Genomic DNA, 57671 nt, shown 5'->3' on the forward strand with positions numbered 1-57671 from the left:
GCTTATGCGGTATTAGCAGTCGTTTCCAACTGTTGTCCCCCTGTACAGGGCAGGTTACCCACGCGTTACTCACCCGTCCGCCACTCAGTCTCAAGCATCTTCCTCCCGAAGGATTCTGTCGCAGGAGCTTCGTTCGACTTGCATGTGTTAGGCACGCCGCCAGCGTTCATCCTGAGCCAGGATCAAACTCTCATATTTAAGTTTTGTCCTCGCTAAGCATTTGCTTGGCTTGTCCGTTTTTACCAATTACTTGGTCTCGCTTTCGTCTTATCTTCTGATAAGCCTCTTGAAATTCTCGGATCTCTTTTTCAAGATCCTCTTTAGAAATTTCAGGGTTGTTTTACTATTTAATTATCAAGATTCTTTTTTGCTCCTCTCTTCTTTTATATAGAAGAAACTCGCTCGGATATTTTTTAATATCCTTTTTGCTTGACACATTTTGTCGTTTTTTCAAACTCTCATTTTGCGCCAACGAATGATATCTTATCACTCAGTGCTTTATTTGTCAAGACTTTTTTTCAAAAAGTTTTTTAAAAACGAAATACTGACTTTACCAAAGCGTTTCCGTTTTTTATTCCTTTTTGTTGCCATCGCTGTATCTTCTCTGCGACAGCGAAATTTATCTTATCACCCTGTTCGACAAAAGTCAACACTTTTTTTAAATTAAATTTATTTTTTCTGTTTACTATCCATTTTCAACACAAAACAGACATTTTTCAGAGGAATTAACCGTTACATATACTATCTTATTCTTAGAAACGTTTTCCAGATCATTTATTTCAGGATAGTTTAAACAATATAATATATCATTGCTTCAAACTATCCTACTTAAGAATTCATGAAAGCATTCTTTGCGAAATTTCAAGTTTTTCTACTCTCTTCCTTCTATGAATGTACAGACATAACACAAAAGAGATCACTTCAGCAAGAGGAACAGCAAGCCATACTCCGGTAGTCCCAAAAATCTGCGGCAGGATCAATAATGATACAACAATACAGATAAACGTCCGTGTAAAGGAAATGATCCCGGACGTTTTTCCGTCTGATAATGCAGTATAATAAGAAGATGAGAAAATATTATATCCACTGAATAAAAAACTGATCGCAAAAAATCCCATTGCTTCTTTTGCATAGAGATAAGTTTGTGTAGCTGCATCGACGAACAGGCCTGCTACCATATCACGCAAAAAGAAAGACGCAATCGCGATCAAAATGGATATACTGATCAAAAAAATCTTGCTGATCTTTGTTACTTTTTCTACTTCTTTTTCTTTTTGGGCTCCATATTGATAACTGATCACAGGTGCAACGCCCATTGAAAATCCCAAAAACATTGCATTAAACAAAAATTGTGCATATAACACGATCGTGATCGCCGCAACACCTTCCTGCCCTACCATTTTCATCAGGATAATATTATATAAAAATGTAACGACTGCCTCCGATACATTTGAGATCATTTCCGATACACCGTTAAACGCTGCACTTCCGATCATCCCCCAATGAATTTTAAATTTTGAAAAATACAGGCTTTTCTTCTTTTGAATAAAGAAGATCAGACCGATCACTGCCGGGATCAACTGTCCTATTCCGGTAGCAATTGCGGCACCTGTGATATCCATATGACAGACTGCCATAAAAACATAGTCAAATATTGCATTTGCAACGCCACCGGCTATTGTAACACCAAGACCAAGCCCCGGTTTCCCTGCCGTAACAAAAAACATCTGAAATAACATTTGTAACATACTGGCAGGTGCAAATAACAAAAGAGTTCTAAGATAACGTTTACAATCCGGCAAAAGCATGGCATTTGATCCCAATGCTTTTGATAATGGCTCTGTAAAGATCGTTCCGAACACCAAAAATAAAATACTGATCAGCAAACCTACTACAACGATCGAAGTAAAATCGTTTCTGGCTTCCTTTTCTTTTTGCTGACCTAGCTTTTTAGCTACGATCGCACTGCCGCCTGTTGCGAACATAATACCACAGGCATATAACACATTCACTACCGGATAGACAATATTCGCAGCCGAAAGAGCTGCGCTTCCTGCATACCTGGCAATAAAGAAACCATCTATGATCGTATATAACGACATAAAAACCATCATAATGATAGATGGTGCTGCAAAACGCAGCAATGATATTACATTAAATTTTTGTCCAATTGACTGATTCATTTTTTCCTCCCTGTATCTTTTAAATTTACTTTGATTCAACTTTATCTGTCTGTTAATACTTTTTCGTATCACTGATATGTTATCTTGTATTTCTTTTTACATATGATAAACTATAGGGTAGCACTATAGTCAACACCTTTTTTCAGAAAAACAAATACCGTCTTTTCGGGCTTTTTCTTTTCCGAAAACTCGTTACATTATATGATTTTAGTTTGCATGGAGCAAAATATTTTAATACCAGACAGGAGGTCTTATATGCCACAGACAAAATATTTATCTACCGGTGAATTTGCTAAGATTATGAATACCACAAAAGAAACTCTTTTTCATTATGAAGAAATGGGCATCTTTTATCCTGATCATGTCGGCAAAAACGGATATCGCTATTATTCAATCCATCAGACAGATTCACTCGACATGATCATGATGCTTCGTGATTTTGGTGTCCCATTAAAAGAGATCAAAAAGAGTATGGAACATGCCGATACAGCCCACCTTTTAGATCTTTATCAAAATGAAATACAATCAATGGAACAAAAGATTCAGCTTTGGAAATCAAAACTCTATTGGCTGCATTGCCAAAAAGAACAATTAGAATTTCTGACACAGGTACCGGAGGATACTGTCATTACCAACGAGCAGAAACAAAGATATTATTTTATGGAGCATTCAGTCAGCGGTTCCGATAAAGATATTGAAACAAAATATAGCATTCTTTTCGAAAAATACAATGACTTACAAACTCCTTTTGGCTATATCATGGCATTTCGCCACCCCTCCCTGGATATTCTTCAAGACCAGCTCAAACCACCTCATGATATCCTGCTCTTTTTGAACAAAAAGCCGGCAAAAAGAATAGGTTTGCATATTCTTCCTGCCGGAACATACCTTTCTGTTTATTTTTGCGGTGATAATGGCCATAGCCAAAAAGCGGGCAGATTACTGAAGGATTATGCCAACAAACATCAGCTGAAACTTGCCACTTATTTTTATGAATTTTATTATGCCAACAAAATTTCCATTACATCCGATCTTGACTATTATACCGAGCTTACCGTGCAGATTCTCTCCTAAAGCCTTTGCATTCTCGTCTGCCACAACGCATTTTGGTCCCGTTTACTCTTAATTTATATAGAAGATCATAAAAAAGTGCAAAGCCAGCGCTTTGCACTCCAAGAATTGCTAAAGCAATTCTTGCTGGTGTACCGCTACTATACGAGCATTTTCCTATTCCATAAAAAAGTGCAAAGCCAGCGCTTTGCACTTCAAGAATTGCTAAAGCAATTCTTGCTGGTGTACCGCTACTGTACGAGCAATTTCCTATTCCATAAAAAATCTCCCTAAGCAGATTGCATTTCTTTCTACTTTAGGGAGATCTTATTTTTACAACTCATTTTTCTTTTTATGACGATACAGCATAAAAAATGATTATTTTGTTCCAAAAATTCTATCGCCTGCATCGCCAAGACCAGGACAGATATATGCATCTTTGTTTAACTCACGATCCAGACATCCTACATAAAGCTGTACATCAGGATGCGTTTCATGGAAACGCTTGACACCTTCCGGTGCTGCAATGATACAAAGAAACTTAATATTCTTTCCGCCATGCTGTTTAATAAAGTCAACGGCTTCCACACCGGAACCGCCTGTTGCTAACATAGGATCGGTTACAACGATCAGACGCTCTGAGATCGGATCAGGAAGTTTACAGTAATATTCATGTGGTTCATGTGTCACTTCATCACGATATAAACCGATATGTCCGATCTTTGCAGTCGGAACTAAAGCTGTAATACCACTTACCATACCAAGTCCGGCACGTAAAATAGGTACAACCGCAAGCTTTCTTCCTGCGATCACAGGTGTCTTACAAGTTTCAATCGGTGTCTTAACTTCTACTTCCTCTGTAGGAAGATCACTTAATGCTTCATATCCCATTAACATAGCGATCTCTTCGACTAATGCACGGAACTCATTTGTTCCTGTCGTTTCATCACGTAAACGTGAAATCTTATGCTTGATCAATGGGTGATCCATAATAGTTACATTTTCCATAATAAACCTCTTTTCTTCGATATATTCCTGTCCCCAGATCATTTTTTTCAAACGCATTTTTCGATACAGCACACTGAAATCTTTTTGTAATACAGCATTTCGTATGCAGCTTCTATAAAGTATTTGAAAGAACTGTTCTTATTATAACATACTTTTTCTCTTTTTTATTGTTCTTTCTTATTTTTGCTTGGGAAAACATAATCATTTCCCGGCAGGATCGCATTTAAGACAATACCGGCAATCGCTGCGATTGCGAGTCCTGTTAAAGTAATGCTTACACCTGCAATCTCAAAAGTAAGTCCCTGGGTAAATCCAAGTGCTGACACTAAGATAACAGCAGCAATGATCAGGTTTCTTGACTTTGTCAGATCAACTTTATTCTCAACGATATTACGGATACCGATTGCCGAGATCATTCCATACAGTATAAAACTGATACCACCAATAATAGCAGATGGTAATGAACTGATGATTTCTGAAACCTTCGGAATAAAACTTAAAATGATTGCAAAGACAGCTGCTATTCTTACAACACGCGGATCATGCACTTTACTTAATTCCAGGACGCCTGTGTTCTCCCCATATGTTGTATTGGCAGGTCCACCAAACAGAGCAGAAAAAGATGTAGCAAGACCATCACCGATCAATGTACGATGTAAACCCGGTTCTTCAATATAGTTTTCACCTACTGTAGCTGAAATAGCAGAAATATCACCGATATGTTCCATCATCGTAGCTAATGCAATCGGTGCCATAACTAAAATAGCTGTCAGATCAAATTTACAAAATGCAAAAGGCGGGATGCCGATAAAGCTGGCACCGGATACACCGGAAAAGTTTAAAATTGCATCTCCCGAAGCAGATGTTACACCGGCAGCATTTAAAAGGATTGCTGCAATATAAGAGATCACAACTCCCATGAGAATCGGCAGGATCTTAAACATTCCTTTCCCCCAGATATTAAAGATAATAACAACGGCTAATGCAATAAATGCCAACGGCCAGAAAGACTGGCAGTTTGATACAGCCGAAGAAGCCAGTGTCAGACCTATACTGATAATGATCGGTCCTGTAACGATCGGAGGCAAAAAACGCATCACTTTCTGAACGCCCACTAATTTTACAATAATCGCCAAAACTATATATAATAAGCCGGCAACAACAATACCACCGCATGCATAACGGATCTTCTCACTTGCTTCCATTCCTTTATAAATTCCTGTATTCAAAGAAGCGATCGTAGAGAAACCACCCAGAAATGCAAAAGAGGATCCTAAAAATGCAGGGACTTTCCATTTTGTGCAAAAATGGAAGAATAATGTTCCTACGCCTGCAAAAAATAAGGTGACCTGAATAGACAAAACCTGTACATTGCCTGTCTTATAAAAGTCACTAAAGTAACTGTTTACCAAAATCGGCACCAGAATAGTTGCTCCAAACATCGCAAACATATGTTGTAAGCCAAGCAAAAGCATTTTAGGATAGCCAAGCTGCCTTGCGTCACGAATTGGTTCATGTTTTTCATTCATTTTTTACCTCTTTCTATGCATTTTTACCAATGCAATATGTATTTTATCTCAATAAATATACCATATATCCAATAGATTGAAAAGATAATAAATCCCCTATCATCTTACAAGAATTTACAGTTGTTTTTTTCTGTGTCAAAAGTTTCCGTGTTACTGTGTTTGTGCTATACTATCTTTCAAAGAATATTTCTAACAGAAAGGTGCTATAAAACAGTTTTTGCGTTATCTTCATACAGCAAAAGGACTGTTTTATAAAGGTATTTATCGTGTGTAAAAAATACATAAAAACAACCCTATTATTTCTTTGTTCGCTGCTTCTTTTGACCGGATGTGGCAATATAACAACGACTTCTACCACGGACCAAAAAGCCGTGTCATCACAGAGTGATACACAATCATCCGCAAAAGCCGATAATGACACAACTGATTTGAAAAGCAATACAGCACAGCCCCAAAAGAATGATTCTGATCAGACAAAAGATTCAAATCAGACCGAAAAAAGCTCTGCAGATCAGAAAAGCTCTTCTGCACAGACACAAAAAAATTCTCCGGCAAAAAAAAGCAATACCACACAGTCCAAAAAGAATTCTTTGTCTAAAAAAAGCGCCTCCAACCACGTTGCAAACAATTCTTCAACAACTAAAACATCTTCTAAACTCTTAGTACACTTCATTGATGTCGGACAGGGAGATTCTATCCTGATCACACAGGGAAAACATGCTATGTTGATCGATGCCGGTAACAATGATAAAGGTACAACCGTTCAGCTTTATCTGAAAAAACAAGGACTCACTTCTTTAGATTATGTAATAGGTACACATCCTGATGCAGACCATATTGGCGGACTCGATGTTGTGATCTATAAGTTCGACTGCAAAAAGATCCTGCTACCGGACTGCACGAGCAATACAGCCACCTACCGTGATGTGCTAAGCAGCATGAAATCCAAAAATTATACAGCCACCCATCCTGCTGCCGGTCAAAAATTCTCATTGGGAAAAGCTCAGTTTACCATTACAGGACCGGTTCAAAAATACAATTCCACAAACGATAATTCGCTTTCCCTTCGTCTAACGTTTATGCAATCCTCTTTTCTGTTCACAGGGGATGTCACCCAGAATGCAGAACCGGATCTGATCGCTAAAAATAAGACATTACAGGCTGACGTTTTAAAAATTGCTCATCATGGCAGTAAATACAGCACTACTTCTGCCTTTTTAGCTGCAGTATCGCCTAAATACGCTGTGATCAGTTGTGCCGAAGGAAACAGCTACGGCTTCCCATGTGCACGTGTTTTAAATCTTTTACGAAAGAATCACGTAAAAACCTTCCGAACTGACGAACAGGGAAGCATTGTGGCTACTTCAAACGGTCAAACGATCAGCTGGAACACATCTCCTTCCACTAGTTGGAAAGCCGGCGAAAGTACAAAACAGCATACAACTTCAAACAGACAGACAAAAAAATCGTCTTCAAACACAAATACATCTAAAAAGATAGACAAAAATGCATCTTATGTGATCAATACCAGCACAAAGAAGTTCCATCTTCCAAGCTGTTATAGTGTCAAAAAAATGTCTGTTGCAAATACACAATCGACAAAAGCTTCCCGCAGCGAACTGATCAAAGAGGGCTACTCTCCATGTAAGAATTGTAATCCATAATTGAACATTGTAATCATTTATTGCTTTTGGCTACGATAAAAAGCGTTTTATTCTCTAGTAAAATAAAATGTACTCTCGGAATCTTTTCGTAACAAATCCTTTTGGCAGATTTTTTGTTCAGAAAACTCTGAGAGTACATGAAAAAGAAATCCGATACTTTACAACAAAAAGTCTTTTTAATTTTAGATATCAAATCAAACAGGAAAGGGATTTTAATTATGAACGCATTAGATGTAAAAAAAACAGATTCTGCAATACTGTCACAGGATCAAAAAGAAATCGTTTTCGAAAATATGAGTGATGGTATTATGATGATCAATGAGGAAGGCATTATTACTTATTGTAATTCTGCCTGTGAAAAAATCTTCGGGTATCCAAAAGAATCGATCACAGAGCATAGTTTTCGCTATCTCTTTTTATCAAACCGCAAAAACCGTGCTTTCAATAAATATTTTAAAAAGATCCTGGATAAAGGGATCCTAATGCCAACAGAAACCTTAAAATACCAGACAGCACAAAACACTCAATATCTGACTTTTCATACCAGTCCGCTAAAAGCAACAGACTGTGCAGACCAAAAAGATTTTTCGGGAATGTTTTTATTGATCGAAGATGTAAGTGAACGCTACCAGTTAAAACAGCATGAACACGATTGTGCATTTATCTTTGCAGGTTTGATCATCTGTATCAGTCTCTATCTTTTTGCATGGAGTCTGATCCGTTTTACTTTGCATATTCCATTAAAAACTTCTGCATATACACTTATGATTGAGGGTATGACATTTCTTTTGTTTTTAGAAATCCTTTTCTTAACCAGTCTGTCGATGCGTGATATTGGTCTGATTCCGAAACTTTCTACGTTAAAAAGGAATTTTATCGAGACCATATTGATCGGAGTCGTTGCTTGCATCGCCCTACTTTTAACAAAGGTTGTTCTGATACTTTTAGGTCATCCTATCAAAGACTACTTTATCGGAGGCTCCCTGCATGGTGCATATATCTATCTGTTTACCGCCTTCTTTCAGGAATTTTTAGCAAGAGGCGTTATCCAGACAAGCGTAAAGTCATTAATGAAAGTCAAATATCAAAAACAAATCTCTATCTTTTTGACTTCCCTTTTATTTTCTTTGATGCATCTGCCTTTCGGTTTTGTATTTATGATGGGAGCACTCCTTTTGAGTCTTGCATTAGGTGCTATTTTTGAACGTCATGAAAATTTATGGGGTTGCGCAATCCTGCATTGGGGATGTGGCTATCTTGCAATGAGTCTGTTCTTTTAATCTTTTCTAAAGCTGTGCAATGATCTTACGTGCCACACTTTCTTCTATCGGTGTGGCATATACGCCCGGCTCAAATTCTACGATATTTCCAATACCTTTTTCCACTACAAAACGAAGTTTACCATTCTTTACTTTTTTATCGGTATATAATTTCTTTACCAGTTCCTCACGGTCAATATAAGCAGGAATGGTAACCGGAAGACCTGCTTTTTGGTATAACGATCTTACTCTTTCTACCATGTCTTTTGTCATATAACCAAGACTTTCTGCTAAAAGCGCCTGTGCAATCATGCCGATAGCAAGTGCTTCTCCATGCAATAACCGATAATCACTTACTGTTTCGATTGCTCTTCCAACCGTATGACCAAGATTTAAGATCTCACGCAAACCGCTTTCTTTCTCATCTTTTTCAACAACATGATATTTGATCTTGCAATTTTCTTTTGCAATATGTTCACATGCACCTTGTTCCACATGCATAATATCATCCATATGTTCTTCTAAGAAAGTAAACAGATCGCTGCTTGCCATACAGGCATGTTTGATCGTTTCTGCCATGCCGCTTGCAAGCTGTCTTTGCGGTAATGTTTTCCATGTTGCAATGTCCAGATAGACTTTCTGTGGCTGGTTGAAAAGTCCGATCAGGTTCGTTGCCAAAGGAGTATCTACTGCTGTTTTTCCACCGACCGATGCATCCGCAGCCGCAAGTAATGTCGTTGCATAATTGATAAAAGGAATTCCTCTTCCGAATGTTCCTGCCACAAACCCGGCTAAATCTGTTACGACACCGCCACCGACAGCAATAATACAGCAGTCTCTTCGATAACCATGGGCTAACATCGCATCTTCCACCATTTCTTTTGTTGCACGCGTCTTACTCTTCTCTCCTGCAGGAAACGAAAAGATTTCTGCCTGATAACCGGCTTTTACCATCTGCTCACAAATAGGCTGAGCATACAAGTCTCTTACAATACTGTCTGTAATAATAGCAAATTTCTGTATATTTCCTACTAATCCATCCTGAATATCCTGTACTATTTTTTTTTCCAGTGAAAACCCGGTTTCAATCTCATAACTGTCATCTACCACTTTCTTTAATTCTACTTTAAATATGCTCATAACCATCCTCTTTTCTTCCTGTCTTTTGTGCTGTAAACCATCCGGAAAACAGCTGCCGGATTCATACCGGTTTCATGTTGCTTGCTTTTCTCTGAGGCTCATTATATCGAAAAAGAATAAAAAGTACAAGATAACGTCATAATACCTGTTAATACACCAAAAAATTGTTATAATATGTTCAAAAAAATATATGTTAAAATATACCGAAAAAAAATCATTAAAATATACCGAAAAAAATTGACAATAACATCTTACTGTGCTATAGTTGTTTCTAATCCTTTCATGGAATCCATAGAGATAGCCATGCAGTGACAAACCATACAACATGGGGTTGTACTGGTTTCGACGGGCTCACTGAAGATGGAGAAGCTGTTCGTGGTCGGGAACCACGTAAAAAGCTCGAATTAAATTTAAACGCTGAAGATAATTTAGCATTAGCTGCCTAGTTGCAGCTCATCGGCCCTTGTGCCCCGCCACAAGGATCACCGGTGTCGACTAGCGGGACACTCTGTTGCCAAAGCTTTGCGGTGATGGAAAATTTATGAAGCTACTAAAGTATAGAGCCTGTTAGTGGGCGTTATACGGAGGGAATGTTAAAACACTGACTATAACAGTAGAAGTACATTGAATCTGGGTTCGGACAGGGGTTCGATTCCCCTCAGCTCCACTTTAAGAGTCTGAGATGAATTTTAAGGATCAATCCTTGAAAGATTCTAACTCCACAATATTGCTTTACAAGCTAAAACAAGGCATTATGCGTTTCGCATAATGCCTTGTCTGTTTTCTCTTCTATTTACTTTTAGTTATTCACTCTATGGTGTACCTCTGCCGTGCTTGCTGTTAATGGCATAAACGTATATCCTTTTTTCGGAAGAAAAAAGGGCACTTTAATTATTCACTCCATGATGCACCTCTGCCGTGCTTGCTGTTAATGGCATAAACGTATAACCTTTTTTCGGAAGAAAAAAGGGCACTTTAATTATTCACTCCATGGTGTACCTCTGCCGTGCTTGCTGTTAATGGCATAAACGTATAACCTTTTTTCGGAAGAAAAAAGGGCACTTTAATTATTCACTCCATGGTGTACCTCTGCCGTGCTTGCTGTTAATGGCATAAACGTATAACCTTTTTTCGGAAGAAAAAAGGGCACTTTAATTATTCACTCCATGGTGTACCTCTGCCGTGCTTGCTGTTAATGGCATAAACGTATATCCTTTTTTCTTTGCATACTTAATATATTTATCCAGTGATTTTAATGTAGGCTGGTTATTATAGAAATCATGCATCAGTACAACGCTGTCATGTCCCTTTGTTGTCTCTTTTTTCAGATTATGCATCTCCTGTGCCGGAGTTGTACCTCTGCTTGCATCGCCTGAACTTACATTCCAGTCAAAATAATGATATCCCCATCCATCCAGTTTCTTTGTCAAGCGTGTCATGATTCCCGGATTGTAACTGCTGCATGTATTAGAGCTTCCGCCCGGAAAACGTGTTAATGTACACCAAACACCAAACTTCTTAAAGAAGAGATTACGAAGCTTATCTAAATTCTGATGATATGTCTTTTCTGAACGGTAAATAATATCATATTTATGCTGGTATCCATGCATTGCAAGCGTATGTCCTTCATCCAGCACACGTTTTGTCAGATCAAAATCTTTCTTTGCCGGTTTCAGTTCAAAGAAAGTTGCTTTGACATTATTCTGTTTTAAAATTTTTAATACCTTTGGTGTTGTATAACGGTTTGGACCATCATCAAATGTCAGATATATGATATTTTTTATTTTCTTATTAACTGTCAGATTACATTGATAGACAACATTTTCTCTATTCGTTCCGGTAATCACAGCCGTTCCGACCTTCTTTGCTATTACTTTACCCTTTGCATTCACCGAAGCAATAGATGAATCGGTGGATGTCCATGACAGACCGCTATCTTTATTACTAAATTGGATATCTAAATGCTCACCTTTCATCATCGTAAAGACCGGATAAACCATTCCACGTTTCTTTACTTTGATATTACAAGTATATTGATTAGAACCATCTGTATACGTAACGGCTGCTGTTCCTGCTTTTATAGCATGAACAATACCATCTTCCGTTACGGTTACAATATTCGTATCACTACTTACATACTCCTTGAACTTTTTATCTTTATCATTTGCATTCAAAGTCTGTACTTCACTTAAAGATAATACAGCACTTGTCTGTGCTTCCGTATCCGGTACTTTTTTCTTTGTTTCTTTTGCCTGCTCTTCTTTTTTTGTCTCTTTTGTATTTTTTGATCCTGACTTTGAAGAACAGCCACTAACCGATACGATCATCAATGCCGCCAAAGAACAGATCATCGCTTTTTTCCATGTTTTCTTCCTCATTGGTACCCTCCTGATTTTCTTTTTTTATCGCATCATTATATTTTACCCCATTTTCTTTTTTTTGTAAAGAACGGCAGTCCCCTTCTTCGTTCCTCTATGAGCAGAACGGCAATCCCCTTCTTCCTCCCCCTTTTGGGAAAACTACAGCAACATCCCCTCTTCTTTTCGCTTTTTTATGATAACAACATCCTGTCTTCCTCTTTTGGATAAAAATAACAGAATCCTTTTTTCTATCCTCTTTTTTACAAATGATCGAAAAGAGAATCTCCAAAAGGATCCTGCTTTTAAACTTTTCTACAAATACAGCCCCCAAAAAGCAAATGTGATTTTACAAACAGGATTTTTAATATCCTATTTTATACCGGCTTTTTTTAACATTTTCTTATACGCTGCCGCTTTCTTTTTTGGCACTGTTACTTTGCATTTCTTTGCGGTATTTTTAAATGCGTTTTTGCCGACTTTCTTTAATTTTTGTGTTTGGATAGTCACTTTCTTTAATTTCTTGCAATTAAAAAATGCATTTTTATCAATCGTTGTAACATTTTTGGAGATTGTGACCTGTTTTAACTTCTTAAATCCTTTGCAAACATTTACACCTATCTCTGTTACTTTATATGATTTTTTATTGATCGTAACTGCTGCTGGAATGGTTATCTTTGTTGCTTTTTTGTCTGTATAACCAACCAATGCAACGGTATATTTTCCATTGGAAGCAGATAATACTTTGTATTTGCTTTTACCAATCTGCTTGACCGTTCCAACCTTAACCCGTTCCTTCTCCTTAGCGTTCTTTGAAACATCCGGTGTCTGCGTTGGTGCAGTCGTTCCATGCGGATTATTGGCTGGCGGTACCGGTGCCGGTGTACTTTGTGCATTGTCTGCTGTCGGTACCGGTGCCTGCGTACTTTGTGTATTGTCTGCCGTTGGTGTCGGGGTCGCTTCCGGCTCATCCGTATGCAGCTTTGGCTGTATCTTCCACTCCAAACCGGTTGCTGTAAATTCCGGCACATCATACTCGGTATCATCATAAACAAAAGTTGCCTGTGCCGTATAATCTCCAGGCTCAGTTGCTTCGTTATTCGTATAAGTTGCGCTAAGGCCTTCCGGTAATCCTGTTAATTCTACTTTCTTTGTCGTTCCATCATAGGTAAACGGAGCAGTATAATCCCATTTGACTGTACTGACATCAAAGGTCTCTTTTGGAAGGATCTCAATCTGTGTATCCCATTCTTCGGTATAGTTTTCTCCATAGTCACAGGTATAAGAAAGATTTACATACAGATCTTCCGAAATACCATCAGGCACATGCAAACAATAAACCTTTCCTTCCGTCTTTGTATCAACCGTTACTGCTTCCTGAGTAGTCACATCAACCTCATCTTCCTTTGTCACAACAGACTTGATCGCAACATCAGAAATCGTTATATTATCATCTGTGCTGACTAAATAAAAATCACGATCTGTCTTTCCATAGTGATAGACATATTCATAATCTTTTGCTGCCAGATCGGCAGGTCTCGCCTTTTGGGTTCGAAATATCCCCACACTCGGAGTCGCAACACGCAAGAACATTGAAGCTTCACGTTCATCGGATACTTGATAATATAACCGGTATATTCCTGCTTTCTTTGGCAGAATGGTAATATATCCGCCATATTCCTCTGTCAGACTGATATCGCTTGTCTCATTGCCCCATGCGTCTGTTACATGCAAATGATCTATGAACATGGCATAAGCATTTCCATCCGGATCCAGATATTGTACGGATATATGTCTTTTCCATGGCATTGCTATCTCTATGCTGTCACGATAGCTGCCTCCTTCGATTCCTATGATATCACCTGTCTCATCATCCCAGATAACATTGGTACTGCCCTGTAATTTTTCATCTGCTGCATTTTCACACTGAATCTGTATGGATTTCTGTTCGATCCAGGAATCCTGACCATTCGAAACTTCTACCATTGTAAAAAGCCAAAATCCACGCTGTGCAAGCTCTTTGTTTAATTTGATCTTATATACCTGATCACTTACTTTCTCATAAGTCATATATCCTTCGACTTCTTTTGCATCTTTTATAAATGATCTGTTCAGATCTTCAATAGCAAATCGATACGTATCGTATGTTTCTTTCCCTTCTGCTACATCCGGGAGTGTCACTGTCTCATCTGTCTGTGGGCTTGTGATCAGATAGATCGTATCATTCTGCGTTGGATCATAACTATCCTCTGCCAAAAAGGACGTATCCTCTTTTTTAGCACTTGTATAAAATCCGACTCTTGGATATTCTACAAATACGATAATATCATCCTCCGGTGCAACTGTCGATTTAATATGAAATTCTCCGGTCTTATAGAATGCAAACATCACAAAATCTTCCGAACCGCTTGAATGATCTTCAATATATACCGTTTCCGAACCGACTTTATTGTCCTTAGCATCATATACCGCAATGTCCGCAGCCTTTAAAACCTGTTGTGTATCACCACTGATGTATTTCAAATGCAAATAAGAATTCGACATATACATTGTCACACCTTTTAAATACTCTGCATCAGAGGCTACTGTTTCAGGATTGCCATCCTGATCGTACTCAAAAACATCCGTTGCACACAGACCGGTCAACTGCTCTGCCGATGCTTCGGGGGTTATATTCGGCATCAAACCGAGTACCAGACAGATCGTTACAAACATGCTGACCAAACGTCCTTTTTTCTTCCATATCATTCTCTTCATAAACTGCCTCCTTATTGTTTTTTGCTTATTGTTTTTTGCTTTTTGTTGCATTATATTCCAAATTTGCTTATGGAAATATACAAAAAAAGGTCTGATTTACAATCTCTTCCTTTTCTTAAATATGATTTATTATACCCAAACGACTTTACTACGTCAATAAAAATATTCATTTTTCTCTCTTTTTATACGAAATCTTTTTTCTTTGACCGTTGAAAATACATAGTTCACGCTTTGTTCGCCATGAGTTACCAATGCCATTCTTAGTATTAAATCACTACTATACGATCTTTTTCCTACTCCATAAGAAGTACAAAGTCCCACTAAATTGTGAACAATTTTTTAGTCTATACAAAAAAGCAAAGCATGATTTGCTGTTAAACGAACCATACTTTGCTTTCTTTTTGTATCATTTCAAAACTTTTAATAAATTTTTGACTTCTTTTTTGGCACTGCTACGTGTCAATGTTTCATATGAAAATAGATAAAAACCATCCACTTTATTTGTCTTACGTGCATATTCTACCTGTCTTTTTAACATCGTATTACTCTTTGCCCAGCCGGGATCCTGCATTACCTTTGCTTCTTTCTTTGAAATGCCTGCCCTATATCCTGCAAGCCCGATATAAAGGCTGACATGATTGCTTTTGGGTATCGAAGTCCATTCATTGACTACTTTTTTATACGGAGATCCTTTTCTTGTAAAAGACCAATAGATCTGCGGTACCACATAGTCAATATAACGATCTGAATTCATCCATGTTTTGACTGGACTGTAATAAGCGGTTTTCGAATATAAATTTTCAATATTGCCTGCCGGACTGATTCCAAAAAGACAGCGCTTTCTTGTCTTTTTTACGACAGAATACACGCCACGCACCATTTTATTGACATTTTCGCGTCGCCAATTGACTAAAGAGCGGGCTTTGATCTTCTTTTGACGACATTTCTTTTTGTATGCTTTGTATTCTTTATAATCAAATTTACGATAGTTTGCTTTTGTCAGTTCCGGATAAAAATAATCATCCATATGTACTCCATCGATCGCATAATTAGCAACTAATTCCTTCACACCATTCGCTACAAGCTTTTGAACCTGTGCGGATGACGGATTAAAATAAAGTCCGTTACCAAGTTTTAATACTCTTCGACGTACCGATGCCGATTTTGATTTTCTCCATTTATATGCAATGGAGGACTTCGGCAATTTGCTGATCGATGAGGATGAACTTGAGATTCGGTATGGGTTTACCCACGCCTGAATATAAAGCCCTCTTTTATGTGCTGCACTGACAGCATATTTTAATGGATCGAATCCCGGATTTTTGCCTGCTGTTCCGGTTGCATATCTTGACCATGGATAATATTTCGATGGATACATCGCATCCGCAAATGGACGTACCTGTAAGATCACTGTGTTCATTTTTTTCTTCTTGCATGTGTCAAATGTACGATCAATATAGTTTTTCCATGTCGTATATGTTTTGGCTTTCTGATACATTTCATCAAAATAAATCCATACGGCATTGATCTCTTTGCCCTTTTTCTTAGGCAGGGGCGTTGATACCACATCCTGTGTTTCCTCAGGTATAACCGTAGATGCTGCCTGTGTTGTATCCGGCAAAGTCGTTGTAACGTTCTGTGTGACTTCCGGTGCAACCGTTGTGACAGTCTGTGTGACTTCCGGTGCAGCCGTTGCAGGCACCGCTGTGACTTCCGGTTCCGATGCAGATTCTGTTGTCTTTATCATATCGGCAGTCGTCGTGGATTTCAATAAAACGACTTTATCTTTTGCGGCAGTTGCATCAACATATACAATTCTTCCAATTCCTGCAAGGATCAAAAGCATCATCAGACTCATAATGATCCGGCTCTTTTTCCAATTCATCTGTTTTTCTCCATTCCAACTAAATTTAGTCAAAGATCTGACATCTGCGTCATTTTTTGACGATTTTGAAGTTATTATAGCATGAATTCATGTCATTTCTTAGACTTCTTTATTCCATATTTAGCCTAAGTTTCTGATCTTAAACTGTCTTTGCGCTTCACGATTCTGATCTTTCTTTGCAATATCGTGACGCTTGTCATACAATTTCTTACCTTTTGCAAGTCCGATTTCCACTTTGACTAAGCTTCCTTTAAAATATACGTTCAATGGAACGATCGTATACCCTTTTTGTGCAATCTGTCCTTCCATTTTACGTATCTCGGAACGATGTAATAACAATTTCTTGATACGAAGCGGATCTTTGTTAAAAATATTGCCTTTCTCGTATGGACTGATATGCATATTGTAAATATAAACTTCTCCATTCTCAATACGTATAAATGCCTCTTTTACGCTGCATTTTCCAAGACGCAGAGATTTCACCTCTGTTCCGGCAAGTGCGATTCCCGCTTCATATTTATCCTCGATAAAATAATCATGAAATGCTTTTTTATTATTGGCAATCAACTTTTTGGCTTCTTTTGCCATGATACTCCTCACTTTCTGTCATCTGGTTCTACCTCTCTTCTAGCTCTGCCATCAGGCAACTACTTTCTGCGTGCAGACATTCCGGCTCCGCTGCGGGCATTTTTTGCTTTGATCCCGGCTTTTCCCATTGCCTTTGCATGACTTTTCTTCTTTGCATTGCTTTTTGCATGCGATACAAGTCTGTCTGCTTCTTTTTCGATCATCGCACGTTTCTTCTTTTCGGCTATTTTCTTAGCAAATGCTTTTTCAATTGCCTGCTTTTGTGCTGCACTGATCGTCTTTGCTGCCTGTTTTTTCTTTTTATTTCTGTTATTTTTTCCTTTTTTGCTATTCGTTGCTGCTTCTGCTTTTGCCATCTTTCGTGCCAGTTTACGTGCCTTTGCTTTTGCACGATATCCTGACTGTGCTTCTTCTTTTGACGGCTGAGCTGTCTTAGTCTTCTTAGCTTTCGTACTGTTTTTTTGCTTTTTTGCTTTCTCTTTTGCTACACTTTTTTGCGCTTTGCTGTCCGCTTTTTTCGTACTTTTTGTCACAGCATCGGTTTGGTTATCGTTGTGATCCAAAGCTGCATCTTGTCGTGTCTCTGTATTTGCACCCTCAGTTTCGTCTTCGTCCTGTGCAATCTCAAAATCAATGTTTCGTAAGATCTTATCCACACCAGAAACCGTAACACGAATCTTTTGTCCAAGTTTAAAGATTTTATGCGTATGTTCCCCTACCATCTGGTAACGTTCTTCTTCGAAATAATAATAATCTCCCGGAATATCTGCTACACGGATCATACCTTCGATCGTATTTGGTAATTCCACATACATCCCCCAGCTTGTCACACCAGAGATCACACCTTCAAATGTCTGACCGACAAACTGCTCCATGTACTCTGCTTTCTTCATCTTTTCTACTTCACGTTCCGCATCATCTGCACGACGTTCCAAAAGACTTGTCTGCGTGGTTACATCCGGCAGGATCCGGTTATAATGACTGATCCTTTTATCAGAAAGTTTTCCATGAATATTTTCTTTGATAATACGATGAATCTGTAAGTCAGGATAGCGTCTGATCGGTGAAGTAAAATGACAATAATATTTCATGGCAAGTCCGAAATGTCCCTCGCAGCTCGTTGTATAACGTGCCTGCTTCATGGAACGAAGGGCTAAACGGCTGATCAATGCTTCTTCCGGTGTTCCTGCTACTTCTGTCATTAACTTCTGGATCTCTTTCGGATGGATCTCACCGTCCTGATTCGTCTTTAAGACATAACCGAAATTTTCTACAAATGTGTTCAATTCATTGATCTTTTCGACGTCCGGTGTCTCATGTACACGATATACAAACGGAAGTTCCTGCCAGAAATATTCTTCTGCAACGGTTCTGTTGGCGGCCAGCATAAATTCTTCAATAATATGATGTGCCCGGTTTCTCTCATAAATCTGCACATCTAAAGGTTTTCCCTTTTCATCTAATGTAATCTTGCTTTCTGGAAAATCAAAATTGATCGACCCACTCTTTTTTCTATTCTTCTCTAAAATGTCCGCTAACTCATACATCAATTCAAACATTGGGATCAGATCATGATACTCCTGACATTCCTGTTCGTCATGTTCTTCAACGATCTTATGCACACTGGTATAGGACATTCTGCGTGTGACATTGATCACACTTTCTTCAATACTGTGCTTTATGATCTTACCATCTGCATTGATCTCCATCATACAGGATAATGTCAGGCGGTCTACTCCCTCATTTAAAGAACAGATTCCATTAGAAAGTTTATGCGGAAGCATCGGAATGACACGGTCTACCAGATATACACTTGTTCCTCTCTTTAATGCTTCTTTATCTAAAGCTGACTTTTCTGTCACATATTGGCTGACATCAGCAATATGTACTCCCAGATGATAGACACCATTTTCTTTTGTCAAAGTGATCGCATCATCAAGATCTTTTGCATCCTCGCCATCAATCGTGACGGTCTGTAAATCCCTGTAATCACTTCTGCCAGCCTTCTCTTCTTCGGCAACTTCACTTTCAATGCCCTCGACCTGATCCATCACTTCGTCAGGATATTCTTCTGGCAGACCATATGCTTTGATCACAGAAAGAATATCTACCCCCGGATCATTGATATGACCAATGATCTCTACGATCCTGCCTTCGGGATTACGATCCTCATTGCCAAAATCCGTGATCTCTACCACAACTTTATGACCGGTGATCGCACCTTTTGTATCGGACTTTGCAATATAAATATCTTTTGTAAACTTATGATTATCAGCTACGACAAAACCATAGCTTTTACTGCTGGAGTATGTTCCGACAAGGATCGTATTTCCACGCTCTAATATACTGATCACTTCGCCTTCCTGTCTCTTACCATGTGAATGTGTATCCAAGACGATCTGTACTTTATCCCCGTCTAATGCTCCTTTCGTCTTATGTGCAGAAATGAAAATATCATCTTCCATCCCTTCAACACGGACAAAGCCAAAGCCTTTTTGTGTTGCCATAAATGTTCCGGTACATACATTATCCGCTAAAGGTTTGATCTTTCCTTTCAGATCGGCATGTACTTTTCCTTCTGTAATCAATTCCTCGATCACACTTTTAAACACTTTTTTATCTTTTGCAGGCACTTGCAATACGATTGCCATTTCTTTTGCATTCATTGGACGATATTCTTTCGATGATATAAATTGCAAGATCATTTCTTTCTTACTTTCTAATTCTTCTCTATTCATAATGCTACCTCATTTCTTTCTCCTTCCAAGCAAAGACATACACAGCTTAGAAGCTCCCCAATGCAGCCTGTTATCCGGCTGTAAACTGACTTTTGTAATATGTAACAAATCCGTTTTTTATTACATGTACTGTCTGTTACTGTTTCTATTAGTATAACACATTCTAAAAAAGTTTCCTATACAGAACCGTAACCGTTCTGTGCATAACATAAAACAAAAACCTATCCACCGCTACACGGTAGATAGGTTTTGATCTGTCTTATCTTATGTGATTATCCAAATATCTTAAAATTAAGAATCAATGATAATACGATAAATACAATTGCAAGAACTCTTGTAGCCATTTCAAGTCCACCCTCCATAGAGCGTCCTTTATTCTTTCCCCAGTATGTTCCTGCTGCACCATTGATCGCACCGGAAAGACCTGCCTGCTTTCCTTCCTGCATTAATACGATTACTGTAAGAGCCACACATACAATAATGTATATGATCAATAAAATAGTATGAATTATCTGAATCATGAATACTTCCTCCGTTCTTATCAAATCCTATCTTACGACAGAATATTTTTCAAGCACAAACAAATTTATTTTAGCATAGACAGTATGCTATTTCAAGTCTTTATTTACGAACCAGAAGTGACTTTCCTGTCATATCTTTTGGCTGTTCGATCTCCATGATCTGAAGTAATGTTGGAGCAATATCTGCTAAGCATCCGCCTTCACGCAATGTATATGCCTCATCATAATTTACAAGAATAAACGGAACCGGATTCGTTGTATGTGCCGTAAACGGATCGCCTGTTTCATAGTCGATCATCTGCTCTGCATTACCATGATCTGCACAGATAAAGAGAACGCCATCTACTTTCTTTACTGCTTCTACTGCTGCTCCAACGCAGGCATCAATACGCTCTACTGCTTTGATCGCTGCCGGGATCACACCGGTATGACCTACCATGTCAGGATTTGCAAAGTTGATAACGATCACATCATACTTATCCGATGTAATAGCAGCATTAAGTCTCTCGCCTACTTCCGGTGCACTCATTTCCGGTTTCAGATCATAAGTTGCTACCGCAGGAGATTTTACCAAAGAACGATCCTCGTCTTTGTTTGGTTCTTCAACACCACCATTAAAGAAGAATGTAACATGTGCATACTTCTCTGTCTCAGCAAGTCTGAGCTGCTTCTTACCATGCGCTGCAAGAACTTCACCTAATGTATTCTTAATATTCTCTTTTTCAAATGCTACGATCTTATTACCGATTGTCTCATCATAATCCTTAAAGCAGACAAAAGTCAGCTTCATAAAGCCGTTGGCACGATTGAAATGATCAAAGCTTTCATCACAGAAAGTACGTGTAATCTCACGCGCTCTGTCAGGACGGAAGTTAAAGAAGATCACGGAATCGTTTTCTTTTACGGTTGCAACCGGTTTTCCATCAGCTTCGATCACAGTTGGTACAACGAACTCATCTGTCACATCATTTGCATAGGATGCATCAATTGCTTCTGTTACGCTGCCGGCTTTCTGACCATCACCAAGTACCATTGCATTGTAAGCTTTTTCGATACGATCCCAGTTGTTATCACGATCCATTGCATAATAACGACCATGGATACTTGCGATTTTACCAACACCGATCTCTTTCATCTTCTGCTCTAACTCTTCTAAGAATCCTTTACCTGATGTCGGAGCCGTATCACGACCGTCTAAAAAGGCATGGACATATACATTCTTAAGTCCGTTTCTCTTTGCTAATTCAAGAAGACCATATAAATGTGTATTGTGACTGTGTACACCACCATCTGATAACAGACCAAATAAATGAAGATCAGAACCATTTTTCTTTGCATTCTCTACTGCTGCAAGAAGTCCTTTGTTCTCAAAGAAATCACCATCTTCAATCGACTTTGTGATCTTTGTAAGCTCCTGATAAATGATACGTCCTGCACCTATATTCATATGACCTACTTCTGAATTTCCCATCTGCCCGTCAGGAAGTCCGACATTTAAGCCACTGGCATAACCCTTCTGAAATGGGCATTCTGCCATCAGCTTGTCCATTACAGGAGTCTTTGCCTGTGCAATCGCATTTCCTTCTGTCTTTTCATTCAGACCATATCCATCTAATACCATTAATACAACCGGTTTCTTACTCATAATCGTAGTCCTTTCTGCTTCATGCAATGTTTTATTCTTAGAAAACCAGCGAATCTGCCAGTCTTCTTTTTGCTATTCTATCCGTAATTGTACCCTTTCTATCGGTTACAATTCCAAATTAGAAGTATACCTCATTTCAAAAAACAAGTCAAATCCATCCGATGCCGTATTGTCTGTCAGCCGGTCAACGGACTTTTGTCGTTCATGAATTCTGCACAGTAAAGCAAGCTCTCCTGTATTGCGAATTCATGATATATCAGATCATAATATCAATATTTCCTCCAAGATCAGGATTTACGGAATTTTCCATCATGGAACGGTTCATCATTTCTACCATCGCATCACCCTGCTCTGTCATAGAATCCAGACTCATTGATAAAACTGCTGTACCAACCTGTGTCATAAGCTGCGTCTGTGACATATTCATTGCCATATTTGCAACATTCATTACATCCATAACCGATTCCTCCTTTGTTTTTTGCTTCTTTATTTTTTCTCTATCTTTTATTATAACAAATGCTTTTTTGCTTTACAATACAAAGCCCCTATATCTTTTAATCCCAAAAAAGGTATAACAATCCTTCTCCGGGTACCTTAGCATCCCTCTTATACATATCAATTCTGTTTTCATTTCCACTTCGTTCGGAAAATGCCGGAAACAAAAATCCTTCTACCGGTTCGTCCGGTATGTAATCCCCATTGATCGGGCACAATGCACAGATCAAAAAGGAATAGACTTCTTCCGACTCCCACTGTTCCTTTTTATCTGTTCCCTTTCTGGGAATATCATAAATTCCCTGAAAGAAATACAGACAGGACGCCTGATCGATTGCAAGACGTTCTCCTAACGCCTCATATATATTTTCAAGCAACGCATCATTTTTCAATTCACATCGGATCAATTGCATCATTGTTTTCCATGCACTGCTGCTCTTTTCTGTCTCTGTAAAACGATGTTCCTTTAACTGTTCGTTTGTTTTTGCAAACGGAATGCTTTTTGCAATCTCTAACAGCATCCTCTGATCCGGTATCGGAAGATTTCGAAAATGCACATTAAAAGAATCTTCTAAATTACCATCCTCATCATAATAGCCTCCCGCTACTCTTCCAAAACAGTTTCTCTTTAATGTCATACGCCTTGTCAGCTCTAACATATCTTCTCTGTTAATCTTATCCATCTTTCTACCCCAGTTTTTAGAGAAAAACGGAGAAATATCTTTTTTGACATTTCTCCGTTTCTTTTATACGATCCGATATCAGATCAGAACCATATATGCATTATATGGATACTCCTTCATTCCGGTTTTTTAATCCGTTTTCTGACATCTTCTCTTTTTGCAATGAATGAATTAAGCGTTTACAACCTCACCGAATTCTGCTTTCAAAGAAGCACCACCGATAAGACCGCCATCAATGTCATCTTTTGCAAGTAATTCTTTTGCATTTCCCGCATTCATAGATCCACCATACTGGATACGAACAGCGTCTGCTGTAGCAGCATCATACATTTCACCGATGCAGTCACGGATCGCTTTACAAACTTCCTGTGCCTGATCTGCTGTAGCTGTCTTACCTGTACCGATTGCCCAGATTGGTTCATAAGCAATAACCATGCTCTTAACCTGATCTGCTGTGATTCCTGCAAGATCAGACTTGATCTGCATACGGATCCAGTCCATTGTAACACCCATTTCTCTCTGCTCTAATGATTCACCACAGCAAAGGATTGGTGTAAGACCTGCTTCGAAAGCTTTCTTTACTTTCTTGTTTAATAAGCAGTCATCCTCCTTGAAGTAATCACGACGCTCTGAATGACCGATGATAACATATTTTACACCTGCATCTACGAGCATAGCGGCAGAAATCTCACCTGTGTAAGCTCCGCTCTCTTCAAAGTACATGTTCTCAGCACCAACTGCTACATTTGTACCCTTTGTAGCTTCTACTACAGGTACGATATCAATAGCAGGTACACAATATACAACATCTACATTATCATTTTTTACTAAATCTTTTAATTCATTTACTAAAGCAACTGCCTCGCTAGGAGTTTTGTTCATCTTCCAGTTACCTGCAATAATTCTTCTTCTTGCCATCTTAAATCCTCTTTTCTTCTGATCCGTTCTAATTATCTGTCAGAAATTATTTGTCATCTGCTGCTACTACACCAGGAAGATCTTTACCCTCTAAGAATTCAAGAGAAGCTCCACCACCTGTTGAAATATGAGTCATCTTGTCACCGAAACCTAACTGGTTTACAGCGGCTGCGCTATCACCACCGCCGATGATTGTTGTAGCGCCTTCAAGATCAGCCATAGCTTTAGCTACCGCAATTGTTCCCTTTGCAAAGTTTGGCATTTCGAAACATCCCATTGGTCCGTTCCAAACAACTGTCTTAGCACCCTTAACAGCATCTGCAAAAAGTTCTGCTGTCTTAGGTCCGATGTCAAGACCTTCCATATCAGCAGGAATCTCTCCACGGCCAACTACCTTGAAGTTTGCATCATTTGAGAAGTCATCTGCAACTGTTGTATCAATAGGGATAAGAAGTTTAACACCTTTTTCTTCGGCTTTCTTTTCCATATCAAGTGCATACTGCTTGTAGTCTTCTTCAAGAAGAGACTTACCAACTTCTTCACCATGTGCTGCCATGAATGTATAAGCCATACCGCCACCAATGATCAATGTATCTACTTTATCAAGAAGGTTGTTGATAACGGAGATCTTAGAAGAAACCTTAGCACCACCAAGAATTGCTACGAATGGTCTTTCCGGATTGTTTACAGCATTTCCAAGGAAATCAATTTCTTTCTGCATCAGATAACCGACAACACAGTCACCGTCAACGAACTTAGTAACACCAACGTTAGAACAATGTGCTCTATGAGCCGTACCAAATGCATCATTTACAAATACATCGCAAAGAGAAGCAAGTTCTTTAGAGAAGGCTTCACCATTCTTTGTCTCTTCTGCTCTGTAACGTGTGTTTTCAAGAAGGATCACGTCGCCATCCTGCATTGCTGCAACGGCTGCTTTTGCATTCTCGCCGACAACGTTAGCGTCTGCTGCAAATTTTACTTCCTGACCTAATAATTCTGATAATCTCTTTGCTACAGGAGCTAAAGATAACTCTGGCTTTGGCTCTCCCTTTGGCTTACCTAAATGTGAGCAAAGAATCACCTTACCGCCATCAGCGATCAGCTTCTTAATAGTAGGAAGTGCTGCAACAAGACGGTTCTCGTCTGTGATCTTTCCATCCTGTAATGGCACATTAAAGTCACATCTGACTAATACTTTCTTTCCTTTTACGTTAATATCATCAACTGATTTCTTATTTAACATATTGCCTCCATTCTGTCGTATCCAGCGACATTTACCTTTAATTGAAAACGAGCCCGGCCCCATAAAAGACCGGACCCGTATATGGATCTTATACTATCTCTTTCGAAATTAGCAGTTCTCTGAGAAGTACTTGATTGTTCTTACCATCTGTGATGTGTAAGAATTCTCGTTATCATACCAAGAAACTACCTGAACTTCGTAAAGATCATCAGCTACTTTGTTTACCATTGTCTGAGTAGCATCGAAGAGAGAACCGAATCTCATTCCTACAATATCAGAAGAAACGATTTCTTCATCATTGTAGCCAAATGACTCGTTAGCTGCTGCTTTCATAGCTGCATTGATTGCATCAACTGTTACATCTTTGCCTCTAACTACTGCTGTAAGGATTGTTGTAGAACCTGTTGGTGTAGGAACACGCTGTGCAGATCCGATTAACTTACCATTCAACTCAGGGATAACAAGACCGATAGCCTTAGCTGCACCTGTTGAGTTAGGAACGATATTGACTGCTGCTGCACGAGATCTTCTTAAATCACCCTTTCTCTGTGGGCCATCAAGAGTCATCTGATCACCTGTGTAAGCATGGATTGTAACCATGATACCAGATTCGATTGGAGCAAACTTGTTAAGAGCATCAGCCATAGGAGCTAAGCAGTTTGTTGTACAAGATGCTGCTGAAATGATCTGATCACCTTTCTTTAATGTCTCGTGGTTTGTGTTGTAAACGATTGTAGGAAGATCGTTACCTGCTGGAGCAGAGATAACAACTTTCTTAGCACCTGCATTAATATGAGCCTGTGCTTTTTCCTTAGATGTATAGAAGCCTGAGCACTCAAGAACAACGTCTACATCAAGGTCGCCCCATGGACAATTGTTTGCATCTGGGAAAGCGTAGATCTTAATCTCTTTTCCATCAACTGTGATAGAATCTTCACCAGCTGAAACTGTATCAGCCTTCTCATACTTACCCTGTGATGAGTCATACTTTAAAAGATGAGCAAGCATCTTAGGGCTTGTTAAATCGTTGATAGCTACTACTTCATAACCTTCTGCACCAAACATCTGTCTGAATGCAAGACGTCCGATACGTCCAAAACCATTGATTGCAACTTTAACTGCCATGTTAAAATTCCTCCTAAATATAAATTTTATAATTTGTTATCTGAAACTTGTCCAAATAGCAATTAACCATAAGTTACCAGAATATGTGTATACACACATACCCAAAACCTATTGTACTCAATTTAACTACAAATTTCAAGATTATTTTTGATATTCTTTTATAATTCTTCCCAAATCGCTTTTATTTACTCCGGATATCTTACTAAAAAACCGTAATCTTTTCCTCTGTCTTTCAGACTGCCGGTGTCCAAAGACAGATCTTTCCGCTTTTTAACGACTCCTGTACAAGAATATTTCTTTGGTTCGACGATCCTCGAAATACCAGTCCGAGATCCTTTTTGTCAATCATAAATTCACCATCGACTAAAACCTCTATATAAGATAACAATTCTCTGGTCTCTTCCCATTCATTGACCATGCGTCCGAGTACATCTTTTTCAAAATCATATCCGGTAAAGCACCATATACTCTTGTTCGGATATTTTTCTTTGATCGCACGGACAAGTGGTAGAAGTCCTTTCTGGTTACTATGTTCTAAAGGTTCCCCGCCAAGCAGCGTAATCCCTTTGACATATTCCGGTTCCATATAGGAAAGGATCGTCTGTATTGTCTCTTCCGTAAATGGCTTGCCATATTTAAAATCCCACGTCTCAGGATTAAAACATTCTTTACAATGATGTGTACAGCCACTGACAAAAAGGGATACTCTGACACCCGGACCATTTGCTACATCATATTGCTTGATCTCTGCATAATTCATGTTTTCCCTCTTTTCCTACATCCTTTCCATGATGTTTCTGTCTGTTATTATTCTAATCTCTATAAATGCAGCACACGCGAATTGATCTCTTTTGTCTTGCCGACATTCCAGAAATTCTCGCCAAGATAACCACAGGTACGTCTTGTTACGTTCATCTTGTTCTTATCTTTGTTGTGGCACTGCGGGCATTCCCATTCGAGGTCATCATTGATAATGATCTCACCATCATAACCGCATTTGTGGCAATAATCGGATTTTGTATTAAATTCTGCATATTGTATGTTTTCATAAATAAAGCGTACAACATCTTCTAATGCTTCAAGGTTATGTCTCATATTCGGAATCTCTACATAAGAAATCGCACCACCTGAAGAAATCTTCTGGAATTGTTCTTCAAACTTAAACTTTGAAAATGCATCAATCTTTTCACGAACATCCACATGATAAGAATTTGTATAATATCCTTTGTCTGTGACATCCTTGATCTCTCCGAATTTCTTCTTGTCAATCTCTGCAAAGCGGTAGCAAAGACTTTCTGCCGGTGTACCATAAAGGCCAAATCCGATTCCGGTCTCTAACTTCCATGTGTCACATGCCAGACGCAGTCTTTGCATCAGACGCAATGCAAAATTCGTTCCTTTCGGATCTGTATGACTGACTCCGGTCATAATCTTTGTGGTCTCATATACACCGATATAGCCAAGCGAGATCGTAGAATATCCGTTATGAAGAAGCTTATCGATTTTTTCACCTTTCTTCAAGCGGGCGATCGCACCATACTGCCAATGGATCGGGCTGACATTGGATAATGTTCCCTCTAACGCATGGTGACGGCACATCAATGCATCAAAGCATAAAGACAAACGTTCTTCCAGCAATGGCCAGAACTTCTCCTCATCGCCTTTAGCTGTCAATGCGATCTGCGGAAGATTGATACTGACTACACCCTGATTAAAACGGCCTTCAAACTGATAATTTCCGTTTTCATCCTTCCAAGGTGTTAAAAAGCTTCGGCATCCCATACAAGAGAAAACATTTCCTTCATAGTTTTCACGCATCTTCTTTGCGGAAATATAATCAGGATACATTCTCTTTGCAGAACATTTTACCGCAAGTCTTGTCAGATAATCATACTTACCGCCCTTTAAGCAGTTATGTTCATCCAATACATAGATCAGCTTTGGAAAAGCCGGTGTCACATAAACACCTTTTTCATTCTTGATCCCTTCAATTCTCTGGTTTAAGATTTCTTCGATGATCATTGCATTTTCTTCGATATAAGGATCATTTTTATCAAGATTTAAGAACAATGTAACAAATGGTGACTGTCCGTTTGTTGTCATCAACGTGTTGATCTGATATTGTATCGTCTGCACGCCTGAACGAAGCTCATCGTGCAGCCTGTCTTTTACAAATTCATCACGGATCTCTTTGCTGATTTTTTCACCATATTTTTTATTGTAATGTTTCTCGTATTTTTTGCGGCTCTTTCTAAGATATTTTCCTAAATGACGGATATCAACCGACTGACCGCCATACTGACTGCTGGCTACAGCAGAAATGATCTGTGTCATAACCGTACAGGCAACCTGAAAGCTCTTTGGACTTTCGATCAGTTTACCGTTCATGACCGTACCATTTTCTAACATGTCACCAATATTGATCAGACAGCAGTTAAAAATACTTTGTAAGAAGTAATCCATATCATGAAAATGAAGAATGCCTTCTTCATGTGCTTTTACGATCTTTTCCGGGAGCAATACTCTTTTGGTCAGATCCTTAGATACCTCTCCGGCAATCAGATCACGCTGTGTCGATGCAATGTATGCATTTTTATTGGAATTTTCTTCCATTACATCTTTATTACTGTTCTGTATCAGGCTCATGATCGAATCATCTGTTGTATTCGCCTGACGCACCATCTGGCGCGTATAACGGTAAATAATATATTTTTTTGCCAGTTCATACTTATGCTCACTCATAAGCTTCTGTTCGATCAAATCCTGGATATCTTCTACTAAAAGATTATCTGCGTGCTTATTTTCAATGCCTGCAACGATGGACTCTATCTTATCATCTGCCAGCTGTTCATAACGATCAACCTCGGCATTTGCTTTCTGAATAGCGATCACTATCTTATTTCGATCGTAGTCAACAATTCTTCCATCTCTTTTCGTTACTTTCATCTCTTTTTCCTCCTTATTATCGTAAACGCCAATGAAACTTCCCCATAAATGCCTTTTTCGCAATAACTTTCTCTGTTTCAAAAAAGGCACAGGCACAATTATATCATTATGCGCAAAAAAAGTCCACAATATATTGTGATTTTCACTCTTTTTCTCACTAAATATTGTGGAACTCCCATTTTTCTAAGTCCTACACATGTAGACTGTTTTTATCTGTTTTTTTTACTTATTTCGACCCGATATAGGAAAGATATGCCGCAAATGCTGATGGAATGCTGTATTCTGTCTCTATCTGTTCTTTTGTTACCGCTGTGAAATCTTCTAAAAAATCCTGCTCTATTGTGTCAAAACAGATCCGATATCCCAACATATGCCATTCAATATGTGAAAAAATATGTTTGGCACTGCCAAGCATATCGATTGTCTCTGCTTTTGCATGCATCGCATGTAATTGTTTTTCGACTTCTTCTAAAGACAGTTTTCCTTCCTGTGACGGGAATTCCCACAATCCGGCTAACAAACCTTTGTCCGGTCTTTTTTGTAAAAGATATTTTCCCTGATACTCTAATAAAAAGATCGTTTTTTCTTCAATCTTTCTTGTTTTCTTTTTTTTCTTAACCGGATAAGCCAGTACTTCTTCTTTTCCAGCCATCTTACAGCTTTTTGCAATCGGACATTTCTCACATAATGGCTTTCCATTCGGAATACAGATATCCGCTCCCAGATCCATCCATGCCTGATTAAAATCTCCTGCTCTTTTTTCAGGCAGCATAGCGGCAATTTCATTTCGAATTGCTTTGCGTACCGCATTTTGCATAATATCATCTTTTTGTGCCATCAGTCTGGTATAGATCCGGTATACATTGCCATCCACAGCCGGAACAGACTGTCCAAACGCAATGGATGCAATTGCTCCTGCCGTGTATTCTCCGATTCCGGGCAATTTTAAAAGTTCTTCATAGGTATCCGGAAAAACACCATCATATTGTGTCATAATCATCTGTGCTGCTTTTTTTAAATTCCTTGCTCTATTATAATAGCCAAGTCCCTGCCACAATTTCATCAGTTCCTGCTCTTTAACCTCTGCTAATGCCTGTACATCCGGCAGGCGTTCTAAAAAACGTGCATAATAGCCTTTTACGGCTTCTACACGGGTCTGTTGCAGCATGATCTCCGAAATCCAGATCGTATATGGGTTCTTACTGTGTCTCCATGGCAGATCACGATGGTTCTTATCATACCATAGTAACATGTCGTTTGCTAAATCTCCCATACAGACCTCCTTTCTTTCATGAATCATTCCCTTATGATCTGCTTGAATCTGCAACTCTTTTAGCGTCTTCCGAAAGACCACGCAGGTTATTAATCTCTTCTCTGCTGATCTTGGTATATTCCGACAGTTCATCGATTGTTGGCACACGACCAATCTCTTCTGTCATATATTTAGCGGCTTCATTTAACAGATTGGTTTTGGCAAGGATCGCATCTTCCCAATCTTTTGATTCTGTTGTTTCATCTATAAAGTTTTCGATTGCCTGCTGTATTTCACTGTTTAGATCCTCAAAAAATTTCTTTTTATTAATAATTGTATCTTTAAAATAGTCTTCTTTGTTCTGATACAGTTTTTCAATACCGGCTACCAGTCCGACATTTCCCTCCGCGATCAGATCATCGATCGATACTTTTCTTTTTTCATAGTTCTTTGCCATTTCAACTACGGATGGCAGACGCAGTGTGATCAGTTCATTTCTGGCACTCTCTTCCCCTTGCAAAAAAGCAAGAAGCACCTGATCTATATCTTCAAGATCAGCTAATGCTTCATTTAATTCTTCCTGATACATATTCAAATTCTGACTTCTTCTGCTTTTTTCTTTTTTCTCCTGTTTGTCATCTCCCTGATCTGACGCTTCTTCTTCGATCCGATCCGGGATGTAAACATATCCTTCTACTTCAATATGGTTTTCTCCAAGGTAATGATATACTGCCTGAAGCTGTTCTTTTGATAATACTGTATCACCAAGATATTTTGCAATTTCATTCTTTGTCAGATAATTATTCTGGGACTGTGCGATCTCTTTCATTTCCTGAAGCATTTCAATAAGTTTTCCCTGATTTTCCATCTTGAACCTCATTTCTCGTTCTTATATTGTCACTTTTTTGTAAAAGTACAAAACAATTCTGATTGTTATCAGGCTGCGTATCAGCCTTTTTTATAAAGTCAGAAAAAGGCTGATACAAAATATTGCATCAGCCTCTTCTTATGTTTTGTTGTATTACAACATATCAATCTTTTTTTACAAATAAATTATTTGAACTTGATTGTATACTGGATTGCAATACTCTTCTTAGGCATCTTGTAGCTTACTTTACCTACTCTTGAGTTCCATGTATTGATAACCTGAATCTGTGTAAATGCATCTGATTTACCTGGATCCGGAGTTAAAACACCTTTCTTGTATGTCTTAACTGTCTTGCCGTCAATGATAAGCTTAACGTTAGTTACTTTAACTTTGTTTTTCATCTTTCCAGGAATTGTTGTATCAACGTAAAGAGCATTAAATGTCTTGTCTTTACTCATAACCTTCTTGTTAAGTCCTGTCAGCTTAACTGTATAAGTTGCAGCTTTTTTGTTTTTCTTCATTGTTACATCAGTAAACTTAGCTTTCTTAGCTGCTGAAGTAATCAAAGATGGGTTTGTTGTGTTCTGAAGTTTGTTAGAGAACTTTGAGTCATTGTGGTTGTTACGGAAAGTCCACTTAGATGTGCTGAAACACATATAACCTTTGTAAGATGATGCTGCATCTGCCTTCTTTGCAGCTGTTGGTGCAACAAAAGAAGCTGCTGCTACTGCTGTAGCCATTGAAAGTGATAATACTTTCTTTGTTGTCTTAGTGAATTTCATAATTCGTTCCTCCTTATGACATTTGTTAAAATGAAATGTAATGTATAATGAATTTTTTTATATAAAAGATACAATCCATCTATACATTACTACCATCAGCTATACTATCACGCTTGTGCATTTTTGTCAACTTATCATTTATATTTTTGTGGATTTGTGCACATTTCCCAAAAATGCATTTTGCATCATTGTAAGCCGTCTGCTACTATGGATATCTTAACCATCGACAAGGGCAGTTTCAAGGCAGTTTTATGACATTTTCGTTTGTTTTTAACATGTTTTTGTAATACATCTGTTACAATAGCTAACTGCCGTTATATATTACCTTCTTTCTGTGCTATGCATAGTTCTTAATCGTTTCTAACGTGCCAGGATGTCTGTGATCTCTGCGATATACATCTTATGATAATCCTGATCGGCATACCAGGCTGCATCAATCTTTTCGTCCTTAAATTCATCTTGTGTGATCGGTGTCTCTGACATCACACGACAAAGAAGAATTTCTTTTCCCTCATCAATGTATGGCACACCATCATGATACGCTACATGAACGCCCGCCTCTTTGATCTTGTCTTCATCTCTTCCGGAAACCGTACCAAGGTACTTCATTTCTTTACGATATTCCTCCGATGGAAAGCTTAATGAAAATCTTCCTTCCCGGTCAATGAACTCTTTTGTAAAACGGCTGTCGCGGATAAAGACAAAAACAACATTTTTGCCCCACATAACACCCATTCCCCCCCAGGAAGCAGTCATGGTATTTGCTTTTTCTTCATTTCCTGCCGTTACTAACATCCAGTCCTTTCCAATCTTATCAAACGGATTTACCTCAAACTGGTCAAAATCTACTTTTTGAAATGCATGCATCGTCTTTCCTCCTCATCTTTTTCTTTTTTATAATTTTTATGCATTCTGCGTCTGAAAATCTCTTGCAAAATGTAATCCAAACCTTTGCCATTGTAGCATATTTCTTTTCTGTCTGCTATACTTATGATGTAAAATAAAATCGTTCTATATGGGCAAAAATAAAAATAACTATGCTTTATATAGAACAAACCGGCAAAAGGAGTTTCCTATGAAAAAAAAGATTACACTACAGAAAATACCATTAAAAAGGATCACAGCCGCTTTATCCCAAAAAACATTTTCGGCTTATGCCGCCCAGACAGCATTTTTTCTAATGCTTTCCTTTTTCCCGTTTCTGATCTTTTGTTTTGCACTGCTTCGAAATACACCTTTGACGGAAGATATGTTTATTCGCTTTCTTTTAACGATCGTTCCGCTTTCTTTTCAAGACTTTTTTTCTACGATCATCCATGATATTTATAATAACAGTTCTACATCCGTTGTATCAATCACGATCATCAGTGCGATCTGGCTTTCGTCAAAATCTTTTCTGTCATTGACGCAGGGAATCAACCGTATATATGATTGCAAGGAATCCCGCAACTATATCCTTTTACGTGTTTTTTGTTTCTTCTATAGCATCCTGTTTGCGATTGTGATATTAGCTGTTCTTGCGCTATTAGTCTTCGGTAACCAGATCCACCACTTTTTCCTAAGACATATTCCGATTCTTTCTGCAATCTCACTGCCTTTGATCAATTTTAAAAACATGATCAGTATTCCTTTGCTTTTTCTGACTTTTTCGTCTTTGTATTTTCTAATGCCAAGCAAACGAATTGCTTTCCGGTATCATATTCCGGGAGCTGTTTTTTCTACCGTAGGATGGCTTGCTTTATCCTATCTTTATTCTTTTTATGCAGACCACCTCAGCAATTATTCCTCTTTTTACGGAACAATGACAACAATCGCTCTTTTAATGATCTGGCTGTACTTTTGTATGTATCTTTTTTTTCTGGGAGGCTTACTTAATAACTTCCTGTATCAGCGAAAAATAAAGATAGAAAACGAATCAGTCTAAACATTTGTTTTCTATGATTCCTGATATTGTGTTAATTGTGCACCTTCAAAATATTGCTGTAAAATCTCAACATAGTTTTTTCCAAGTTCTGCCATTCTTGCAGCCCCTTCCTGACTCATACCGCATCCATGACCAAAGCCGCCGCCAACGAACCGGTATGCTGCTTTATTATCTACGGAAGCTTTTTCTATATAGAACGCTGCACTTGGTAATAATTTCATCATCGTTGATGCAGTTGCATTTTTATAATAGATTTTTTCATACAACGGTGCTAATACCTTACGGATATTGTATTGTGATATTACTTTGACTGTTCTGTCTTTTCCTATTAGAAGCAATTCTGTTACAAGACCGCTTTTTTCTCTTTTTGCAATCTGAATATCTTTTAATTTACCAATTGATACGACCGGCTTTTTTTGGTAGGTTCCTTTTTTGGTCTTTGTTAATACCATAGATGGATTCGACCGGTAACATTCCGCCAACGCCTGATCGAACCGGACAGACAGACTTTTCCCGGCAATCGTAACGTTCCAGCGATACCAGTCTGCATGACTGTCATAAGTATCATAAAACTTATTGGTCAAAAAGTTTCTAAAATCTGTTTCATTCGAAAGATCCATTTGTATCAGTCCCGTTCTCGTTTGTTCTTCAGATGTGATCTGTATTTTTGCCGGAAGATAAGACGTTTCCGATGCTGTCTTCCAGACTTCTTTTGCCGATGCCGTACTGCCCCATGAAGTTGAAAAATAATAAATAGCAATGCCTTTTCCACCACTGGTTAAAACCTGCCCTTTTGTCTGATCAACAGCTTCCCTTGATCTGGCATCTTCCGGAATATTATTATATACTTGGCAGGATACACTATCATCAACATTTGCATGATATTTCTGATAGCGTTTTGCTTTTAACTGCCCATATAGATAGCTTCTGGCACAGACTGCCTGTGCTTTTAATGCTTCTAACTGATGTCCGGTAGATAACTCACTTGGCACAACAGCATACAAATACTGCTCTATCGGAAGTTCATTCACAACAATAATCTTTCCGTATTGTAAAGATAATTCCATACTGCCACGATAAGATGGATGTCTGTTCTGTCTTTTGATCGAACTAAGGCAGAGCTTCGCATTTCCACCAGCTTTTATGATGATCTTCTTTTTTAAAGCTGCTTTGTCTTTTTTGGTAAAAGTAACTTTTGCATTTGCCGGATATTGTGTTGTCTTTTTTCCTATGCGAACCGTAAAAGCACTTTTGGATGTTAATGTAACCTTTTTATGATAAGAATCCGTAAATCCGGTTGTCTTGATCAAAACTCTGACATTTTTTTTCATCACTTCTTTGGAATTCGCATTTCCTGTATTGTTTGCGTTTTCTGATCGTTGTGATTGTATGCTATTCTTTTGTTCCGATATCCGTGTCTTTTTTTGTACTTGGGCGATCACACACACGAGCAGTACAAACGATAGTAGTGCGATCCATATAAGTTGCTTGTTCTTTTTCTTTCTTTTATTGTTCACATTTTCCTCCCGGTTTCCTAATGCAGCAAAAATTACCAGATCCATTCCGTCAAAAAACCTGTATTCTTTCTATACATATACAAAAAGCATACAGGTTATGAGAATCTTTATAAAATTGTAATGTTTTCAGGATATTGGTATCCTGCGTTACATTCTGTCTGTATGCAGACAATCACAATACTTTCTTGCGTTTTAATACAAGTAACAATGCCAGACATACTGCCAAAGTAGCGATACATATAATTCCAAAACCATATGGTGTATTAGCAAGCGGTACCCATTTTGCACTGACATTCATTCCATATAAACCGGATACCAAAGTCGGAATACCCATAACAAGTGTAATTGAAGTCAGAGACTTCATTACATTATTCAAACGGTTATCTAAGACAGAGGACATCAACTCTCTTGTTCCGTTAATGACATCTCGATAGATCGATGTCATCTCGATCGCCTGCTGGTTCTCGACAATCACATCCCCCAAAAGATCTTTATCATCAGGATACTGCTCTAATCGTTTATACCGCGTAAGCCTGTCTAACACGACCGCATTGGCTCTGAGTGATGTTGCAAAATAGACTAATGTGGATTCTAATGCATGCAGATCGATCAGATCCACATCCTCCGTCTCATAATCAATTCTTTCTTCGATTTCTTTTCTTTTCTTATCAATAATACGCAAATGTGACTGGTATAATGCTGCTACTCTGAAAAGCATCTGATAGACAAAACGCAATTTCTTCTTTGTACTGAATTCTTTTACCCTGCCATTGATAAACGCCTGTAACACCGGTGTTTCTTCTGCGCATACTGTAATGATAATGTCTTTTGTCAATATGATACCAAGAGGTATTGTATTATATGCTTCTTTATCGTGACGGATCTCTGTTGCCGGGATATCGACCAATATTAAAGTATAGCCATCTTCCAGCTCAACACGGGAACTTTCCTCCTCATCTAATGCAGCTAACAAATCCTGCAGATCAATGTCAAGCTTTCTGGCAATCTCCTCACCTTCCGTCATAGTCGGATTCACCATATTCACCCATACACCCATAGAAATTTCTTCCTCTTCATGTATAATTCTGTCGTCTGTCCGATAGTAATAAACCACATTTTCCACCTGCTTCCTTGAAAATTCCCCCAAATGTATTATAGCCTATCCCTAGACACAAAGTAAACCCACTATATTTATTTTTCATTATTGAGACAACTTTGCTTCGTTTTCTTCTATAATCTCCTTTAATGTTTCAAATAGGGAATAACGCACCTGCCAGTAATCTTCTGTCTTTGTCCATGCTTTCAGTTGCATCTGTACTTTAAACGGTGTTAATTTATCTACGACAACTTCCATCTTGTCTTCTTTTGAGATTTTCTCGGTATGCGCAAGCAGATCAAGTAATCTTGTCCGCAATTCCTGCACATTGCTGCCATAAGAAACTGTAAAATTTAAGATCAGCATCCTCTTAGAAGCATTCGTGGAATTCGTGATATTTGAATTTGTAATTGTTCCATTTGGTATTACAATGATCTTATTATCTGTAGTTGATAGTCTTGTATAAAACACATCAATACTTTGTACAGTGCCTTCTGCACCGGTCGCAATAATATAATCCCCTACTTTAAACGGCTTTAAGGTAAGGATTAAAATGCCGCCTGCCAGATTTGATAAACTTCCTTGCAAAGCAAGACCAATCGTTAAACCTGCAGAACCGACAAATGCAACGATCGTTGCACTGACACCTAATATTCCTGCAATAATAAATAACAGGATCATGTTATAAGCCACTTTTGCAAAAGACATCACAAAGTTTTGTACACTGACTTCCACTTCATGCTTTTCCATCCAACGGCTAGTCAGCTTTAGCCCAAGTTTGACTAATCTTCTTCCGATCAGGAAAATAACCAATACGAATAATAATGTTTTTGCTGCATCTAAGAGAACACTTCTTTGTGCCAGTAAATATTCGATCAGAAAGTTTGTCTTTTCTTCATTGCTTGCATTCGAATTCAATGTATCGGCAAGCTGTTTGATATCAGCACTGTCGGCATCTTTTGTTTTACCTGTTGCTAAAAGAACACGAAAAATCGTATCAGAAGCTAAAAATAATCTGTTATATAAAAATGTTGTCATAATCATCCTCATTTCTATTTATGTGCTCTCGGAATTTTCTAAACGAAATATTTCGAGATGGATTTTTGTTATACAATGACATTTTTGCAGTGCGTACACGGTGTGTACGACGAGAAAATGGAAGCAGTATATCAAAAATTCAGCCGAAAGGGTTCGTTTGGAGAAGATACCGAGAGTACATTATTTTTCAGAAACCGCCCGAAAGACACAAAAACCATATGGAGGAAGTTTTATTGCGATCGAATGACTTCTTCCGTCCCATGATACTTCTTTTGCTGTTAATTCGTTTGAATTTGCATAACCTGCTCCGCCATAAATTGTTCTATCACTGTTAAAGATCTCTTTATATCTTCCCATAAACGGAACACCCACTTTAAAATTCTCATACAATACAGGTGTAAAATTACAGATTACAAGCAAAATATCATCCTGATCTTTGCGCAGGAAAGCAATAATACTATGATCAGCATCCATACAGCTGATCCATTCAAAGCCATCCTGTCTGTAATCCATCACATAGAGTGCGGTATGATTTCGATATAGCATATTCAGATCTTTGACATAACGCTGTAATTGTGCATGTTCTTTACTTTGAGCCTGTTCCCAGTCAAGCGATCCGTCAGGATTTTTTCTGTCTTCTACTCCAAACTCTTCTCCCATAAAAAGCATTTTCTTACCCGGATGTGTGATCATGTATCCAAATCCGACACGTATATTACTAAACTTATCATATATTGTTCCCGGCATATTTTCAAAAAGAGAGCTTTTCTTTTTCCATGTGTCCCGATGTGAAATAGTCAGAATAAAGTTTGCACTATAATGATATAGCATTTCCATCGTAATAAGACCATGACTTCCTTTTCGAAACAGAGGGTCTAACTTCATATATTTCAGAAAATCGCTTGTCCAGCATATATTCCATTTCAGATCAAAGCCGAGTCCGTTATCTTCCAACGGATCGGTAACTCCAAGACTTGCCATCTCTTCTTTTGCGATCAGAATTGCCCCATCCTCTTTTTGATGAAAGAGAGCTGCCAGTTTCTTTAAAACGTCGATTCCACCCAGATTTTCGTTACCGCCATAACGGTTCGGTATCCATTCCCCCTCTTTTCGTCCGTAGTCCAGATACAGCATTGTCTCCATGCCACCCACACAGATACCATCTAAATGATACATTTCTTTCCAATATAACGCATTCGCAAGTAAGAAGTTAGCAACTTCCGGTCTTTCATATTGAAAAAGCATGGCATCGTAAAACGGATGCAATCCCTGTAAAGGATTCAGATGCTCATACAAACAGGTTCCGTCAAACATTGCAAGCCCCTGCTCCTGCGTCGAAAAATATCCCGGTATCCATTCCATGATCACACCGATTCCGTTTTGATGCATATAATCAACGAAATACATAAAATCTTTTGGTGTTCCATAGCACGAACGAATTGCGTAATATCCAACTGTTGGATATCCATAAGAATTTTTCTGTACACGTTCCATCAGAGGCATGAGCTGAATATGGGTATACCCCATCTCTTTTACATATTTTGCCAAAGTTTTTGCTGCGTCCCGATAACCCTTTCCTGCATCCTTGTCTTCTTTGGAAAGCCAACCATCCAGACTGACTTCATATATGTTAAGTGCTTCTTGTGTAATCTGTATTTTCTGCCTTTTTTGCATCCATTCGGCATCTTCCCATAAAAAATTTTGCAAATCGGTAATGATACTTGCCATCGTCATGGAATCTTCATATTGAAAACCATATGGATCTGATTTTAAAGCAATCGTCCGGGCATTGTATTTCAGCTCATATTTATAAATATCGCCACAGCCAATATCCGGTATGAACAGTCCAAAAACGCCACTATCACCGAACCGGCACATCGGATGTCTTCTGCCATCCCATTGATTAAAATCGCCTACAACACTGACACGCATTGCATTCGGAGCCCAGACTGCAAAGAAAGTTCCCTGCACCATATCGGATCTTTTTGTGCTGGCAGCCATTGGATTCCAATCTACCAAAACATCTTTTCCAATGCCTTTTACGGCTACAGGATGAGCCCCCAAATAACGATAAATATCGTATGCTTTTCCTGCATTAAAATCTTCTAACGCCTGCTCGGGGATCAGATTTCCATACAGATACGGATCTTTTTGCCAATATTCCTTTCCATCACCATAATCAATCACATATTCATATGACACGATCTTACGGCTTTCCATCAATGCGGCAAAGCAGCCGTCTTCATCCGTCTGGCTCATCTGTATGAACATTCCACTTTTCTTACTTCTGACAAAAACAGTCTTTGCATCGGGCAAAAACGCTTGAATCAAAACACCGCCTTTTACTTTATGTGGTCCTAATATATTTTCAGGATGATCGTGCTCTGAATATACAATTGTTTCAATTTCCGCCCAATCCATCAGATCATATAATTTTTTATCCATTTTCCCCTCCAAACCAAAACACATAACCATGAAAGATTCCACATTATCTTCTAATACATTCTATCGGATCTTTTGCTTCTTTATCGTTCTATCTCATGAATAAATAAACCACTTCGAAGCTTCGGTTCGAACCATGTTGATTTTGGCGGCATCAGTCTTTTCGCATCTGCTACCGCAAAAAGTTCTCCTATTGAGGTCGGATACATTGCAAACGATACTTTCATATCACTATCTGCTCTTCTTTCTAATTCTTCCATGCCACGAATACCACCGATAAAATCAATTCTTGCATCTGTTCTTGGATCTTTAATTCCGAGAACCGGTTCTAACAAATATTCCTGAAGCAGCGAAACATCCAGTGAACGTACTGTATCATCAATCTGTAATAATTCCTCTTTTGCCTCTAATAAATACCATTCTTTTTCCAGATACATCGCAATCTGCCCTTTCTTTTCCGGCTTTTGCATATGATCTAATGCCGTTAATATAAAAGACTTTTGAATCTGTTCAAAAAATTCCTCTTTCGTCCATCCGTTCAGATCTTTTACACTACGATTATAATCCATGATATAAAGCTGGTCATCCGGGAAAAGAACTGACAGAAAATAATTAAATTCTTCTTTGCCTGTATAATCCTTCTTTGCTTCACGTCTTTTTAAGCTGACTTTAACAGCACTTGCGGCACGATGATGGCCATCGGCAATATAAATTTCTCCAATGCCGTCAAATGCCTGTTCAATCTTTTCAACTTCATCTTTTTGTGCCATTTTCCAAACAGTATGCTGTATTCCATCCGATGCCGTAAAATCGTACAGTGGCTCTGTTTTCATGACTTCATTGACAATATCATTGATCTCTTTTTTCGAGCGATACGCCAAAAAGATTGGCCCTGTCTGCGCACTTAACGCATCTACATGACAGATACGGTCCTGTTCTTTTTCTTCTCTTGTATTTTCATGTTTCTTGATCACATTGTTCAGATAATCGTCTACTAATGCACACGCCACAATGCCGGTCTGTGCTCTCCCATCCATTGTCAGGCGATAAATATAAAAACAAATATCCTGATCCTGTATCAATGTCTGATCTGTTTTTGCTTCTTCATACATTTCTTTTGCTTTCTGATATACTTTCGGATCATACATATCCATATCATCAGGAAACTGTGTCTCAGGACGGTCAATTTTTAAAAATGTTAATTTCTCCTTTTGTATCTCTTGCTTTGCTTCTTCCCTGTTATAAACATCATATGGAAGTGCTGCCACTCTTGCCGCTTTGTCCTGTGCCGGTCGCACCGCCTTAAATGGTTTGATTGTTGCCATTGCACTTTTCCTCCATTTCGTATAAATCGCTGTTATTTTTTTATTATAGCAGAATTTACGTACTTTTAAAGATTTTTTATTACTTTCTTGTAGTGTGATTTTATGTTATAATAACACAAAACTGAACCATGCAAAAGAAAAGGGAGCGACTGCGAAAGCAGGCATTTCCTTTTCTTGCATGGTTCAACGAGCAAATATTTCTGCACAGCAGAAAATGAAGCTCTGTAAGAGCGGATTTGCGAGTCTGAATTTAAACCCGGATTGGAGGTTGATCCTATGCTGAAAGCAGTTATTTTTGACATGGATGGTGTCATTATAGACAGTGAACCACAACACGCCCGTGCAGCATTACGTGTGCTGAACCGGCATGATGCAAATGCTGATTACGACTATTGTTCCAGCTTTATCGGAAGTTCTACAAAAGTCTTTACACAGGATATCATGAAACGCTTCCCTCTTTCGATCTCATTAGAGGATCTTTTAGAAGAAATGAATCTTGAAAAGAAAAAAATCCTAAAAGAAGAAGGATATGCAATCATAGAGGGCATTACCGATCTGATCAAAAAACTTTATCATGCCGGTATCCGTCTTGCGATCGCATCATCTTCAAGTCCAACAGAGATCGAGAACACGGTTAAAGCCTTACATATAAAAAAATATTTCACAAAATTGATTTCTTGTGCTCATGTTGAACATCCAAAGCCGGCTCCTGACAGCTTTTTACTTGCTTTAAAAGAGCTTGGTGTCAGTCCGCAGGAAACAGTTGTAGTCGAAGATTCCTGCTTTGGAAGCCAGGCAGCAAAAGCAGCCGGTATTCCATGTGTCGGTTATCTGAATCCGCATTCGGGCAATCAGGATCTGTCTGCCGCGAATGTACTTTTAGAGTCTTTTGTAGGCATTGATGAACGTTTCTTTCATAACATTCTCTGCCGCAGCCTTGGAAAACCGGTTATGATCGCAGACACAAAACGACTGTTTATCCGTGAATTAGAACCGAAGGATATCAAAGAAATCTATCAAATCTATAAAGATCCTGATATCCGCCAATATATTCCGGATATTGATGATTATCTCGAAGAAGAAATGAAAAAACAGGAAGCTTATATCAAAAATGTATATTCTTTCTATGGATATGGCATGTGGGGAATCTTTAGTAAGACAAGCAAGAAGCTGATCGGTAAATGTGGCATTGAAAATCTGGAAGTAGATGGAAAAAACGAGATCGTCCTTTCGTATCTGCTTGATACAAACCATTGGGGTTATGGCTATGCTCTTGAATGCTGTCGTGCAGTATTTACTTATGCAAAAGAAGAATTAGACATCAAACGGATCGTTGCTGTAATTGACAAAAAAAATACACGCTCCCAAAATACAGCAAAGAATCTTGGCATGACAATAGAAAAAGAAATCCCATACAAAGGCCATGATTGCTATCTTTACAGTATTCAGCTTGACTAGCAATTTGTAAGAACCATGTGCATGTTTTGTTAAAAATTTAATACCCGGACATAAGCTCCTGGTTGCAGTCTTTTTAATTTCTAAAAAGAAAAGACATATGATACGGAAACTACAGAAGTTTTCTAAACATATGTCTTTTTCTTTTCTATTCCGATACCAAAAACAATTTTGTAATCCGGTTATTTTACAGTCGGTGATGCAGTTGCATCTTTTCCGCTTGTAACAGAATTATTGTTATCCTTTTTATCGTTTTTGTAATCACCATTGCCTGTTGCATCATCTACAGCATCTTCCGTACCATCTACAGCATCGTTAATTACATCTCCTGCATCATTCACTGCATCATCTACGCCATCGCCCACATCGTCCATCAGATCATCATCTTTGTCTGTCTGCTGCGGATCGGCACTAGACTCCGTTGCCGGACTTTCTGATGCTGCATTATCATTGTTATCTTTTTTGCCACATCCGGCAAAAACAAATAACGAAAGACATAACAACGCTGCTAAAAGATAATATTTTTTCTTCAAAATACTCACCATACCTTTCTTACTGAATTTAATTCACAGAAATAGTATGGCTTTCTTTTTTTATCTTATACCATTTTTTAACGGATACAACAAATTCTTTGCTAAATGTGCTTTTTTATCTCATTTTTAATACAAGACGCTTATGCAGCCTTCTCGTTTATTTTTTGATGCAAGTATCTTAAACAATCATTTTGCAATTGTTTATTTAGCAATTTTTTCATTATTTCCGATCACTTTGTTTATTGTCATCCATTTTTGATGCATCAACTTCTTTGATCGTTTTTTTGCTCGAATCAGTATATTGGATCCGGATCATTGTGCCTTTTGTCAGATCAGATACTGATCCATCGGATGAATCTGCCGATCCATCTTTCATCGTAACAATTTTGACTGTTGTGTCATCTGATACTGTAAATGTTTGTGTCTCTCCGGTGCTGCTAAAACCACCTTTGCCTTTATCATCTTTTCCCTGAGGTGCTCCACTTGCCTGTGGATTGGCACTTCCTTCCGGTTTGGCCGGTGGTGTGCCTTCCGGCTTGGAAGCACCATCCGGTGCTTTGCTGCCCTGTGGCATAGCACCATTATCCTGACGTTCTAACACTTCATAGGTGATTGTATTACCGTCTGCTTTTGTAATCTTGCCATATACGGTGTTTTCATCTTTTTTATCAGAAGATTTCTGATCTGTTGACGGACTGCTTGAAGCCGCTGCATCTTTCGAAGATGCAATGTCTGCTGTGCTGCCGGTATCTTTTGAGTTTCCACAGCCTCCTAAAAGCATTCCTGTCATTACTAATCCTAATGTCAACGCAACATATTTTCTACGCATAAAATTCCCCCTTCGGTATCTCTTTTGGTTGGATACTTTGTTTTTATGTATTACATACTAAAGTGAATCCTTTATCAAAAAGTGAACATTATGTGTAAAAAGTATGTTCTTATTCCTGCTCGTTGTTAGGATATTCTCTATGATGTCCCACATATTTATATGCCGGACGAATAATCTTTCCTTTATTAACTAACTCTTCTAAACGATGAGCACTCCATCCTGAAATTCTTGAAATCGCAAAAAGCGGAGTAAACAGTTCCTCCGGTATTCCAAGCATCGTATAAGTAAGACCGCTATAGAAATCAACATTTGCACAGACCGGTTTTACAACATGAGAACGACTCATTAAAAGATCTGCTGCCACTTTTTCTACCGTATTATAGAGTGCAAATTCTTCTTCCATTCCTTTTGCTTTCGCTAATTTACCGGCAAAATCTTTTAATACTACTTCTCTAGGATCTGATAATGTATAAACGGCATGTCCCATACCGTAGATCAATCCAGATCCGTCAAATGCTTCTCCACGAAGTATTTTCTGAAGATATGCCCTGACTGCTTCTTCATCCGGAGTCTTTCCGCAATGTTCATGCAGATCTCGGATCATCTGCTGTACTTTTAAGTTGGCTCCACCATGTCTTGGTCCTTTCAGTGATGCGATGGAAGCTGCAACTGCAGAATAGGTATCTGTTCCTGATGAAGTAACGACATGATTTGTAAATGTCGAGTTATTTCCTCCACCATGCTCCGCATGAAGAACCAATGCGGCATCCAGAACTCTTGCCTCTAATTCTGTAAACTGACCATCCGGTCTAAGCATATGTAAAATATTTTCCGCTGTTGAATATTCCGGTTTTGCCGGCTTGATCACTAAACTGTCAAAGAAATGAAAATGACGATATGCATGATAATTATAAACAGCAATCAACGGAAGCTTTGCCACTAATTGCAAAGACTGTCTCAACACATTAGCGACAGAAATATCATCCGGATTTGAATCATAGGAATACAGAGTCAAGACGCTTTTTTGCAAACCATTCATCAGATTAGCACTTGGTGCTTTCATAATGACATCTCTTACAAATTGACCGGATAACTCTTGTAAACTGCTTAATATCTCAACAAAGGTTTTTAATTGCTCTTTTGTAGGAAGACTCCCAAAAAGCAACAGATAGGTAGCTTCTTCAAAAGCAAAACGTTTTTTTAGCCCGGAACCTACAACGCTTTTTACATCATATCCCTGATAATATAACTGTCCATCTGCAGGTTCTTTTACACCATTTACAACACGAAAGCCATTTACATCTGAAATCTCTGTCAGTCCGGTCAATACACCTTTACCATTGCTGTCACGCAATCCTCTCTTAACATCATACTCCTGATATAAGTTCAGATCGATCGCGCCGGAACGCATACAGTTTCCGACCAACTCATCGAACTTTTCATTGAGCACCTCGCTGAGTGCCATCATTGACTCGTTTCCCATGATCTTCCTCCTTTATCATGATCGCAACATTGCGAATATTGGTATCATTGTACTCATGTATACACATAAAAGTAAAAAAAATACTTGACACTAATCTTTATTTTACCACGAAAACAAAATTAGCGTCAAGTTTCTTCGTCATTTCTTTGTTATTTCTTAGGAAACGCTTTGTGTGCGATACTCTAACCGCAGCTTGTCTGTCAATAAAGCCATAAATTCAGAATTCGTCGGTTTCCCTTTTCCTGCACTGACTGTATTGCCAAAAACTTCTTCTAACACTTCCATATCCCCTCTGCGCCATGCAACTTCAATCGCATGCCTAATTGTTCTTTCAACACTGCTTGAGGTCGTCTTATACTTTTTAGCAATTGAAGGATACAAAAATTTCGTAATATAATGAAGCATATTTCTGTCATAAAATGCCATAATAATACCTTCCCTTATGTACTGGTATCCTTTAATATGCGCCGGTATCCCAATCTCAAGCAAAATATTGGTAATATCTCTTTCTAAATCACCGGATAACGAATATCCTTCCGATGTACTTTTTCGTTTTTCTTTTTCGACTTTATCACAAAAAGAAACCGTATTTTTCTCTGTGCCGGTTACAATTGGGTTTATCTGCATTCTTTTTTCCATAAGCTGATATACTCTTTTGATCAGCATCGTATTGGATACCGGTTTCATCATATAATAGTCTGCACCTGCCTGAATCGCTTCATCTACAAGATTCTCCATACGAAGTGCGGTCTCAATGATAAATACCGGTTTTCTTCTCGGACTTTCTCCTTTATTTACTTCTTCTAAAATTCCTATTCCATCAATTCCCGGAAGAATCAGATCCATAATTACAACATCCGGCTGTTCTTCACGAATTGTTTCAAGTGCTTTACTGCCATTCCCAGTGGCTAGAATAACATTTATCCCCAGATTGGTCATCGTTGTTTGTTTGCTTTCTCGATCCTGTACGTTATTGTCTGCAATAACGACACGCATTTTTCCATTCTCCATTTTTCTTTCCTTTCTTAAAATTCTACCCTTTTTTCGGTTTTCTTTTTTTGCTGTCGTTTTTTATAATTTTCCGACAACATATATTTATTATAGTAATGTAAAGTGAAAAAAAATGGATTTGAAATGGAATTCAAATGGAATTTTATACATTTTTTCGTTTTTTTACTCCTTTTCTTGTCGATTTCCAACCGAAAAAAGTAAAAAACTGCCACTTCACAAACATTTGTCCATAAAATGACAGTCCCTTATAATAATATCCGTTACATCAAATATTTTAACAGTTGTCCCATTCTGTTTTCCGCCCAACTGTATTCTAACATATATTCTCCGGAAAATTCTTTTTTTGCATGAAGATCGCCATTTAAAAGATCATATAGATCACAGTCAAAAATTTCTGTGTTCACGCGTCTGATTCCTCTTGTTGCGATCAACAGATTCTCTACGCCATTCTCTTTTAATTCTTTTGCCAGATTTCTTGCAACTTTACTGCACAAATTCTGTGTTGCTTCATCATTTGGTCTGTTTTCCCATAAAGTTCCTATAATCTGATCTGTATTTACAGTCCCACCCTGCCGGTCAACAAGTAAGGCAAGCATTTCTTTTGCCTTACCGCTCCGAAACATGATCGGTTCCCCATCTACAAAGACATCAAAATGCCCAAACGTCTTAATAAAAATCCGTTTCTTCGATCTTCTTGAAAGAAGTCGTGCTGATTCAATTGCATATTCTAATTCTTCCTGTGTATATGGTTTTAACAGATACCCTGCTGCATGCAGCCGTATCGCATCCATTGCATAATCTTCATAACCGGTAATATAGATCAGTAAAATATTCGGATTAACCTTGTGGAGCTTGTTCCCTAATGTAATGCCATCCATCTCCAATAACTGGATGTCCAGAATAGCGAGTTCAATCGTATGCGTTTGCACAAATTCGATCGCTTCTTCTCCATTCTGAAAAATCCCCTCCAGTTCAATCGTCGCAATTTTCTCTGTCATATGTTGAAAAACCTGAATTGCCTTTTTCTCATCATCAACTAGAATTGTTTTCATAGCTTCCCTTTCCTGATTCTCATTCTTTCCTAATGTAATACTTTAACACAATATCGTATCCGGTATCACCAGATAGATTGTACTTCCCCTGTTCTCCTTCGTATCAATACGGAAACTCCCCCCTCTGCTTTCCATAGATTCTTTGATCTGAAATAACGATCTTTTTTCTTCATATGCTTTTTGATATGCTTCTTTTGAAATTCCTTTTCCGTTATCTTCTATTTCTATGATCACCTCTCCTTTCCCTTTTTGTATGCGGACCCATACTTTTCCGTCTGGAGCATTACCACCAAGACCATGGTGTATCGCATTATATATTAATTCAAATAAAGTTAATGCCTCCATCTGAAAATGAAGTGTCTCTACTTCAAAAATGATCCTGATCTGATCGTATCTTGCTTCTTCTAATCGTATATATGAACCTAAAAATGCAACTATCTCTTTTGCACTAATCACATTGTTGTTCTCACTAAAACGCAAAATATAACGCAAATAAGCTGCAAAATCATCCAAGAGATCTACCTTGTCCGATGCATCTGATATTACCTCACATTTCACGGAATTTAATGCATTAAACAAAAAATGCGGTTTCAGACTGCTAAGTTTTACACTTTGTGAACTTTTCTCTTCCATCTGTCTATTTGTCCTCTTCTCCCTCTTTTTCTTCAAGCAGCCTGTGCATCTGTTTTATAATGTCATTATACGAAAACGGCTTACAAATGCATCCATTCATCCCTGCTTCCAATGCTTTTTCCTTATATGTAACCTGAATGTCGGCTGATACAGCAAAGATCAGCACCGTTTTTGCATCTTTACGATTCATTCTGCGGATCTTCTGCGTTGTCTCATATCCATTCATTCCATACATATTAATATCCATAAAAATAAGCCTGTACTCTCCCTCTTTCGACTGTAAAAACAGCTCTAAGGCTTTCTCTCCGGTATTTGCAGTGTCTACTCTGACTCCTGCCTGTTCTAATACTGTCCTCGTAACCTCTAAGTTGATCTTATTATCGTCAACCAATAAAACCTTCTCTCCCGAAAACAGTTCTTTGTCAGGTGTCTCCTCTCGCTCGTTCTCTCTCATAATGTCACACCTCCGATTGTCATGAGATCACACCATCAAATTATAATATTTAAAATTTATAAAATTAATCTTCTTTTAATATATATCCGTCCTTTCTTCTTGTCAACTCACCTTCCTGACGCATTTATAGAATATTTACTTGACGAATGCAGAAAAATAAGAAATACTGGTATTATGTGTGCACAAATGCAGAAAAATATTTACAATCTGCCCTTCAGCATAACTTCTAACAGACTTTTGGCACTCTGATCGTAAAAGAAAGAAAAAGAAAAGGGGATTATTATGGATTTTATACACATCAAAAAATTATATCAGGATATGGATTCTTATAATGAGCAATCCGTTACGATCTGTGGCTGGATACGCAGCTTGCGCGATTCGAAATCCTTTGGTTTCATTTCCATCAATGACGGAACATATTTTCAGCCGGTTCAGGTTGTCTTTGACAATACATTGGAAAACTTTGATACGATACGTAAACTCAACATCGGCTCTGCATTGATCATAAAAGGCAATGTCCTTGTTACACCAAATGCACGACAACCTTTTGAAATCCATGCAGAAAGTATTACGATAGAAGGCACCTCTACTCCGGATTATCCATTACAAAAGAAAAGACATTCTTTTGAATATCTTCGTACCATTCCACACCTGCGTCCGAGAACCAATACCTTTCAGGCGGTTTTCCGCGTCCGTTCCCTGATCGCATATGCTATTCATCAGTTCTTTCAGGAACGTGATTTTGTCTATGTGCATACTCCGATCATTACAGGAAGCGACTGTGAAGGTGCCGGAGAGATGTTCCAGGTTACCACATTAGACCTTGCAAATATTGAAAAATCACCTAATGAAAAGGTTAATTATAAGAAGGATTTCTTTGGAAAGGAAGTTAATCTGACGGTTAGCGGACAGTTAAATGGTGAAACATATGCCATGGCATTCCAAAACATTTATACATTCGGGCCGACTTTTCGTGCTGAAAATTCCAATACAAGCCGCCATGCAGCAGAATTCTGGATGATCGAACCGGAAATGGCTTTTGCCGATCTTAATGATGATATGCAGGTTGCGGAAGATATGCTAAAATATATCATTTCTTACGTCATGGAGCATGCAAAAGAAGAACTTACTTTCTTTAACCAGCATATTGATACCGGTCTGATCGAACGCTTAGAACATGTTTTGCATTCTGAATTCGGGCACATCACATATACAGAAGCAATTAAAATATTAGAAAAGAACAATGATGCTTTCCAATATAAAGTACACTGGGGATCTGATCTTCAGACAGAACACGAACGCTATCTGACCGAAGAAATCTTTAAGCGTCCGGTATTTGTGACCGATTATCCAAAAGAGATCAAAGCATTCTACATGAAATTAAATCCGGATCAAAAGACAGTTGCAGCCATGGATTGTCTGGTTCCGGGAATCGGTGAGATCATCGGTGGCAGCCAGCGTGAAGATGATTATGATCTGCTCTTGGCACGAATGAAAGAAACCGGGTTGTCTTTAGATGATTATGCGTTCTACACCGATCTTCGTAAATACGGAAGTGCCCGTCATGCCGGTTTCGGGCTTGGCTTTGAACGCTGTGTGATGTATCTGACCGGTATGTCAAACATCCGTGATGTATTACCATTTCCACGTACTGTCGGAAATTGTACATTATAAAAACATCTTACCGTTTTTTATAATAAACACTATGCAAATATTTTTTATAAAACTATCTTCAATATAATTCCATGAAAATACTAAAAAAGAAAGCGGTAATAAAAATTTTTTTGGTATAATTCAAGCATAGACATAGGAAAAAGGGTTTCAGAATTGAAACCCTTTTTCCTGTATTTGCATTTTAAGTTGATCAAGATCATCAAGACCAAGCTGCATTCTTCCACTCTTTCGCTGATACACACAATAAGAAGAAAGAATATCTGCTTCGGGTACATCGACTATGAGCACATCTGCTCCTGCTTCTAATGCCTGTACTCTGCCATTCTTTTTTACACATTCCAAAACCGGATCAGCAAGGATATAAGCATTCGGAAGCATCAGACGCATAATTGCCATAATATAAATCGCCATATCCCCATTACCGCTTCGTTCTCTTTCAAATACCGTATGCAATGCCGGCATAAATGTCCGTATATCAATAATATTGACTCCCTGTTCCTTCATATAACGCAGATCGTCTACAACATCCTTCACCGTCTGATATGGTATTCCGACTAACAGCTCATCACCAAGCAGGTACTCTATATTTCTTAACTGCCATTGGTGCTGTTTTTTTAATAAAAAGGAAGTATTTGCCGGATAGATTTTTTTAAAATGGTTCTCATTGGCACTTCCATGTGCTAACAGATATCCAACTGCACCTACCGTTTTCCAATGAAGATATGCACCTTCATTTTTTTCGCCTAACGCAAGAATGATCTTCGTCTTTGGATGATGAGAGTGAATCGCCAAAATAATTTCCGCAATTTTTTCTTCTCCTAGCAGCGGATCGTTACCACTTTCCAGAACAAACCCCTTTACTCCCTGTGCATCAAAATCATGACAGAGTCGCAAAATATGATCCATATCCATACGATACCGCTTCACAAAACGGTTTCCTCTTTGTAAACCACACATCTTACAATCATTTTTGCAAAAATTTCCCAGTAAAATCCTGCCCCAGATTTCCACTTTCTTATTTTTCTTTTTATTACAGATCATCTGTGCCTGCTCATATAGATACTGAGAAGTCTCTTCATTTCGAAATTGAAGCAGCTCCGTCAATTCTTCCTCTTCCAGATTGCCGGTCGCCACAAGCTTATTTACCAAATTAGACATAGCCCCCATCTAATTCCTCCTTACCTGCACCACAAAAAATCAGCCATTTGCAAAAGTTCCTCTGATACTCCTTTGCATCCTTATCGTCTATAGCTTCATAAATTGCGTCATATCAGATATATTTCTTTCACATTTCTATTTTGTCTTTCCTTTTGGTTTGACACGACGATTGGTTAGGATATCTGATTTTTAAGCTTTTTTGCTGATTGGGCGCGGGTCATAACTATAGGGGCGACTCAGCCTGAGTAGCATTGTTGTTTGGGACACGCTCCCGCTTCGCAAAGCCACGTAGCGCACACATAGCACTGCAAAAAACAAACATTTTTGCAGCGCAAGTGGCGACGGGCTTTGAGATTCCCAAACAGCAATGTACATCAGACAGGTCTTGCCCCTATATCAGATGAGAGCGCCCATAATCAGGGCAAAAAAGCTAAAAATCTTAGATATCCTTAGCAATCGAAACAGTGCACCAAAAGGAAAATCAAATAGAAATGTGAATTCATTCATTTTCAATATGACGCATTATATTATACTACAAACGATAGGATCCGTCAGGACTTTGCCGGAACTTTTTGCAAATGGCTGATGCCTTTTTTGTTATGCTGCAGGTGCCGGCTGTTGCAGCTATTGTAGTTCGAACTGTTCGAGGATGCTGCGTATTGCTGCATACAGATCTTTCTTTAAATCTTCAATGCCTACCGGACTGTGATTTAAGATGACATTATAGCATGTAGCATTAACCAGTTCGACGATCATAAATACCATTAATTCTTTTTGCCGGAATTTCTTTTTTGATTTTTGAATTAATTCATCAAAGATATCCATGCAATTCTGATTGTCAAGATCTGAAATCCTAATATTTGAAAAGATTCCCCAACTCAGGTTTTTGGCGATAAAGCGAAGGATGACCGGATTTTCATTAAGCTGCTCTATCACGCAGTCAACCAAACAGATAATGGCATCTTCAAAAGAGTCCGATACCTTTTGAAACAACTCATTGTTTAATTGTATATGTGCTTTTTCAAAAATCCGGTTTGCCTCATATGCGACCAGGCAATCCTGGATCGCATATTTATCCTTAAAATACAGATAAAAGGTTCCTTTTGCCATATTTGCATTCTTGGCAATTTCTGAAATAGAAGTATTATCTATTCCTTTTTCTGTAAAGAGCTGGAAAGCTGAGGCAAGTAACGCTTCTTTTTTTTGTCTTTTCTTCTCCTCAATCTTACCCAAAAAAATCTCTCCTTTTATTTGTCGTCTGCTTTAATTTCTTTTGTTGTCATAATGAACTTCACACTGCCGTCCATTTCACCAGAGATTCCTGAGAAGCTCTTATAATTTGCTGCTGCGTTGTTTACAGCTTCTGCTCTGTCTTTGGTATCACTTACACCATCTAAAATGCTGTTCATGGTATCTGTAAGCTTATCAACACCATCTTCCTTGAATTCTTTTGTTCCGGAAGCAAGTTTGGAAGCACCGTTGTCTAACTTGTTAACACCTTTTGCTACTTTATTTGTTGTAGTAACTAATGTGTTCGTTGCTTTGTAAAGTTTCTTAGTACCACCTGCTAATGTGCTCATACCGCTGCGAACCGTACCACTGTTAGCTTTTAACTGCTTAGAACCGGATTTTACTGTTTTAGAGCTCTTTGTTAATGTCGTTGCAGCATCATTTAATTTCTTATTGTTAGCAGTTAATGTTGTACCGCTCTTATATAATGTCTTTACCGCTTCTGTTAAAGTACCTACACTTGCATTGATCTTTCCACTTGCCTCTAAGATCGGTGTCTTATAACCACGGATCGTTGCTGCACTATCAGACATTGTCTTTGCACTGCTCTGTAATGCACTTAATCCGTTATAAAGATTTGTCTCTGTAGAGGTCTTGCTTGTTGCAGCTTCCATTGTCTGAAGACCAAGTTTTAAGTCTGTCTTGCCATTCTGATCAGCAGCTTCGCTGTCCGGTTTACCGTTCGTAGCTGCATCCAGTCCTGCACCGGCTCTCTGAACGTTATCCATATAATTAAGCATAGACTCATATAACTGAACCTGTGCCTGATAAGTTGCTTTCTCCTGCTCTGTTGCTGCATTCTTGGCTGCATCCTCCATTGCATCTTTCGTAGTGTTAATAGATTCTCTTAATGCAGTTGTCTTTGCATCTGTTCCTTCTAACTGCTTTGCAGCAGCATTGATCTTATCAACACCGCTGATCGCTGATGTCAGACCGCTGTCTAACGACTCTACACCTGCTTTTAAGGAATTAACACCGCTTGAAAGCTTTGTCATATTTTCTTCTGCAAGAAGTGTGTTTACGCCATTGACATATGAGGTTAAGCTGTCATTGAACTGTTTATAAGAGGCAGGGAACTGCTCTGCGGAAGAAGAAATCTTACCGGCACCATCGACTAATGCTTTTGCACCGGCTGTATATTTCTTAGTGCTCTGTGCAAATGTCTTTGTACCATCTGAGTATTTGATCACACCCTTGAATAACTTATCCGCTGACTTTGTATAAGTACCAACTCCTTTTTTTAACTTTGTAGCACCGGTATTTAATGTACCGACACTCTTATTCAATGTCTTGATCGCTTTATTGTATTTCTTGATATTGCTGTTTAATGTCTTTAATCCATCACTTAAAGTATCTGCACCATCTACAAGCTTATTTGCTGCATCCTTTAAGTCATCCATCTTATCATCCAGATCATCGAGACTGTCAATATCACCAAAGTCAATATCTTTGAACAGACTTGCTGTTGCTACAGTATAAGAAGCACCCATTTCAAAATCTTTTACATCTGCTGTGATCTTAACCGTATCCGTAATCTTGTCATTGATCTTATCGGTATCTATGGTAACATCATCGCCAAAATCAAGTCCTGCAAGATCTAAACTGTCTTTTAATCCCGGCATGCCATATGCCATAATGATATCATTGTCTCCTTCTGAAACAACTTCGCCATTATCAACTTTGATATTCTGGAATTTATCAGTAGAAAGGATCATTCCCGTAGCCATTAAGAAAGGTGTATAGATTTCCGTTTCTTTTCCGTCTACCGTTACTTTCTTTTTCGAAGAGTTAGTATATTTGATATTCATCTCAAACTTTCCACTCTTACCGGCAAGATCTTTTGCAGATACTTCTTTACCATCTAATTTATATGAGATCTCCATTCCGACAGGAAGCTCTTTGTCTGATGTACCCTGATAATAAATATCATTTTTCTTAGCATCCCAGGTCAGAGTGCTGTCATCCTGTGTAAACTTTTCATTTCCTTTTGTATTCTGAATGTCTTTCAGATCTGAAACATCAGAGATTTTTCCATTAATACCTGCATTCTTTAACCAGTCTGAAACGATCACTTCATCTTTTTTTCCATTAGCATCCATTGTAACATATACCGTTTCTTCTTTTGATACCTTTGAAGCATCTGCTTTCTTTGCTGCTTTTGTATTGACACTTTCTGTTACTGTCTTTGTATTCCCTGCTGCGGCTGCTTTACTCAATGCGAATGTATGAGAAGCATATTCCACACTGCCTACTAACAATCCTGAAGCTAATAATACACTGATTCCGGCTGCTGCCATTTTCTTTTTATTCACTCTCATAATAATCCTCATTTCTGTGCATCTTGTGCCAGATTGCTTCTGTGCCAGATGCACCAGGCACAGAGCATTTGCAACATCTTTTGATGTTACCAGTCATTGACAACTTCTTTTTCTATCATGGTATCAAAAGTCTCTTCTAAACTCTATTGACTTTTGACACCATATGTTTGTTTATGCATTTTGTTCTTCTATTGCTACATTACCATGTTCTTTGTCACGCTGGTGAACTTTTTCTTTGATCATATCCCATGAACTTCTTATGATCACACCATCAAATATCCAAAGCATGGCAGGAAGGATACAGATTACAACAACCATACTGATCACCGCACCTCTTGCAAGCAATGTACAGATCGCACCGATCATATCGATACGTGAATAAATAGATACACCAAACGTTGCTGCAAAGAAGCAAAGTCCACTTGTTAAGATTGACTTAATTGAGGTCTGGTGTGCAACGATGATTGCATCTTTTTTGCTTCTCTTTCGGATCGTACGTTCTTTATGATAACGGTTCGTCATAAGGATCGCATAATCGACAGTAGCACCAAGCTGGATTGTTCCGATTACAATACTTGCCACGAACGGAAGCGATGTATGCGTATAATACGGAACTGCCATGTTACAAGCAATCGCGAATTCAATAACGGATACCAGAATGATCGGTATTGAAATTGACTTAAATGTGATCAGTATAATAATGAAGATCGCGGCGATTGAAATGATATTTACATTTTCCAGATCGACATTTGTAACATCGGAAAGATCTTTCATCAAAGGTGCTTCACCAATGACCATCCCCTTCTTCTGATATGATTTTACAATCTTATCGATGGAATGGATCTGTGCATTGGATTCATCAGTCGCCGATGCATAATCCGAGCAGACAAATTGCAATTCATAATTACCTGTCTTTAACATTGTTTTGATCTTATCCGGGATCAGGGAATCCGGAAGGTTTGGTCCTACGATGGAATCAAGACCTAATACCCATTTTACGCCATCTACTTTCTTTACTTTTGAAAGCATTTCATTCTTTTCTTTGGCTGTCAATCCATCCTGTAATAAGATCATATGAATGGAACTCATATCAAAGTTTTCTTTCAACTGTTCGTTTGCTTTTGCACTGGGAATATCCTTCGGAAGGGATGTGTCCAGGTTATAATAGATCTCATAATTACTATTGCCATAAGCAGCCGGTGCAATCAGGATCGCAAATACGATCAAGGCTGCCCAATGATGTTTCACGATGAAATGCGATACATTATCCAAAGATGGAATCAACGCCTTATGGCTGGTCTTTTCGATCACTTTATCGAATGTAAGGATCATAGCAGGTAAAATCGTTACACAGGCTACTACACCGATCACAACACCCTTTGACATTACAACACCGATGTTCGTACCTAACTTAAATGTCATAAAGCAAAGTGCGATGAATCCGGCAATTGTTGTAACCGAACTACTTGATACGGACTTAAATGTATTGGCGATCGCATGTGCCATGGCTCGTTTATTGTCTCCCGGATAGCGGAGCTTATTCGCTTCATAACTCTCTAACAGGAAGATTGAATAATCCATCGTAACCGCTAATTGCAATACCGCGGCTAACGCCTGCGTAATATAGGAAATCTCACCTAAGAACAGATTACTTCCTAAGTTAAATACTATCGAAATACCGATTGTTGCCAAAAAGATCAATGGAGATACTACAGATTCCATTGTTATCAAAAGTACGATCAATGATAACACGGAAGCAACTACCACATAAACCGGCATTTCCTCTAATGCCAGGTTCTT

At 38.4% G+C, this 57671-nt stretch carries 44 protein-coding genes, 1 rRNA gene and 1 other RNA gene (1 of these 46 running past the window's edge); 7 read left to right on the forward strand and 39 right to left on the reverse strand.

From position 1 onward, the window contains the following. Positions 1-198, reverse strand: a 16S ribosomal RNA gene (locus H8700_RS08110); the annotation flags it as partial. Positions 199-836: 638 nt separating this feature from the next. Then, positions 837-2183: an MATE family efflux transporter gene (locus H8700_RS08115; RefSeq protein ID WP_022141681.1), complete on the reverse strand. Its 1347-nt coding sequence runs from the start codon at positions 2181-2183 to the stop codon at positions 837-839. Positions 2184-2438: 255 nt separating this feature from the next. On the opposite strand from H8700_RS08115, the gene H8700_RS08120 reads away from it, so the two are divergent. Beyond that, a complete protein-coding gene (locus H8700_RS08120; RefSeq protein ID WP_249304968.1) occupies positions 2439-3257 on the forward strand; it encodes a MerR family transcriptional regulator in 819 nt (272 codons plus the stop codon). 354 nt (positions 3258-3611) lie between these two features. Here the strand turns inward: H8700_RS08120 and upp are convergent, their stop codons facing one another. Next, on the reverse strand, positions 3612-4241 hold the full coding sequence (upp, locus tag H8700_RS08125; RefSeq protein WP_022141683.1) for a uracil phosphoribosyltransferase: 630 nt from the start codon (positions 4239-4241) through the stop codon (positions 3612-3614). 164 nt (positions 4242-4405) lie between these two features. After that, positions 4406-5770, reverse strand: a complete 1365-nt coding sequence (locus H8700_RS08130; RefSeq protein WP_249304970.1) for a uracil-xanthine permease family protein — start codon at positions 5768-5770, stop codon at positions 4406-4408. A gap of 266 nt (positions 5771-6036) precedes the next feature. Between H8700_RS08130 and H8700_RS08135 the strand changes: the two genes are divergently transcribed. Then, the gene (locus H8700_RS08135) at positions 6037-7434 is read left to right on the forward strand and encodes a ComEC/Rec2 family competence protein (RefSeq protein ID WP_249304972.1); all 1398 of its coding nucleotides are present in this window, start codon (positions 6037-6039) and stop codon (positions 7432-7434) included. A 218-nt stretch (positions 7435-7652) separates the two neighbouring features. Further along, on the forward strand, positions 7653-8714 hold the full coding sequence (locus H8700_RS08140; RefSeq protein ID WP_249304975.1) for a CPBP family glutamic-type intramembrane protease: 1062 nt from the start codon (positions 7653-7655) through the stop codon (positions 8712-8714). Positions 8715-8720: 6 nt separating this feature from the next. Here the strand turns inward: H8700_RS08140 and aroB are convergent, their stop codons facing one another. Then, positions 8721-9833 carry a 3-dehydroquinate synthase gene (gene aroB / locus H8700_RS08145; protein ID WP_022141686.1) on the reverse strand — a complete coding sequence of 371 codons (1113 nt, stop codon included), beginning with the start codon at positions 9831-9833 and terminating at the stop codon, positions 8721-8723. 327 nt (positions 9834-10160) lie between these two features. Here aroB and ssrA point away from each other — a divergent pair. Then, positions 10161-10503, forward strand: a transfer-messenger RNA (tmRNA) gene (gene ssrA, locus H8700_RS08150). A 481-nt stretch (positions 10504-10984) separates the two neighbouring features. Here ssrA and H8700_RS08155 read toward each other — a convergent pair. From H8700_RS08155 to H8700_RS08240, 18 genes are all read right to left on the reverse strand, one after another. After that, positions 10985-12211: a polysaccharide deacetylase family protein gene (locus H8700_RS08155; protein WP_249304977.1), complete on the reverse strand. Its 1227-nt coding sequence runs from the start codon at positions 12209-12211 to the stop codon at positions 10985-10987. 351 nt (positions 12212-12562) lie between these two features. Continuing rightward, a complete protein-coding gene (locus H8700_RS08160) occupies positions 12563-14947 on the reverse strand; it encodes a leucine-rich repeat protein (protein WP_249304979.1) in 2385 nt (794 codons plus the stop codon). Between the two features lie 406 nt (positions 14948-15353). Next, the gene (locus H8700_RS08165; RefSeq protein ID WP_249304982.1) at positions 15354-16832 is read right to left on the reverse strand and encodes a family 10 glycosylhydrolase; all 1479 of its coding nucleotides are present in this window, start codon (positions 16830-16832) and stop codon (positions 15354-15356) included. 120 nt (positions 16833-16952) lie between these two features. Beyond that, positions 16953-17420, reverse strand: a complete 468-nt coding sequence (gene smpB / locus H8700_RS08170; RefSeq protein WP_022141690.1) for an SsrA-binding protein SmpB — start codon at positions 17418-17420, stop codon at positions 16953-16955. Between the two features lie 59 nt (positions 17421-17479). Then, positions 17480-20158 (reverse strand): ribonuclease R, encoded by a 2679-nt coding sequence (gene rnr, locus H8700_RS08175; RefSeq protein WP_330606342.1) that lies wholly within the window; start codon positions 20156-20158, stop codon positions 17480-17482. A 272-nt stretch (positions 20159-20430) separates the two neighbouring features. Beyond that, positions 20431-20676 carry a preprotein translocase subunit SecG gene (gene secG / locus H8700_RS08180; RefSeq protein ID WP_249305212.1) on the reverse strand — a complete coding sequence of 82 codons (246 nt, stop codon included), beginning with the start codon at positions 20674-20676 and terminating at the stop codon, positions 20431-20433. Between the two features lie 103 nt (positions 20677-20779). Then, the gene (gene gpmI / locus H8700_RS08185) at positions 20780-22324 is read right to left on the reverse strand and encodes a 2,3-bisphosphoglycerate-independent phosphoglycerate mutase (protein WP_022141693.1); all 1545 of its coding nucleotides are present in this window, start codon (positions 22322-22324) and stop codon (positions 20780-20782) included. A gap of 256 nt (positions 22325-22580) precedes the next feature. After that, positions 22581-22781, reverse strand: coding sequence for a YjfB family protein (locus H8700_RS08190; RefSeq protein WP_022141694.1), 201 nt, complete (start codon positions 22779-22781; stop codon positions 22581-22583). A 97-nt stretch (positions 22782-22878) separates the two neighbouring features. Further along, complete coding sequence (locus H8700_RS08195) at positions 22879-23502, reverse strand: DUF4317 family protein (RefSeq protein ID WP_249304983.1); 624 nt, start codon at positions 23500-23502, stop codon at positions 22879-22881. A 171-nt stretch (positions 23503-23673) separates the two neighbouring features. Then, a complete protein-coding gene (gene tpiA, locus H8700_RS08200) occupies positions 23674-24420 on the reverse strand; it encodes a triose-phosphate isomerase (RefSeq protein ID WP_022141696.1) in 747 nt (248 codons plus the stop codon). A gap of 46 nt (positions 24421-24466) precedes the next feature. Then, positions 24467-25666: a phosphoglycerate kinase gene (locus H8700_RS08205; RefSeq protein ID WP_249304987.1), complete on the reverse strand. Its 1200-nt coding sequence runs from the start codon at positions 25664-25666 to the stop codon at positions 24467-24469. Between the two features lie 108 nt (positions 25667-25774). Further along, entirely contained in the window at positions 25775-26791 is a 1017-nt protein-coding gene (gap, locus tag H8700_RS08210; RefSeq protein ID WP_022141698.1) for a type I glyceraldehyde-3-phosphate dehydrogenase, read from the reverse strand. 232 nt (positions 26792-27023) lie between these two features. Then, positions 27024-27551 (reverse strand): anaerobic ribonucleoside-triphosphate reductase activating protein, encoded by a 528-nt coding sequence (gene nrdG / locus H8700_RS08215; protein ID WP_249304991.1) that lies wholly within the window; start codon positions 27549-27551, stop codon positions 27024-27026. Positions 27552-27610: 59 nt separating this feature from the next. Next, positions 27611-29737 (reverse strand): anaerobic ribonucleoside-triphosphate reductase, encoded by a 2127-nt coding sequence (nrdD, locus tag H8700_RS08220; RefSeq protein ID WP_249304993.1) that lies wholly within the window; start codon positions 29735-29737, stop codon positions 27611-27613. Between the two features lie 226 nt (positions 29738-29963). Next, positions 29964-31010, reverse strand: a complete 1047-nt coding sequence (gene mutY, locus H8700_RS08225; protein WP_249304996.1) for an A/G-specific adenine glycosylase — start codon at positions 31008-31010, stop codon at positions 29964-29966. A 31-nt stretch (positions 31011-31041) separates the two neighbouring features. Beyond that, positions 31042-31857, reverse strand: coding sequence for an RNA polymerase sigma factor region1.1 domain-containing protein (locus H8700_RS08230; RefSeq protein ID WP_249304998.1), 816 nt, complete (start codon positions 31855-31857; stop codon positions 31042-31044). Between the two features lie 185 nt (positions 31858-32042). Further along, positions 32043-32639 (reverse strand): hypothetical protein, encoded by a 597-nt coding sequence (locus H8700_RS08235; protein WP_249305000.1) that lies wholly within the window; start codon positions 32637-32639, stop codon positions 32043-32045. A 360-nt stretch (positions 32640-32999) separates the two neighbouring features. After that, complete coding sequence (locus H8700_RS08240) at positions 33000-33506, reverse strand: flavin reductase family protein (protein WP_249305002.1); 507 nt, start codon at positions 33504-33506, stop codon at positions 33000-33002. Between the two features lie 208 nt (positions 33507-33714). Between H8700_RS08240 and H8700_RS08245 the strand changes: the two genes are divergently transcribed. After that, entirely contained in the window at positions 33715-34563 is an 849-nt protein-coding gene (locus tag H8700_RS08245) for a YihY/virulence factor BrkB family protein (RefSeq protein ID WP_249305005.1), read from the forward strand. Between the two features lie 11 nt (positions 34564-34574). On the opposite strand, the gene H8700_RS08250 is transcribed toward H8700_RS08245, so the two are convergent. From H8700_RS08250 to H8700_RS08270, 5 genes are all read right to left on the reverse strand, one after another. Beyond that, positions 34575-36080, reverse strand: coding sequence for a SpoIID/LytB domain-containing protein (locus H8700_RS08250; protein ID WP_249305007.1), 1506 nt, complete (start codon positions 36078-36080; stop codon positions 34575-34577). 172 nt (positions 36081-36252) lie between these two features. Further along, positions 36253-37194, reverse strand: a complete 942-nt coding sequence (locus tag H8700_RS08255; protein WP_249305009.1) for a magnesium transporter CorA family protein — start codon at positions 37192-37194, stop codon at positions 36253-36255. An 87-nt stretch (positions 37195-37281) separates the two neighbouring features. After that, complete coding sequence (locus tag H8700_RS08260; RefSeq protein WP_022141709.1) at positions 37282-38214, reverse strand: mechanosensitive ion channel family protein; 933 nt, start codon at positions 38212-38214, stop codon at positions 37282-37284. 180 nt (positions 38215-38394) lie between these two features. Beyond that, positions 38395-40659 (reverse strand): 1,4-alpha-glucan branching protein GlgB, encoded by a 2265-nt coding sequence (glgB, locus tag H8700_RS08265; RefSeq protein WP_249305011.1) that lies wholly within the window; start codon positions 40657-40659, stop codon positions 38395-38397. An 80-nt stretch (positions 40660-40739) separates the two neighbouring features. After that, positions 40740-41981 carry a DUF1015 domain-containing protein gene (locus tag H8700_RS08270; protein ID WP_249305013.1) on the reverse strand — a complete coding sequence of 414 codons (1242 nt, stop codon included), beginning with the start codon at positions 41979-41981 and terminating at the stop codon, positions 40740-40742. A gap of 276 nt (positions 41982-42257) precedes the next feature. On the opposite strand from H8700_RS08270, the gene H8700_RS08275 reads away from it, so the two are divergent. Continuing rightward, positions 42258-43439, forward strand: a complete 1182-nt coding sequence (locus H8700_RS08275; protein WP_249305016.1) for a GNAT family N-acetyltransferase — start codon at positions 42258-42260, stop codon at positions 43437-43439. Positions 43440-43618: 179 nt separating this feature from the next. On the opposite strand, the gene H8700_RS08280 is transcribed toward H8700_RS08275, so the two are convergent. The 7 genes from H8700_RS08280 to H8700_RS08310 form a co-directional block, all read right to left on the reverse strand. After that, on the reverse strand, positions 43619-43969 hold the full coding sequence (locus H8700_RS08280; RefSeq protein ID WP_249305018.1) for a hypothetical protein: 351 nt from the start codon (positions 43967-43969) through the stop codon (positions 43619-43621). A 220-nt stretch (positions 43970-44189) separates the two neighbouring features. Further along, positions 44190-44798: a hypothetical protein gene (locus tag H8700_RS08285; RefSeq protein WP_249305019.1), complete on the reverse strand. Its 609-nt coding sequence runs from the start codon at positions 44796-44798 to the stop codon at positions 44190-44192. Between the two features lie 109 nt (positions 44799-44907). Next, the gene (locus H8700_RS08290; protein ID WP_022141715.1) at positions 44908-46281 is read right to left on the reverse strand and encodes a citrate/2-methylcitrate synthase; all 1374 of its coding nucleotides are present in this window, start codon (positions 46279-46281) and stop codon (positions 44908-44910) included. A gap of 156 nt (positions 46282-46437) precedes the next feature. Continuing rightward, positions 46438-47292: a sporulation transcription factor Spo0A gene (spo0A, locus tag H8700_RS08295; RefSeq protein WP_249305021.1), complete on the reverse strand. Its 855-nt coding sequence runs from the start codon at positions 47290-47292 to the stop codon at positions 46438-46440. Positions 47293-47552: 260 nt separating this feature from the next. Beyond that, complete coding sequence (locus tag H8700_RS08300) at positions 47553-48344, reverse strand: response regulator (RefSeq protein WP_022141717.1); 792 nt, start codon at positions 48342-48344, stop codon at positions 47553-47555. Positions 48345-48386: 42 nt separating this feature from the next. After that, on the reverse strand, positions 48387-48977 hold the full coding sequence (locus tag H8700_RS08305) for a histidine kinase (RefSeq protein ID WP_249305023.1): 591 nt from the start codon (positions 48975-48977) through the stop codon (positions 48387-48389). A 4-nt stretch (positions 48978-48981) separates the two neighbouring features. Continuing rightward, positions 48982-49431 carry a response regulator gene (locus H8700_RS08310; protein ID WP_022141719.1) on the reverse strand — a complete coding sequence of 150 codons (450 nt, stop codon included), beginning with the start codon at positions 49429-49431 and terminating at the stop codon, positions 48982-48984. A gap of 282 nt (positions 49432-49713) precedes the next feature. Here H8700_RS08310 and asnS point away from each other — a divergent pair, with 282 nt between their 5' ends. Further along, positions 49714-51105 (forward strand): asparagine--tRNA ligase, encoded by a 1392-nt coding sequence (gene asnS, locus H8700_RS08315; protein WP_249305025.1) that lies wholly within the window; start codon positions 49714-49716, stop codon positions 51103-51105. A 147-nt stretch (positions 51106-51252) separates the two neighbouring features. On the opposite strand, the gene H8700_RS08320 is transcribed toward asnS, so the two are convergent. The 4 genes from H8700_RS08320 to H8700_RS08335 form a co-directional block, all read right to left on the reverse strand. Beyond that, positions 51253-52272, reverse strand: coding sequence for a hypothetical protein (locus H8700_RS08320; protein ID WP_249305027.1), 1020 nt, complete (start codon positions 52270-52272; stop codon positions 51253-51255). A 615-nt stretch (positions 52273-52887) separates the two neighbouring features. Next, positions 52888-53496, reverse strand: a complete 609-nt coding sequence (locus H8700_RS08325) for a TetR/AcrR family transcriptional regulator (protein WP_249305030.1) — start codon at positions 53494-53496, stop codon at positions 52888-52890. A 14-nt stretch (positions 53497-53510) separates the two neighbouring features. Then, positions 53511-55871, reverse strand: coding sequence for a hypothetical protein (locus H8700_RS08330; RefSeq protein ID WP_249305034.1), 2361 nt, complete (start codon positions 55869-55871; stop codon positions 53511-53513). A gap of 171 nt (positions 55872-56042) precedes the next feature. Beyond that, positions 56043-57671, reverse strand: the 3' portion of a protein-coding gene (locus H8700_RS08335; RefSeq protein WP_249305037.1) for an efflux RND transporter permease subunit. It continues 498 nt past the right edge of the window; 1629 of the gene's 2127 nt are visible here — the last part of the coding sequence; the start codon falls outside the window, past its right edge; the stop codon is at positions 56043-56045.

The organism is Jutongia hominis (assembly GCF_014384965.1).
Classification (GTDB): Bacteria; Bacillota; Clostridia; order Lachnospirales; family Lachnospiraceae; genus Butyribacter; species Butyribacter hominis.

Bases quoted from the DNA above. Each gene is read 5' to 3' on its own strand.
- H8700_RS08270 (WP_249305013.1), bottom strand. From the start codon at position 41,981: ATGGCAACAATCAAACCATTTAAGGCGGTGCGACCGGCACAGGACAAA.
- H8700_RS08115 (WP_022141681.1), bottom strand. From the start codon at position 2,183: ATGAATCAGTCAATTGGACAAAAATTTAATGTAATATCATTGCTGCGT.
- H8700_RS08245 (WP_249305005.1), top strand. From the start codon at position 33,715: ATGAAAAAAAAGATTACACTACAGAAAATACCATTAAAAAGGATCACA.
- glgB (WP_249305011.1), bottom strand. From the start codon at position 40,659: ATGGATAAAAAATTATATGATCTGATGGATTGGGCGGAAATTGAAACA.
- mutY (WP_249304996.1), bottom strand. From the start codon at position 31,010: ATGGGAGATTTAGCAAACGACATGTTACTATGGTATGATAAGAACCAT.
- H8700_RS08190 (WP_022141694.1), bottom strand. From the start codon at position 22,781: ATGGATGTAATGAATGTTGCAAATATGGCAATGAATATGTCACAGACG.
- rnr (WP_330606342.1), bottom strand. From the start codon at position 20,158: ATGAATAGAGAAGAATTAGAAAGTAAGAAAGAAATGATCTTGCAATTT.
- H8700_RS08230 (WP_249304998.1), bottom strand. From the start codon at position 31,857: ATGGAAAATCAGGGAAAACTTATTGAAATGCTTCAGGAAATGAAAGAG.
- H8700_RS08285 (WP_249305019.1), bottom strand. From the start codon at position 44,798: ATGCGTAGAAAATATGTTGCGTTGACATTAGGATTAGTAATGACAGGA.
- H8700_RS08275 (WP_249305016.1), top strand. From the start codon at position 42,258: ATGCTGAAAGCAGTTATTTTTGACATGGATGGTGTCATTATAGACAGT.
- H8700_RS08240 (WP_249305002.1), bottom strand. From the start codon at position 33,506: ATGCATGCATTTCAAAAAGTAGATTTTGACCAGTTTGAGGTAAATCCG.
- H8700_RS08140 (WP_249304975.1), top strand. From the start codon at position 7,653: ATGAACGCATTAGATGTAAAAAAAACAGATTCTGCAATACTGTCACAG.
- H8700_RS08330 (WP_249305034.1), bottom strand. From the start codon at position 55,871: ATGAGAGTGAATAAAAAGAAAATGGCAGCAGCCGGAATCAGTGTATTA.
- spo0A (WP_249305021.1), bottom strand. From the start codon at position 47,292: ATGGAGAATGGAAAAATGCGTGTCGTTATTGCAGACAATAACGTACAG.
- H8700_RS08320 (WP_249305027.1), bottom strand. From the start codon at position 52,272: ATGGGGGCTATGTCTAATTTGGTAAATAAGCTTGTGGCGACCGGCAAT.
- H8700_RS08130 (WP_249304970.1), bottom strand. From the start codon at position 5,770: ATGAATGAAAAACATGAACCAATTCGTGACGCAAGGCAGCTTGGCTAT.
- upp (WP_022141683.1), bottom strand. From the start codon at position 4,241: ATGGAAAATGTAACTATTATGGATCACCCATTGATCAAGCATAAGATT.
- smpB (WP_022141690.1), bottom strand. From the start codon at position 17,420: ATGGCAAAAGAAGCCAAAAAGTTGATTGCCAATAATAAAAAAGCATTT.
- H8700_RS08260 (WP_022141709.1), bottom strand. From the start codon at position 38,214: ATGACAACATTTTTATATAACAGATTATTTTTAGCTTCTGATACGATT.
- asnS (WP_249305025.1), top strand. From the start codon at position 49,714: ATGGATTTTATACACATCAAAAAATTATATCAGGATATGGATTCTTAT.
- H8700_RS08120 (WP_249304968.1), top strand. From the start codon at position 2,439: ATGCCACAGACAAAATATTTATCTACCGGTGAATTTGCTAAGATTATG.
- H8700_RS08300 (WP_022141717.1), bottom strand. From the start codon at position 48,344: ATGAAAACAATTCTAGTTGATGATGAGAAAAAGGCAATTCAGGTTTTT.
- H8700_RS08310 (WP_022141719.1), bottom strand. From the start codon at position 49,431: ATGAGAGAGAACGAGCGAGAGGAGACACCTGACAAAGAACTGTTTTCG.
- tpiA (WP_022141696.1), bottom strand. From the start codon at position 24,420: ATGGCAAGAAGAAGAATTATTGCAGGTAACTGGAAGATGAACAAAACT.
- gpmI (WP_022141693.1), bottom strand. From the start codon at position 22,324: ATGAGTAAGAAACCGGTTGTATTAATGGTATTAGATGGATATGGTCTG.
- nrdG (WP_249304991.1), bottom strand. From the start codon at position 27,551: ATGAATTATGCAGAGATCAAGCAATATGATGTAGCAAATGGTCCGGGT.
- H8700_RS08160 (WP_249304979.1), bottom strand. From the start codon at position 14,947: ATGAAGAGAATGATATGGAAGAAAAAAGGACGTTTGGTCAGCATGTTT.
- H8700_RS08305 (WP_249305023.1), bottom strand. From the start codon at position 48,977: ATGGAAGAGAAAAGTTCACAAAGTGTAAAACTTAGCAGTCTGAAACCG.
- H8700_RS08205 (WP_249304987.1), bottom strand. From the start codon at position 25,666: ATGTTAAATAAGAAATCAGTTGATGATATTAACGTAAAAGGAAAGAAA.
- nrdD (WP_249304993.1), bottom strand. From the start codon at position 29,737: ATGAAAGTAACGAAAAGAGATGGAAGAATTGTTGACTACGATCGAAAT.
- H8700_RS08195 (WP_249304983.1), bottom strand. From the start codon at position 23,502: ATGGATAAGATTAACAGAGAAGATATGTTAGAGCTGACAAGGCGTATG.
- aroB (WP_022141686.1), bottom strand. From the start codon at position 9,833: ATGAGCATATTTAAAGTAGAATTAAAGAAAGTGGTAGATGACAGTTAT.
- H8700_RS08155 (WP_249304977.1), bottom strand. From the start codon at position 12,211: ATGAGGAAGAAAACATGGAAAAAAGCGATGATCTGTTCTTTGGCGGCA.
- H8700_RS08165 (WP_249304982.1), bottom strand. From the start codon at position 16,832: ATGAATTGGAAAAAGAGCCGGATCATTATGAGTCTGATGATGCTTTTG.
- H8700_RS08290 (WP_022141715.1), bottom strand. From the start codon at position 46,281: ATGGGAAACGAGTCAATGATGGCACTCAGCGAGGTGCTCAATGAAAAG.
- gap (WP_022141698.1), bottom strand. From the start codon at position 26,791: ATGGCAGTTAAAGTTGCAATCAATGGTTTTGGACGTATCGGACGTCTT.
- H8700_RS08235 (WP_249305000.1), bottom strand. From the start codon at position 32,639: ATGAAATTCACTAAGACAACAAAGAAAGTATTATCACTTTCAATGGCT.